At 49.1% G+C, this 57,671-nt stretch carries 56 protein-coding genes (2 of these 56 cut by a window edge); 25 read left to right on the forward strand and 31 right to left on the reverse strand.

Annotation, left to right across the window (positions count from 1 at the left end; translation table 11 throughout):
* The 3 genes from ACEN86_RS19860 to ACEN86_RS19870 all read right to left on the reverse strand — a co-directional run.
* Positions 1-286, reverse strand: partial view of a methyl-accepting chemotaxis protein gene (locus ACEN86_RS19860; RefSeq protein ID WP_495632202.1) — the 5' portion only. 638 nt of this gene lie to the left of the window's left edge; only the first 286 of its 924 coding nucleotides appear in the window; the start codon lies at positions 284-286; its stop codon lies off the left edge, out of view.
* A 325-nt stretch (positions 287-611) separates the two neighbouring features.
* Positions 612-1,517, reverse strand: coding sequence for an HD domain-containing phosphohydrolase (locus ACEN86_RS19865; protein WP_495632203.1), 906 nt, complete (start codon positions 1,515-1,517; stop codon positions 612-614).
* Positions 1,518-1,612: 95 nt separating this feature from the next.
* Entirely contained in the window at positions 1,613-2,293 is a 681-nt protein-coding gene (locus ACEN86_RS19870) for a hypothetical protein (protein ID WP_495632204.1), read from the reverse strand.
* A 287-nt stretch (positions 2,294-2,580) separates the two neighbouring features.
* Between ACEN86_RS19870 and ACEN86_RS19875 the strand changes: the two genes are divergently transcribed.
* The 4 genes from ACEN86_RS19875 (at position 2,581) to ACEN86_RS19890 (ending at position 6,359) form a co-directional block, all read left to right on the forward strand.
* The gene (locus ACEN86_RS19875) at positions 2,581-2,925 is read left to right on the forward strand and encodes a winged helix-turn-helix transcriptional regulator (RefSeq protein WP_495632205.1); all 345 of its coding nucleotides are present in this window, start codon (positions 2,581-2,583) and stop codon (positions 2,923-2,925) included.
* 204 nt (positions 2,926-3,129) lie between these two features.
* A complete protein-coding gene (locus ACEN86_RS19880; protein ID WP_495632206.1) occupies positions 3,130-3,843 on the forward strand; it encodes an SDR family oxidoreductase in 714 nt (237 codons plus the stop codon).
* Positions 3,844-3,964: 121 nt separating this feature from the next.
* Positions 3,965-5,188 (forward strand): NAD(P)/FAD-dependent oxidoreductase, encoded by a 1,224-nt coding sequence (locus ACEN86_RS19885; RefSeq protein ID WP_495632207.1) that lies wholly within the window; start codon positions 3,965-3,967, stop codon positions 5,186-5,188.
* 169 nt (positions 5,189-5,357) lie between these two features.
* Entirely contained in the window at positions 5,358-6,359 is a 1,002-nt protein-coding gene (locus ACEN86_RS19890; RefSeq protein WP_495632208.1) for an N-acetylglucosamine kinase, read from the forward strand.
* A gap of 198 nt (positions 6,360-6,557) precedes the next feature.
* Here ACEN86_RS19890 and ACEN86_RS19895 read toward each other — a convergent pair whose 3' ends face one another.
* Both ACEN86_RS19895 and ACEN86_RS19900 read right to left on the reverse strand, forming a co-directional pair.
* Positions 6,558-6,836 carry a hypothetical protein gene (locus tag ACEN86_RS19895; protein ID WP_495632209.1) on the reverse strand — a complete coding sequence of 93 codons (279 nt, stop codon included), beginning with the start codon at positions 6,834-6,836 and terminating at the stop codon, positions 6,558-6,560.
* Positions 6,837-6,918: 82 nt separating this feature from the next.
* A complete protein-coding gene (locus ACEN86_RS19900) occupies positions 6,919-7,800 on the reverse strand; it encodes a LysR family transcriptional regulator (RefSeq protein ID WP_495634359.1) in 882 nt (293 codons plus the stop codon).
* Between the two features lie 156 nt (positions 7,801-7,956).
* Here ACEN86_RS19900 and ACEN86_RS19905 point away from each other — a divergent pair, with 156 nt between their 5' ends.
* From ACEN86_RS19905 to ACEN86_RS19915, 3 genes are all read left to right on the forward strand, one after another.
* Positions 7,957-8,697, forward strand: coding sequence for an SDR family NAD(P)-dependent oxidoreductase (locus tag ACEN86_RS19905; protein ID WP_495632210.1), 741 nt, complete (start codon positions 7,957-7,959; stop codon positions 8,695-8,697).
* A 315-nt stretch (positions 8,698-9,012) separates the two neighbouring features.
* Positions 9,013-9,438: a MarR family winged helix-turn-helix transcriptional regulator gene (locus ACEN86_RS19910; RefSeq protein ID WP_495632211.1), complete on the forward strand. Its 426-nt coding sequence runs from the start codon at positions 9,013-9,015 to the stop codon at positions 9,436-9,438.
* A gap of 27 nt (positions 9,439-9,465) precedes the next feature.
* A complete protein-coding gene (locus tag ACEN86_RS19915; RefSeq protein WP_495632212.1) occupies positions 9,466-11,130 on the forward strand; it encodes an MDR family MFS transporter in 1,665 nt (554 codons plus the stop codon).
* Positions 11,131-11,411: 281 nt separating this feature from the next.
* Here the strand turns inward: ACEN86_RS19915 and ACEN86_RS19920 are convergent, their stop codons facing one another.
* The 4 genes from ACEN86_RS19920 to ACEN86_RS19935 all read right to left on the reverse strand — a co-directional run bounded on the left by ACEN86_RS19920 (position 11,412) and on the right by ACEN86_RS19935 (position 13,962).
* A complete protein-coding gene (locus tag ACEN86_RS19920; protein WP_495632213.1) occupies positions 11,412-11,870 on the reverse strand; it encodes an EVE domain-containing protein in 459 nt (152 codons plus the stop codon).
* Between the two features lie 98 nt (positions 11,871-11,968).
* Positions 11,969-12,325: a nucleotide excision repair endonuclease gene (locus ACEN86_RS19925; RefSeq protein ID WP_495632214.1), complete on the reverse strand. Its 357-nt coding sequence runs from the start codon at positions 12,323-12,325 to the stop codon at positions 11,969-11,971.
* Between the two features lie 16 nt (positions 12,326-12,341).
* Positions 12,342-12,683, reverse strand: a complete 342-nt coding sequence (locus ACEN86_RS19930; protein WP_495632215.1) for a zinc ribbon domain-containing protein YjdM — start codon at positions 12,681-12,683, stop codon at positions 12,342-12,344.
* Positions 12,684-12,900: 217 nt separating this feature from the next.
* Positions 12,901-13,962 carry an LLM class flavin-dependent oxidoreductase gene (locus ACEN86_RS19935; protein WP_495632216.1) on the reverse strand — a complete coding sequence of 354 codons (1,062 nt, stop codon included), beginning with the start codon at positions 13,960-13,962 and terminating at the stop codon, positions 12,901-12,903.
* Between the two features lie 238 nt (positions 13,963-14,200).
* On the opposite strand from ACEN86_RS19935, the gene ACEN86_RS19940 reads away from it, so the two are divergent.
* Together ACEN86_RS19940 and ACEN86_RS19945 are read left to right on the forward strand one after the other, a co-directional pair.
* On the forward strand, positions 14,201-15,118 hold the full coding sequence (locus ACEN86_RS19940; RefSeq protein WP_495632217.1) for an aldo/keto reductase: 918 nt from the start codon (positions 14,201-14,203) through the stop codon (positions 15,116-15,118).
* A gap of 330 nt (positions 15,119-15,448) precedes the next feature.
* A complete protein-coding gene (locus ACEN86_RS19945; protein ID WP_495632218.1) occupies positions 15,449-16,309 on the forward strand; it encodes a DUF4405 domain-containing protein in 861 nt (286 codons plus the stop codon).
* A 58-nt stretch (positions 16,310-16,367) separates the two neighbouring features.
* Here the strand turns inward: ACEN86_RS19945 and ACEN86_RS19950 are convergent, their stop codons facing one another.
* Positions 16,368-17,036: a histidine phosphatase family protein gene (locus tag ACEN86_RS19950; RefSeq protein ID WP_495632219.1), complete on the reverse strand. Its 669-nt coding sequence runs from the start codon at positions 17,034-17,036 to the stop codon at positions 16,368-16,370.
* Between the two features lie 153 nt (positions 17,037-17,189).
* On the opposite strand from ACEN86_RS19950, the gene ACEN86_RS19955 reads away from it, so the two are divergent.
* The 4 genes from ACEN86_RS19955 to ACEN86_RS19970 all read left to right on the forward strand — a co-directional run bounded on the left by ACEN86_RS19955 (position 17,190) and on the right by ACEN86_RS19970 (position 20,417).
* On the forward strand, positions 17,190-17,618 hold the full coding sequence (locus ACEN86_RS19955; RefSeq protein ID WP_495632220.1) for a MarR family winged helix-turn-helix transcriptional regulator: 429 nt from the start codon (positions 17,190-17,192) through the stop codon (positions 17,616-17,618).
* A 92-nt stretch (positions 17,619-17,710) separates the two neighbouring features.
* Entirely contained in the window at positions 17,711-18,250 is a 540-nt protein-coding gene (locus tag ACEN86_RS19960) for an NAD(P)H-dependent oxidoreductase (protein ID WP_495632221.1), read from the forward strand.
* Between the two features lie 114 nt (positions 18,251-18,364).
* The gene (locus tag ACEN86_RS19965) at positions 18,365-19,762 is read left to right on the forward strand and encodes a phytase (RefSeq protein ID WP_495632222.1); all 1,398 of its coding nucleotides are present in this window, start codon (positions 18,365-18,367) and stop codon (positions 19,760-19,762) included.
* Between the two features lie 121 nt (positions 19,763-19,883).
* On the forward strand, positions 19,884-20,417 hold the full coding sequence (locus tag ACEN86_RS19970; RefSeq protein ID WP_495632223.1) for a hypothetical protein: 534 nt from the start codon (positions 19,884-19,886) through the stop codon (positions 20,415-20,417).
* 67 nt (positions 20,418-20,484) lie between these two features.
* Here ACEN86_RS19970 and ACEN86_RS19975 read toward each other — a convergent pair whose 3' ends face one another.
* Positions 20,485-21,333: an SDR family NAD(P)-dependent oxidoreductase gene (locus tag ACEN86_RS19975; RefSeq protein ID WP_495632224.1), complete on the reverse strand. Its 849-nt coding sequence runs from the start codon at positions 21,331-21,333 to the stop codon at positions 20,485-20,487.
* A 354-nt stretch (positions 21,334-21,687) separates the two neighbouring features.
* Between ACEN86_RS19975 and ACEN86_RS19980 the strand changes: the two genes are divergently transcribed.
* Positions 21,688-22,341 (forward strand): TetR/AcrR family transcriptional regulator, encoded by a 654-nt coding sequence (locus ACEN86_RS19980; protein WP_495634360.1) that lies wholly within the window; start codon positions 21,688-21,690, stop codon positions 22,339-22,341.
* Between the two features lie 144 nt (positions 22,342-22,485).
* On the opposite strand, the gene ACEN86_RS19985 is transcribed toward ACEN86_RS19980, so the two are convergent.
* The 7 genes from ACEN86_RS19985 to ACEN86_RS20015 form a co-directional block, all read right to left on the reverse strand.
* Complete coding sequence (locus ACEN86_RS19985) at positions 22,486-24,297, reverse strand: serine hydrolase domain-containing protein (protein ID WP_495632225.1); 1,812 nt, start codon at positions 24,295-24,297, stop codon at positions 22,486-22,488.
* A gap of 147 nt (positions 24,298-24,444) precedes the next feature.
* Positions 24,445-25,173: a GntR family transcriptional regulator gene (locus ACEN86_RS19990; RefSeq protein WP_495632226.1), complete on the reverse strand. Its 729-nt coding sequence runs from the start codon at positions 25,171-25,173 to the stop codon at positions 24,445-24,447.
* 65 nt (positions 25,174-25,238) lie between these two features.
* The gene (gene frlD, locus ACEN86_RS19995) at positions 25,239-26,021 is read right to left on the reverse strand and encodes a fructoselysine 6-kinase (RefSeq protein ID WP_495632227.1); all 783 of its coding nucleotides are present in this window, start codon (positions 26,019-26,021) and stop codon (positions 25,239-25,241) included.
* Between the two features lie 61 nt (positions 26,022-26,082).
* A complete protein-coding gene (locus ACEN86_RS20000) occupies positions 26,083-27,096 on the reverse strand; it encodes an SIS domain-containing protein (RefSeq protein WP_495632228.1) in 1,014 nt (337 codons plus the stop codon).
* Between the two features lie 151 nt (positions 27,097-27,247).
* Positions 27,248-28,597: an amino acid permease gene (locus ACEN86_RS20005; RefSeq protein WP_495632229.1), complete on the reverse strand. Its 1,350-nt coding sequence runs from the start codon at positions 28,595-28,597 to the stop codon at positions 27,248-27,250.
* Positions 28,598-28,613: 16 nt separating this feature from the next.
* Positions 28,614-29,441, reverse strand: coding sequence for a sugar phosphate isomerase/epimerase family protein (locus ACEN86_RS20010; protein ID WP_495634361.1), 828 nt, complete (start codon positions 29,439-29,441; stop codon positions 28,614-28,616).
* Positions 29,442-29,649: 208 nt separating this feature from the next.
* Positions 29,650-30,285, reverse strand: coding sequence for a class I SAM-dependent methyltransferase (locus ACEN86_RS20015; RefSeq protein WP_495632230.1), 636 nt, complete (start codon positions 30,283-30,285; stop codon positions 29,650-29,652).
* Positions 30,286-30,432: 147 nt separating this feature from the next.
* Here ACEN86_RS20015 and ACEN86_RS20020 point away from each other — a divergent pair, with 147 nt between their 5' ends.
* A complete protein-coding gene (locus ACEN86_RS20020) occupies positions 30,433-31,284 on the forward strand; it encodes a copper amine oxidase N-terminal domain-containing protein (RefSeq protein WP_495632231.1) in 852 nt (283 codons plus the stop codon).
* A gap of 125 nt (positions 31,285-31,409) precedes the next feature.
* Here the strand turns inward: ACEN86_RS20020 and modA are convergent, their stop codons facing one another.
* Positions 31,410-32,261: a molybdate ABC transporter substrate-binding protein gene (gene modA / locus ACEN86_RS20025; protein ID WP_495632232.1), complete on the reverse strand. Its 852-nt coding sequence runs from the start codon at positions 32,259-32,261 to the stop codon at positions 31,410-31,412.
* A gap of 198 nt (positions 32,262-32,459) precedes the next feature.
* On the opposite strand from modA, the gene ACEN86_RS20030 reads away from it, so the two are divergent.
* On the forward strand, positions 32,460-33,398 hold the full coding sequence (locus ACEN86_RS20030; RefSeq protein WP_495632233.1) for a substrate-binding domain-containing protein: 939 nt from the start codon (positions 32,460-32,462) through the stop codon (positions 33,396-33,398).
* Positions 33,399-33,607: 209 nt separating this feature from the next.
* On the opposite strand, the gene ACEN86_RS20035 is transcribed toward ACEN86_RS20030, so the two are convergent.
* Positions 33,608-34,564 (reverse strand): SDR family NAD(P)-dependent oxidoreductase, encoded by a 957-nt coding sequence (locus ACEN86_RS20035; RefSeq protein ID WP_495634362.1) that lies wholly within the window; start codon positions 34,562-34,564, stop codon positions 33,608-33,610.
* Between the two features lie 240 nt (positions 34,565-34,804).
* Here ACEN86_RS20035 and ACEN86_RS20040 point away from each other — a divergent pair, with 240 nt between their 5' ends.
* Entirely contained in the window at positions 34,805-35,467 is a 663-nt protein-coding gene (locus ACEN86_RS20040; protein WP_495632234.1) for a peroxiredoxin-like family protein, read from the forward strand.
* 188 nt (positions 35,468-35,655) lie between these two features.
* Here the strand turns inward: ACEN86_RS20040 and ACEN86_RS20045 are convergent, their stop codons facing one another.
* On the reverse strand, positions 35,656-38,232 hold the full coding sequence (locus tag ACEN86_RS20045) for an S-layer homology domain-containing protein (protein WP_495634363.1): 2,577 nt from the start codon (positions 38,230-38,232) through the stop codon (positions 35,656-35,658).
* 217 nt (positions 38,233-38,449) lie between these two features.
* Between ACEN86_RS20045 and ACEN86_RS20050 the strand changes: the two genes are divergently transcribed.
* The 3 genes from ACEN86_RS20050 to ACEN86_RS20060 all read left to right on the forward strand — a co-directional run bounded on the left by ACEN86_RS20050 (position 38,450) and on the right by ACEN86_RS20060 (position 43,559).
* Positions 38,450-40,768 carry a helix-turn-helix domain-containing protein gene (locus ACEN86_RS20050; RefSeq protein WP_495632235.1) on the forward strand — a complete coding sequence of 773 codons (2,319 nt, stop codon included), beginning with the start codon at positions 38,450-38,452 and terminating at the stop codon, positions 40,766-40,768.
* 50 nt (positions 40,769-40,818) lie between these two features.
* Positions 40,819-42,474, forward strand: a complete 1,656-nt coding sequence (locus ACEN86_RS20055; protein WP_495632236.1) for a type 2 periplasmic-binding domain-containing protein — start codon at positions 40,819-40,821, stop codon at positions 42,472-42,474.
* A gap of 182 nt (positions 42,475-42,656) precedes the next feature.
* Complete coding sequence (locus ACEN86_RS20060; RefSeq protein WP_495632237.1) at positions 42,657-43,559, forward strand: DNA-binding protein; 903 nt, start codon at positions 42,657-42,659, stop codon at positions 43,557-43,559.
* 250 nt (positions 43,560-43,809) lie between these two features.
* Here the strand turns inward: ACEN86_RS20060 and ACEN86_RS20065 are convergent, their stop codons facing one another.
* The 3 genes from ACEN86_RS20065 to ACEN86_RS20075 all read right to left on the reverse strand — a co-directional run bounded on the left by ACEN86_RS20065 (position 43,810) and on the right by ACEN86_RS20075 (position 45,850).
* On the reverse strand, positions 43,810-44,529 hold the full coding sequence (locus tag ACEN86_RS20065) for an SDR family oxidoreductase (protein ID WP_495632238.1): 720 nt from the start codon (positions 44,527-44,529) through the stop codon (positions 43,810-43,812).
* Positions 44,530-44,735: 206 nt separating this feature from the next.
* On the reverse strand, positions 44,736-45,038 hold the full coding sequence (locus ACEN86_RS20070; protein WP_495632239.1) for an ArsR/SmtB family transcription factor: 303 nt from the start codon (positions 45,036-45,038) through the stop codon (positions 44,736-44,738).
* Positions 45,039-45,082: 44 nt separating this feature from the next.
* Entirely contained in the window at positions 45,083-45,850 is a 768-nt protein-coding gene (locus ACEN86_RS20075) for an SDR family NAD(P)-dependent oxidoreductase (protein ID WP_495632240.1), read from the reverse strand.
* Positions 45,851-46,095: 245 nt separating this feature from the next.
* On the opposite strand from ACEN86_RS20075, the gene ACEN86_RS20080 reads away from it, so the two are divergent.
* On the forward strand, positions 46,096-47,643 hold the full coding sequence (locus ACEN86_RS20080) for an MFS transporter (RefSeq protein ID WP_495632241.1): 1,548 nt from the start codon (positions 46,096-46,098) through the stop codon (positions 47,641-47,643).
* Between the two features lie 82 nt (positions 47,644-47,725).
* Here ACEN86_RS20080 and ACEN86_RS20085 read toward each other — a convergent pair whose 3' ends face one another.
* Both ACEN86_RS20085 and ACEN86_RS20090 read right to left on the reverse strand, forming a co-directional pair.
* Positions 47,726-48,529: a TetR/AcrR family transcriptional regulator gene (locus tag ACEN86_RS20085; RefSeq protein WP_495632242.1), complete on the reverse strand. Its 804-nt coding sequence runs from the start codon at positions 48,527-48,529 to the stop codon at positions 47,726-47,728.
* A gap of 312 nt (positions 48,530-48,841) precedes the next feature.
* Positions 48,842-50,239 carry an MATE family efflux transporter gene (locus tag ACEN86_RS20090; protein ID WP_495632243.1) on the reverse strand — a complete coding sequence of 466 codons (1,398 nt, stop codon included), beginning with the start codon at positions 50,237-50,239 and terminating at the stop codon, positions 48,842-48,844.
* A 139-nt stretch (positions 50,240-50,378) separates the two neighbouring features.
* Here ACEN86_RS20090 and ACEN86_RS20095 point away from each other — a divergent pair, with 139 nt between their 5' ends.
* Positions 50,379-51,251: an FRG domain-containing protein gene (locus ACEN86_RS20095; protein ID WP_495632244.1), complete on the forward strand. Its 873-nt coding sequence runs from the start codon at positions 50,379-50,381 to the stop codon at positions 51,249-51,251.
* Positions 51,252-51,786: 535 nt separating this feature from the next.
* Here the strand turns inward: ACEN86_RS20095 and ACEN86_RS20100 are convergent.
* Positions 51,787-52,464, reverse strand: a complete 678-nt coding sequence (locus ACEN86_RS20100; protein ID WP_495632245.1) for a hypothetical protein — start codon at positions 52,462-52,464, stop codon at positions 51,787-51,789.
* 190 nt (positions 52,465-52,654) lie between these two features.
* Between ACEN86_RS20100 and ACEN86_RS20105 the strand changes: the two genes are divergently transcribed.
* Positions 52,655-53,764, forward strand: a complete 1,110-nt coding sequence (locus tag ACEN86_RS20105) for a WG repeat-containing protein (protein WP_495632246.1) — start codon at positions 52,655-52,657, stop codon at positions 53,762-53,764.
* A gap of 93 nt (positions 53,765-53,857) precedes the next feature.
* On the opposite strand, the gene ACEN86_RS20110 is transcribed toward ACEN86_RS20105, so the two are convergent.
* A complete protein-coding gene (locus ACEN86_RS20110; protein WP_495632247.1) occupies positions 53,858-54,328 on the reverse strand; it encodes a DUF8821 family protein in 471 nt (156 codons plus the stop codon).
* A gap of 23 nt (positions 54,329-54,351) precedes the next feature.
* Entirely contained in the window at positions 54,352-54,843 is a 492-nt protein-coding gene (locus ACEN86_RS20115) for a GyrI-like domain-containing protein (protein ID WP_495632248.1), read from the reverse strand.
* A gap of 102 nt (positions 54,844-54,945) precedes the next feature.
* Here ACEN86_RS20115 and ACEN86_RS20120 point away from each other — a divergent pair, with 102 nt between their 5' ends.
* Complete coding sequence (locus ACEN86_RS20120; RefSeq protein WP_495632249.1) at positions 54,946-55,914, forward strand: helix-turn-helix transcriptional regulator; 969 nt, start codon at positions 54,946-54,948, stop codon at positions 55,912-55,914.
* Between the two features lie 14 nt (positions 55,915-55,928).
* Positions 55,929-56,777: a LysR family transcriptional regulator gene (locus ACEN86_RS20125; RefSeq protein ID WP_495632250.1), complete on the forward strand. Its 849-nt coding sequence runs from the start codon at positions 55,929-55,931 to the stop codon at positions 56,775-56,777.
* A 41-nt stretch (positions 56,778-56,818) separates the two neighbouring features.
* Here the strand turns inward: ACEN86_RS20125 and ACEN86_RS20130 are convergent, their stop codons facing one another.
* Together ACEN86_RS20130 and ACEN86_RS20135 are read right to left on the reverse strand one after the other, a co-directional pair.
* Complete coding sequence (locus ACEN86_RS20130; RefSeq protein WP_495632251.1) at positions 56,819-57,475, reverse strand: NADPH-dependent F420 reductase; 657 nt, start codon at positions 57,473-57,475, stop codon at positions 56,819-56,821.
* A 123-nt stretch (positions 57,476-57,598) separates the two neighbouring features.
* Positions 57,599-57,671 carry the final stretch of a P-loop nucleotide/nucleoside kinase family protein gene (locus tag ACEN86_RS20135; RefSeq protein WP_495632252.1) on the reverse strand. 461 nt of this gene lie beyond the right edge of the window, so only the last 73 of its 534 coding nucleotides appear in the window; the start codon falls outside the window, past its right edge; it ends in the stop codon at positions 57,599-57,601.

The following is a 57,671-nucleotide window of genomic DNA, read 5'->3' on the forward strand; positions in this document are numbered from 1 at the left end:
CCACACGCATGATCTTCTCCTGAAAGGCATAGCCCTTCTTAAAGTTAACCCAGAAGTTAGCGTATTCCGGGCTGCTTATGAACTCAGGAGTACAGAATCTCCGGTGATGCATACCCGGCATTTCTGCTGCAGTATAACCCATAGCCCTGGCAAAATTCTCATTTGCCCATAATACGTTTCCTTGAATATCGAATTCGATCATAGCTAGTGATCGTTCAATGGCCGCAAGAACAGACTTCTCATTTAGCACCTGGGAGCTTTCGTAGATAACTCGATCTTTAATCATGTGACTATCTCCTCTTGGGTTGGCCTGACTTCAGGGAGATGTCGTAATCCATCTGTCAAAGCTCCAACTCATCTCTTATGTTCCTTTATACAAACCTTTGACTTAGATTATACAAATATTATACGAAGTTTGCAATTTATTTATTATTCTCCGTACTTTCCTTAGTATATCGGCAATTATCTCTATAATCTGTGTATAAGCTTACTGTAGTCACTCTGTTGTGTTGTTAGCCCGGTTATATTATAAAGAGCTTTGCCGCCCCCTCGGTGCGACAAAGCCCTTATTCGTCCCATTAGTAACACTATTGAGAATTCTGTAACCGTTCTCAGATACGTCCTTCCTCTCTTAATATATCCTCAAAAGCATCCACCACAACCTTATCGTAGTGGCTGCCCGTGAGTCTCCGAAGCTCATCCATGGCCACCTGTGCCCCAAAAGCCTTACGATAGGCACGGTCCTCAGTCATCGCATCGAACGTATCACTTACCGCGATAATTCGAGCCTCCAGCAGGATCTCTTCCTCTTTCAATCCACGCGGATATCCGCTCCCGTTGAGCCGTTCATGATGCTGCTCAATAATAGGCGCAATCTCACCATAGTAGGTCTCCTTGATCATCTCTGCTCCATCTCCCGGATGCTTCTTGATCATTTCAAATTCCTCACCGGTCAGCTTGCCCGGCTTATTCAGAATCTCTTCGGGAATATGAATCTTGCCAATATCATGGAGAATCGAGGCGATAGACAGATTCTCCAGCTGCTCTGTATTCAGCTTGAGCTTCTTGGCAATCTTCACCGCATATTCAGCGACCCGATCACTATGCATATAAGTGTATCGGTCCTTCTTCTCCACTTCCTTCACCATGCCCATCAGCTTGGAAATATCCTTGCTGAGATGGACAAACGTTTGCTCCGTGATGACCCAGAGGTACGTAATATCAGTCAGCGCGGTGAAATGGATCGGATTCTTAAGTCCTTTTGCCGTGTAATAATCATGCGGACCCAGTTCAATCTTCTGGTCATCCAGTTCACACACCAGTTGTCCGGACAATATATAGAAAAACTCCATTACATTTGGATTATCGCTTGGATATACATAGAATAATCTATCCTTCTCAATGGTCTGGAGCAGAACCTCTACTCCGTCCCCCCGTGAAAGCAGCTTGATTTCATTTTTGTCGAAATGTACTTCTTCCAGAAAAGATCCTTTCCTTCCGATTCTGAACCCATCCATTATGATCCCCCTTATATGAGAAAAAACGAGCTCGTAAAAAGAACTCGTTTTTTCTCTAGATTATACTATTTTGTGGATGGTAGGAAGAGTTATTATTAATTTATTCCGACAACCCAAACCGGGTCGATCCAAACTTCTTTGTCCGCGAAGCGAACCAGCTTCCAATAACGCTCCACCACAACTCCCTGCTCAGCAGCCTTGTTGATGGCATTAGTCGCCAATGCATAGGTTGTATCATAGACATCCGTGATAATCTTGTTCAGATCATCCGTATACTTGCGGGTTAATTCTTCGTAGTCGCCTGTTCTCTGATTCAGCTTGTCCTCAAGCTGTTCAATACGCGCTGCGGCAACACCTGCATCCTTGGCATCAGGCGTGATAAGCTGGGTCGTAGCCTGATCAATATCCTGTTTGATGACCAGAATCTGGGCGTCTACCTTGCTTGTCTCATCCTGAATCTTGGCGGTCAAATCTGCAGATGCAGTACGATCAGCTGCTGCAGATGAGCTTGTCGTAGTCTTTACCTGCTGGCTCTCTACCAGATCAGATACCTTATCCGCCACTTTCAATTGGCGAATATCCGACAGATACTTGGCTTCCAGCTTGTCAGCCGCATCTACTCCATCCTTAATCTTCTCCTCAATCTGCACATTCGTCTGGTTAAGCATCTCGTAAATGGCATCAAGATTTGAGGTTGTGCTTTCTGCTGCAAAGGCGCTTGTCCCAAAAGAGAATACCAAGGCTAACGAGAACAGGACCGCTAAAGCTTTCTTCATTATTTCTCCTCCAAATAATATGTATTTTGACTACCTGCGAAATAAATTCTACTAAGTGTCACTGTTACCAATATACCAGTTCTACCCAATTTAGGATAGAACAAATATTGTCGAATTTTAATAAAATATTATGTTTTAATAGATGGGTTCCAATCTGGTAAGGGACAAGAATCCCTTCAAGAGCACCGCTTCGTAAATCAACAGGAACTTCGTGCACTGCTCTAGTGTCCGAATGGGGTGAATTATGATAAATTAATACCGATTCAATTTTTCAGGAGGCGTTATCTATGGACAATATAGAGCAGAAGCCGATACTGCTAACCAAAGGAACACCGGGTGAGCCCTGTCCTATTGCCAAAACCCTAGACGTAATCGGTACCAAATGGACGTTCCTGATTGTCCGGGATCTTCTGCTCGAAGGCACGATGAGGTTCAGCGAACTACTGCGGTCCATGGAAGGGATCAGTCCCAAGACATTGTCCCTTCGCCTTAGGGAACTGGAGAATCAGGACATCATTACAAGAACCGTCTATCCAGAGATTCCTCCTCGCGTGGAATATACTTTAACGGACAAAGGAAAGAGATTGGAAGGCATTTTTATTGAATTAAAACGGTTTGGCCTAACCTTATAATTGGATACCACACAGAGCAGAAGACCGTCTTTAGCCATCAGGCTGAAGTCGGTCTTTATTATTCTTGGATCTTGAATCCCTTGTCCGAAGTTAAACTATCCAAAAGGTAACTATATGAATTATTAATCACTACTTCCCTAATGGAACTAATGGAGCTAAGCTAACTCTACATTCTCATAAATTCAGAATTTGGAGGGATTGCTTATGTTAAAGAATAAGAAAATTGTAATTATCGGTGGAAGCTCGGGAATCGGTCTGGAGACCGCAGAACTAGCTATTGCTCAGGGTGCGGAAGTAATCATTGCAAGCCGCTCCGAAGAAAAATTGAAACAGGCTGAGGAACTGCTCGGCTCCAACGCCACGTCTTACCGGCTGGATACAACCGTGGAACAGGATGTTCGGGCATTCTTCGAGGCCGTAGGCTCGTTCGATCATCTGGTAGTCAGTGCTGCGGAGACCTCGGGCGGTCCCTTCCTTGACACGGAGACTTCCAAGTTCCGGCAGCTCTTCGACAACAAGTTCTGGGGCCAATACTATGCTGTTAAATACGGTGCTCCAAAAATATCTCCCATGGGCTCCATTACCTTATTCTCCGGGGTGGTTGCCTACAAGGCGATGATTGGCTCTTCTATGCTTGGCGCAGTTAATGCTGCGGTCTCAAACCTCGGTCAGACCCTTGCGCTGGAGCTGGCCCCTATTCGGGTCAATGTGGTATCCCCTGGCATCATCGATACCCCTTCCCGCAGTAAAATGCCTGAGGAGGCTCGCCTTCAGTTCTATGATACCTTAGCCCGGAAGCTTCCTGTGAAGCGGGTTGGCCGTGCCGAAGATGTTGCAGAGGGCGTTCTCTACCTTATTCAGAACGGATTCGTTACTGGAACGGTCCTCCACGTGGAAGGCGGCCATATTTTAACCTGATGCTTCAGACAAGCTGATCTCCATGGGCCTCCTAGCAGTAGGCCATAACTTGGCGATGATGTTTCTCATCTTCAAAGCTGGGCAGACTCTAGAGTAGAAGTGAGGATGGGAGGACATCATCTTGAATTTATATAATGGCAAGCTGCTGTGGGCAGAGGAGAAGAATCCTGAGGCCCCATTCATCCGAAATGAGATCCTGGGCCATTATGACCTCATTATTGTAGGAGGAGGCATATCGGGAGCTCTTAGCGCTTACTCTCTTGCGGCTGAAGGTCTTAGCATTGCAGTGATCGACAGGGGTAAAGTGGGGGGCGGCAGCACCTCAGCAAATATGGGGTTGCTCCAATATTCAAGTGATGTCATGCTGCATGAATTAATAGATCAGATCGGCGTGGACAAGGCTGTTCGGTTCTATACATTGTGCCAGCAGGCCTTGAATCAACTGCACGAGATTGTGGATACACTGGCTGTTCCTGCGGACTTCACCCGCAGGAACAGCCTCTACTTTGCTAGTGAACGATCCCATGTGGACCGACTGAAGAAAGAATATGACACCCTGGCCGCCCACGGCTTTAAGGTCGAATTCTGGACCCAGAATGACCTGCTCTCTCATTATCCTTTTTCAAGGCCGGCGGCCTTGATCACTTACCAGGATGCTGAAGTTAATCCGGTCAGACTCAGCAGAGGCATTCTCCATAAATTGAACCCGCGCCAAGTGCATGTATTTGAGGATGTCCATGTCATTGGAGTTGAAGAGGCCGGTCATCATCTGAGAGTGCACACTTCGGCGGGTCCTTTCAAGTGCTCTCAGATTTTATTTGCGACGGGTTATGATATGGCGCCAGGTCTTACCGGAACCAGGGTGAACCTTACGCGGTCATATGCCATGGCTACGGAACCTGTTGATGATCTCTCCTGCTGGAAGGATCGGGTGCTGATCTGGGAGACAAAGAGACCTTACCTCTATTTAAGGACGACTTCAGACGGGCGGATTATAGCTGGCGGACTGGATGAGGATAAGCCGATCACTCCGCATAGTGAAGCCCTTATTCATAAGCGGGCCGAGAACATCAAGCGGGAGGTTCACCGGTTATTTCCCATGCTCAACCTTAAGATCGCCTTCGCATGGGGAGCGGTCTTCGGGCAGTCGGTGGATAGTCTGCCTTTTATCGGGAAGCATCCTGCTAAAGACCGGATTTATTATTTGCTGGGTTATGGCGGCAACGGAACGATCTACAGTATGGTAGGCGCTCATATATTGAGAGATTTGATTCTTGGGCGTCCAAATCCGGATGCCGATATTGTGAAGCTGGCTCGGGAAGACAGCGCAATCAACCCTAGATAAGCAGCACTTCCAGGATTCCAGCAGAGGCAGGATTGAGCCACCAGGGCTCTTCCTGTCTATTAAGACTGTGCTCCGCTATCGCTAAGCCACATCCCCTGCCTTTATGTACGCGAATCAAGTATAATTTTGAATATAAGGATGAACGATTTGCATAAGGCGGGTGGCAAAGTTGACGGATAGAGTAGTCATAGGAATCGATGGTGGAGGTACGCATACCCGGGCTATGGTGTGTGATCTCCATGGAGAGGTGCAGGCCTACACGGTGAAGGGTCCTGCTTCGATATATAAGGATGCTTCTGCCGCGAGGAATGTCAGGAGTGCTATAGAAGAGGCGCTAGACCAAGCAGGCAAATCGCCGGAGCAGGTGGTAGGTGTTGCCGCAGGGATTGCCGGATATGACACGGAATCGGACCTGGAGTGGATTGCGCCCCTAACCGAGGTGCCGGGGTTAATCTGCCCGATAAAGCATGTGAACGATGCTGTTATTGCACATCAAGGCGCTTTGCTCATGCAACCGGGAATTGTCGTGATTGCAGGGACGGGTTCAAATATATTAGCTATCACGGAAGACGGGCAGCAGCTTCGAAATGACCAGTTCCGACATTATGCAGCCAGTGGTGCTAGGTTCCTGGCCTACGATGCTGTGTACGAAATTCTTGCCGGCAATACAGACCCTACCGACGATAAACTTATCGCAGCTCTCAAGGCCCATTGGCATGTGGAGACCCTGTCTGAATTCTACCAGCTGGCGAAGAGGGGATTCGAAGATGATCCTAAGGTCCGTGACCGTACCTTTGGCGGATTCACGCCTCGAATTACAGAGGCTGCTGCTGGGGGGAGCATGGCAGCCATGCGTGTCTGCGATCGTGCCGTTAGCGAGATTAAAGTGGGTATCGAGATTTTGGCAGGCTCTTTTGCAGATGCTACGGTTGATGTCGCTTTAATTGGAAGCGTAGCCAACTCCGCCTATGTGCGCAGTGCTCTGACTGAGCAGCTTCAAAATGGGGCTATTCGGCAGTATCAGGTACACCCGCCCGCATTCTCTCCTGCAGCCGGAGCTGTGCTTCTTGCTCTTCATGAGCTTCAGGTGCCCATCTCGCCTGAGATCATTGCGAATCTACAGGCAAGCCCCTATGCTGCGGGCAGCAGACAACAGCCTGCGAAGCTCTAAAGCTCCGCAGGCTGTACCTGTGACTCACTACATGTAGAGCCATACATGACTGCTTGGACTCATCTCTCGAAGCGCCGTGCCCAGTTGCTTCGGCTCACTACTCTGTATGTCGTGCCCGGTTGTTTAAGTTCACTGGCCGCGACCATACTGCCTCGTATCCTCACTGCCCCTATTTTACATACAGCTGCCTCACTCGGCTCACTGCTCCGAGTGCCGCGCCCGGTTGCTTAGGGAAGCCAGCCGGTGCTTCTCTTCAGCCAGCAGCTCCTCGGCCAATTCAACCCCTGACCGTCCAACGGCCATATCAGCCTGCTGCACCGCCTTCTCGGTGTGCTCAAGGCTGTTCTCGGCCTGTTCAATCATCTGGTCAGTCGGGTGGCTTAAGGCTGACGATACGGCATAATGCAGCTTGTTAACTGAATTCAGAGCCTCAGCTACCGTGCTGTTTGCTTGTAGACTGGAATCATAACGACTCATAAATAAGACCTCTCCCTTCTGAGATGACTTCAGTTCGGTTCCCTTTTAGCATGGTTAGGGAGAGGCGATCTTATGCGCCGTACTAGCCCTGCAAATGCTGCACAAGAAATTGATACAGCTTAAAGTCTGCCGCCTTAAGGGAGCTTCCCGAAGTACGGCACAGCATACCAAAGGTCATATGGATGAGACTTCCCTCAATTCCCCGAATAACCATGCCCGCGGGTACGGGATTCATCATAATGGCAGGGACCAGCGCTATCCCGAGTCCGCTCTCCACATAGTATTTCAATGCAGTCATGCTCCCTATCTCCATCGTATCCAGAGGCACTCCCCCCGAGTCCCTCATCACGACCTCCAGCTTGCGGCGATAAGGACACACCGCCGAGGTAATCAGCAGACGATGTCCCTTGAAATCGCCAGGCGAGAGAACCTCCTTATAGGCCAGAGGATGGTCCTCTGGCATAAGCACCACGAATTCCTCCTGAAACAGCGGCTCAAAATAAAGCTCTGAAGAGAGATCCGGCGCGGTACACAGCGCCATGCTGATTTCTCCCTCAAGAAGACGCTCCATCAGCACAGGAGTATTCGCAAATTCCACGGACACCCGAATCCTCGGGTACTGGTCCAGAAATTGCTTCAGGATGCCGGGCAGGCGGTAGCTTGCGGTCGGCTCTGTAACCCCCAGCCGGATATGGCCTGCATTCCCAAGCTGAAGCTCGGACATATCGCCCTGCAGCTGCTCCATGCTCTTCACAATCAGCAGGCTCTGCTCATGGAAGAGCCTACCGGCCTCGGTTAACCGGATTTTCTTGCCCCGTTCAAAAAGTTGAATCCCCAGGTCCGATTCCAGCTTCTGAATCTGCATCGTGACGGTGGACTGCGCATAATTCATCTCTTCGGCAGCCCGTATAAAGCTGCCTTGATTCACAATGACTTGAAACGTCTTCAAGGTCTTCAGGTCCACTCTTTCCGATCTCTCCGTTCTGTGGTTCAAGATAATTGAACCCTTTATTCATATAGTTCAATTATACAGAATGTGATCAATACTCTACAATCGGAATTAAACAGCCACTATTCCAACCTTAAACACAGGTGGCGACAGAAAAAGGAGCGGTGCAGGATGGATTTGATGAATAAAGTGGTGCTTGTTACAGGCGGAGGCACAGGAATCGGCCGGGCAACCAGCCTTACTCTCGCGAAGAGGGGGGCTATCGTGATCGTCAACTTCTCCCGTTCCAGGGAGGCAGCCGAAGAGACCGCTCAGCAGATCCACAGCAGCGGAGGACAGGCCATAGCCATACAGGCCAATGTGTCCCAAGACCACGAGGTCAGAGCGATGATCAGCCGGATCGTGCAGCAGTTCGGGACGCTGGATGGACTCGTAAATAACGCGAGCATCACGAGGCACATCCCGCTGGATGATCTGGAGTCGGCAACGGATGAAGTCTGGAACGAACTTATGAATGTGAACGTGAAAGGAATGTTTAACTGCGCACGGGCTGCAGCTCCTTATATGAAGGCAACCCGGCAGGGAGCCATCGTGAATCTGGGAAGCATCGCAGGGCAGACGGGCTCCGGCTCCTCACTTCCCTACGCCGTATCCAAGGCCGCGGTGCATGGCCTGACGAAGTCATTGGCGCGTGCACTGGCTCCCGATATCCGCGTGAACTGTGTGGTTCCAGGTGCCGTATCTACCCGGTGGTGGGCTGGCCGGGAAGAACAAATGCAGCTTCTGGCTCCCCAGCTGCTGCTGAAGCAAATTTCACAGCCCGAGGACATTGCCCAGCTGATCTGCGCAGTCCTGGAGCAGGAAGCCATGACTGGACAGATCATTACGGTCGACAGTGGTCAGACTCTATAATTCAGACATGAACCTTATATATCCCCGAGATAATTAAGGCAGTGCCACCTGTGGCGCTGCCTTTAATCTTTTTATCCACTGATTCCTTAACTCCAGACCTCCCCCCAGATCGCTATGAGGATTGGCGCTGCTGACCTAATGTCTTGTTGATTCTTATTCGAAATAAACTTGACTTCAAATTCATTAAGTGGTAATTTGTTAAATGCATTCATAGTTTAGTACTAAAATATTATGTGCTTAACTACTATACGTATATCCTTCTGAACTACGAAGGGTGAACAACTAGAATCTATCCCAGCTCTGGAGGGACACCTATTGGCTGAAAGTGAACTATTGTTCGAAGTAGCTACCATGTTCAGAACTTTGCTTAAAGGAATATCACAGGAGTGGAACAAAGAGAACCGCATCCTAAGTCTGCCCCAGTTCAGAGTGCTCTATGTTCTGAGCAAGGAGGGCCCAAGGAAGGTATCCCAGCTGGCCCATGCACTCTGCCTCACGCCTGCGGCGATCACAGGCATTACCGATAAGCTGCTCGAAGAAGATTACATTAAGCGCGAGCGAGCCGAACAGGACCGGCGGGTGGTTAACATTTCAATTACGGAGAAAGGAGAGGCAATCATTCAAGAAGCACAAGCAGGTCATAGTGAAGCGCTGCACTCGTTCTTCAATCTACTGTCTGAAGAGGATATGGAACATTTGAGAAGGATTTTTGGCACCATGCTGAAAGCCATAGATAAATAAAAATATTACGGAGTGAAGAAAACGACGATGGAACACTTATCACACAAACGAAAAGTCACGATCATGTTCGGCATTATGGCCGCCATGTTCTTTGCCGCGATTAATCAGACGATTACAAGCACAGCGATGCCGCGGATTATCTCAATTCTTGATGGAATGGATTACTATACGTGGACCATTAACATCTATCTACTTACGTCTACCATTGCGACGGTTCTCGTCGGCAAGCTGTCCGATATATTTGGCCGCAAGCCTTTTATATTAATAGGGATTCTGTTGTTTATGATTGGTGCTTTCCTGACAGGCACCTCCTCTGATGTGTATCAGTTCATTATCTATCGCGGGATTCAAGGGATTGGCGCTGGGATTATTCAGTCTACGGCATTCACGGCGGTTGGGGATTTGTTCGCTCCGCGTGAGCGCGGTAAATGGATGGGCTTTATGACCGCGATCTTTGGCTTCTCCAGCGTACTTGGACCCACACTTGGCGGTTATCTGGTTGATCACATGGATTGGCACTGGCTGTTCTGGATCTTCCTTCCGCTTGGGATTGTCGCCTTCATCATGATTCTCATGCTCTTTCCTAAAGTGGAACGCAGAGCGTCAGAAGGGATCGACTATCTTGGCTCTCTCTTCATAACAACAACGATCGTCCCTCTTCTGCTAGCTTTCTCGTGGGCAGGTACAGAATATACGTGGGGATCACCGCAGATCCTAAGTCTACTTGGCGCAACCGTGGTATCTGCTATTATCTTTGTCTTTGTGCAATCTAAGGTGAAGAACCCGATTCTTCCTCTTCATCTATTCAAAAATAGTGTGGTCACCATCTCAAATATCATCGGCTTCATTATGAACTTCGGCTTGATGGGTGCCATGATCTATATTTCGTTCTTCGTTCAAGGTGTACTGGGAATTACACCTACACTTGCCGGCTATGTCACCATGCCTATGTCCATCGTTATGGTGGTCACCAGTGCTATTGCAGGGCAGCTGATTGCCAAGAAAGGCAAATACAAGCGGTATGCATTGATTGGGGTACCAATTATGATCGCCGGTATGGCCATTATGATCGTGATGAACAGTGTCGGAATCGCCATTCTGAGTATGGCTGTGTTCGGGATGGGCCTTGGGCTTGCCATGCCGGTCTTCTCTCTGGCTACGCAGAATGCCGTATCCCATAAGGAGCTGGGCGTCGTTACGGCATCTACCCAGCTCTTCCGGAACCTTGGAGGTACGATCGGGATTGCCGTCATGGGTACGGTAATGTCCAACAACCTGACCACCAATCTGAAGAACGCTCTTCAGTCACCGGATGCGCCGGATTTCAGCAAAATGGATCCCAAGCTCGCCAAGGAAATGCTCGCTTTCGCGAATCCGCAGACGCTTATGAACAAGCCTCTGCTTGAGGCGACCCAGGCCAAGCTTCCAGCAGAAGCTCAGCCTTTGTTCGCGCAGATGATTGATAACATTCGCGATGCGCTTGGCACTACATTGTCCACTGTGTTCCTTGCAGGAACACTCGTGCTCGTAGTTGCCTTCGTCCTTGTGTTCTTCCTGAAGGAGCTGCCGCTCCGCACCACGAACCAGGCTGCGGGAGAGTCAGCTCCGCAAGACAGCAACAACAGCGAGGGCGGTACCCGTGAGAGCAGCGCTCATGAAGGCGGCGCTTCACCAAAGCTGGTCACTGAGTAGGCTTAAGCCGGCACCAGCAGTACTAGAGGATAGTGGAGCCTAACACATGGAGCTTCGAGCTGTATGTTTCATACAATGAGTTGAAAAGTCCATACGGAAGGCCTCATACTCCACGCTTCGAGCTTCAATTCCCAAAAAGGCCATGTCCCGGATCACCGCGGCATGGCTTTTTTGTGTGCTTGTATAATTTTTGCAGTCAGCAACGCCACCCATTGCAGTATCCGATCCCGGCTGCTGGTTCAATCGGATGTAGGATGTGGGCTTGACCTGCTCCAAGCAGCTTATTGCAGCATGGCCTCCGCGATGGTCAGAAAGTCTTCCTTTTCAATCTCAAGATGACCAAAGCGGAAGCGATAGCCCCAATTGGTTACGCCCCTGGTGAAGCTGAGCTGCTGAAGCAGGGTGCTGATCTTCACCTCTCTGCACGGGGAATAACGGATATCGCGCCGGAAAGGCACGAAATTCTCAGACATCCGGTATTCGTACACTCGATCATCGACGACTTGTCCGATCGCCGTAAAAGCTTGAAGCGGCTGCCCATTTGCCATATCCGTTCGAGGTGAGTAATAGATAAGCCAGTCGCCGGGCCGCATACGCTTGAGCGGGGCTGACTTGCCATGGCAGAGCTGGGCGAACCCGCCTTCGACCCCCCGGGCCACATGGGAGGCCGCTACGACGCCGATCCAGTAGCGGCTCTGATCCTGCAGCTGCAGCTCCAGCTGCTGTAATTCATTTTGCATGTCTAACTCCTCCTTGTTCTCAATTAGTTAGAGTATATAAAAGGACTACTGACACCATTCTGTCAGTAGCCCTTTTGTAATTCAGTATCTATGCCTAATCATCTAAAAAACACGTTGTCCACATTATATTTCGCTTTAAGCTCATTGATTATATACGTCTCATAAATCTCCCTATGGACCGGATTCTCTACAATGCACACCTCAATCCGGGTCACTTCATCCCGGTGCAGCTTGATTGGGGACACCGTATCCTCAAAATGCTTCTTGATTCGGGGTCTCAGCTTTCTGGCTTTACCCACGAACAGCAGCTCATCCTGGTCATTGTAGAACATAAATATTCCCCCAACCTCTCTAGAGATCAGGTGAAAATCCGTGAACCCGTAAATATGGCTCAGCTGGGGATTCTCCTGCTTGTGGATCGTCACGTCCGGTTCCGGAATTGTAATATTAATCATTAGGTCAGCCCGCTTTCTATATTTTCTTAACAAATTCAGATTTAAGCTTCATAGCGCCAAAGCCTTCAATTTTGCAATCTATATCATGGTCTCCATCAACCAGACGTATATTCTTCACTTTGGTCCCGATCTTCAGGACAGATGAGCTTCCCTTAACTTTGAGGTCCTTGATTACAGTTACCGAATCCCCATCGTTCAGCACATTTCCATTGGCATCTTTGATAACTCTCTGATCTTCCCCATGGTCCATTTCAGATCCTGGGGCCCATTCATGAGCGCACTCCGGGCATATAAATAGGCTTCCATCTTCGTATGTATATTCTGACTTGCATTTTGGACAGTTTGGTACATTAGACATAACAGCTTGCTCCCGCCTCTAATAAATTACCCTTTCATATAAAAAGGGCATGTAAGTGTTTCCTTACATGCCTTTAATAGTGTCACAGTATTCTCCCATTGACAAGCGATCTATGCCGCTAATGTTAATTGGCTGACTGCGGGCCAATTCTGCACTGTGCTAGGCTTCCCACCCGAGCCTACGTGCTCCATGTCATGCTGAGCCCGCCCGTCGTGGCTTACTTGCCCGACTCGTGCTGCGCTTCCCACTTGGTGATCTCCTCGCGTACCCGCGGCGCCACCTCGGTGCCAAGCAGCTCAATCGCGCTCATGACCTCTTCATGCGGCATCGTGCCGACCGGTACATGCAGCATGAAGCGGGTGATGCCCACATGCTTGCGAAGATGAATAATTTTCTCGGCGACCGTCTCCGGATCGCCGACGTACAGTGCTCCTTCAAATCTGCGCGCCGCATCAAAGGTGGCACGGGTATAAGCTCCCCAGCCCCTCTCCCGACCAAGCTTGCTCATGGCCGCCTGCGTGGAAGGGAAGAACTTCTCAGCGGCAGACTCGGTGCTGCGCGCTATGAAGCCGTGCGAGTGCGAAGCAACCGGGAGCTTTGAGACATCATGCCCGGCATGAGCCGCAGCCTGCTTATACAGCTGTACGAGCGGGGCGAACTGCAAAGGGCTGCCCCCAATGATTGCAAGCACAAGCGGCAATCCGAGCAGTCCCGCGCGCACAACAGATTCCTGGTTCCCTCCGCTGCCAATCCATACAGGGAGCGGGTTCTGAACGGGACGCGGATATACACCGAGGTTGTTGATAGCCGGACGGTGACCGCCGCTCCAGCTTACTTTCTCGGATTCACGGATTTTGAGCAGGAGCGCAAGCTTCTCCTCGAACAAGGATTCATAATCATCCAGATCATAACCGAATAAAGGGAATGATTCGATAAAAGAACCCCGGCCTGCCATAATTTCCGCACGACCGCTTGAGAGCGCGTCAAGTGTGGCAAAGTCCTGGAATACCCGGACCGGATCCGCTGAGGACAGAACGGTAACCGCACTGGTCAGCCGGATTCTGGAGGTCTGCGAAGCAGCCGCTGCAAGCACGACAGCAGGTGAAGACGCCGCATAATCTTCGCGATGGTGCTCGCCTACTCCAAATACATCTAAGCCTACATGATCAGCAAGTACAATCTCCTCGACGACTTCGCGAAGCCGCTGGGCGTGACTGATTACCTCCCCGGTGTGAACGTCCGGCGTTGTTTCAACAAATGTGCTAATTCCAATCTCCACTTAAATCCCTCCTGCATTCTGATGTGTATAATTATTGGTCATCTACAATCTAATTAATAGTTTTATAGTTACATTATATTATATAGTGACTTACCTTATTACGAAAGTGTAAATTTAAAGAAGCTGCTAGTACTTGAACTAATTTTGAGATTTCGCGATATTTATGATAACGTTTACAGTGTAGGCATTACGGATTATTATCGTAATTATTACCCTAAACCCGAGGAGGAAGTCTATCATGAGAACGATCAAGCTTGGAAGCAGCACCTTGGAGGTGCCTGTCATTGCTGTCGGCTGCATGCGTATCAATTCGCTGGAGAAGCCGGAAGCTGAGCGATTTGTGAAGACGGCATTGGATGAAGGAGCTAACTTCTTCGATCATGCTGATATATACGGCAGCGGCGCATGTGAGGAGATCTTCGCGGATGCGATCCAAATGAATGCTGATATCCGGGAGAGGATCATTCTCCAGTCCAAATGCGGCATACGTCAAGGGATGTTCGACTTCTCCAAAGAGCACATTCTGGAGTCCGTGGATGGAATCTTGAAGCGTCTGAGAACCGATTATCTGGATGTCCTGCTTCTGCACCGTCCCGATACCCTCGTCGAGCCGGAGGAAGTTGCCGAGGCTTTCGATCAGCTGGAGTCCTCCGGCAAAGTTCGCCACTTCGGGGTATCGAACCAGAATCCAATGCAAATTCAGCTTCTCCAGAAGTTCGTGAAGCAGCCGCTTGTAGCCAACCAGCTGCAGCTTAGTATCACCAACGCTACGATGATCACCAGCGGATTCAATGTAAATATGGAGAACGAGGCTGCGGTGAACCGGGATGGCAGTATCTTGGACTTCTGCAGACTGAACGATATCACCATTCAGCCTTGGTCTCCTTTCCAATACGGATTCTTTGAAGGCGTGTTCCTTGGCAGTGACAAGTTCCCGGAGCTCAATCAGAAGATTGATGAAATTGCCGGTAAATACGGTGTCAGCAATACGACGATTGCCGTCGCGTGGCTACTTCGCCATCCTGCCCGCATGCAGCCGGTGATCGGCACGATGAATATAGAGCGCCTGCAGGACTGCTGCAAAGCCGGCGATGTCCAGCTGACCCGTGAGGAATGGTACAGCATTTACCGCGCCGCGGGCAATGTGCTGCCTTAAGCAGCTGACGAATAGATCAAGACGCGGTTCATCTTGAACCGTACTTGAGATCTTGTTCTCCGCCGTCCATCCAAAGAGAGGCTCCCCCGATTCTGCGGGGGAGCCTCTCTCTATATGTCTCTAGCTAAGACCCATCTGACTGAGGATCAGTGTACCTGATCCAGCAGACGGTATGCCTCTTCCTTCGTCTTCACAGCAAGCAGCGCTTCGCGGAATGGATCATAGCCCAAGCTGCTGCACTAATCTATCATTCAAAGACACATCTTCAGTGAAAATTCAGCTTGCTCCGATATGATCAGACCATAGAACTGATTAGGTGGGGGCAGATTAATGAAAAAAGTGACTTATGTAAAATTTATACTGGATCTTCTCATGGCTCTGACATTTGTACTGCTGTTCAACAAGAGGGTGCTCGGGGGACTAGCCTTCCATGAGATTGCCGGGCTGGCCATTTCCGCTGCCTTTATTACGCATATTCTGCTTAATCTGAACTGGGTGGTCAAAGTCACCGCCAAGCTGTTCGACCGCAAATTACCCGGCATGACCCGGTTTAGTTATCTCTTGAACTTATTATTGTTAATTTCTATGACCTTTATTGTGGTAAGCGGAATTCTGATATCGGAGATCGTATTTCCTGGCTTTCACATCGGAGACACACCCTGGTTCAAGATTTCGCATATCTCGGTGTCCTTCTTTGTACTCATATTAATCGGGGTTCACGTTGGCCTGCACTGGAAGTGGGTCGTCAATGTCGCCAGGAAAATCGCCAGAATCAAATCCTCCAAAGCACCGCTTGGCATTATTGCCAAGGTGCTAACAGCCCTTATTCTGTTATTTGGCGGCTATCAGATTTATTCGACCCAATTCATCTCCAGAGTCCAGGGCATCGGGACCGTGTTTAATATGACTGAGTCAGGAACTCTACCCGCAGGCTTCAAGCAGCGCGGAGGTGACCTGCGCGGCGAGAATCCGAACTCCGGGGAGCGCCCGAATTCCGGAGAGCGCCCGGTTCGTATGGAGGGTGGCCACCGGGAGGGTGGATTCGGCGGCAGCAGTCCAAATGCGCTCGGAGTAATTGCCACTTACTTCGGCATCATGGGGGTCTTCGTCATTCTCACATATTATTTAACCAAACTGGCCAGCCGCAAAAAACGCAGTACTGCAGCCGCACCAGCAGAATTGGATGCCTAATACACAGAAGAAGCCCCCTGTTAAATACAGGGGGTTTAATATGATCTTCAGCCAGAGCTCAGCGTGCCATCTCTAACGTCAAGGCAGACTCATTCAGGCTCAGCAGCTCATTCAGTGAAATTTGATCTACCACCTCGTATCCTTTGCCGGATCCCTTCGGTCTAATTACGACGGTACCCAGGTTAGGAATCTCACCGAGTCCAATCCCTTTGGGGAAGCTGTGGGCAACGATGACCTTGTTGGTTCCAAGAGGCTGCGTCTTCTCCAGCACTGTAGTAAGGGCCGCAAGCGTGCTGGCCTGCTCAGCCGGCGTGGTCTGGCCGCTTAATTTGTAGATCTGCACCCAGAAGGGGTCGACTTGAACATTGCCTTTGCCAAAAGCCAGCTCCGCAGACTCCCTTGTGCGGCAGAAGGGGCTTGCCTGAACCGGAGTTTGAACGGGGATCCTTAAGCTTCTCAGCACTTCCCCGTACAGCTTGGCCTGCCTTCTGCCTTCTTCTGTGAGATTGCTCTGGGTTCTGCAATCCCGAAAGTCGAGATTGGGCTGATCCTCGCCCGCTCCAGCTTCCCCGTGCCTGACGTACAGAATATATCCGCCCTGACGGAGTGAACTTAGCAGCGAAGGGTTTACAGGATTCCCCTTCGCTTTACTTCCTTCAGCTTCGATAATCGGCGCCTGAAGGATAAGGAGGATGGACAGTATACATATCCCTACCAGCCTTGTCATCCCTACATCTCCTCTGCTCTAAATATTTTGTCAAAGATATAGTGTTCATAAGAAGGCAATAATAAACACTTGTTTTCTATACGCATGCAATTTGACAAATAAAATCATTTAAGATAATTTGTATGTACAAGCAAAACATAAGGGGTTTTGATTTTGATAGATGACTTTTTTGATAATTGCCTATATTTCACTGTTAACAAGCTATCTCGTGCGATAACCAGGATGGCTGAAGAGTCATTTAGAAAGACGGGGTTATCTCCTACTCATGCCTTTCTGATGATGCTTGTCATTGATAAGCCTGGAAGATCACAGTCAGAGCTGGCAGAGGCTCTGCATCTTAAGCCTTCTACAATTACTAGATTTGTCGATAAGCTGGTTGAAAAAGGGCTCATTGAACGAAAATCTGAAGGCAAAAGATCGTTAAATTATCCGACTGAGCAAGGTATAGCGATTCTTGCAGAGATTAAAGAGGGCTGGAAGATCCTGTTTCGTGCTTATTCCGATATTTTGGGCGAAGAAGAAGGCCGGGTCCTCAACAAACTTATCCATGAGGCAGGCAATAAGCTAGAAAATAATAAATAGAAGCCCTTGAGTAATACTAAATGTATTAGGCAAGGTTTCTCCCCCTTATTTCATTTGCTTGTACAAACAATAAATATTGGAGACGTGATAAAATGAAAACTCTAGTCATTACAGCACACCCAAATTTGGAGCAGTCCAAAGTTAACAAGGCATGGATGAACCGGCTTGAGCAGGAAGCAACGGTTACGGTCCACAATCTATATGCACTATACCCAAATTTTGAGATCGATGTAGAACAGGAACAACAGCTATTATTGGAGCATGACCGTATTGTTCTGCAATTCCCCTTCTATTGGTACAGCTCTCCCGCCTTGTTGAAGCAGTGGCAGGATGCTGTGTTAACGTATGGCTTTGCCTATGGATCAGCAGGAACGAAGCTTCAGGGAAAAGAGTTCATGCTTGCTATTTCATCAGGAGGGCCGGCTGAAGCTTACCAGGCTGGTGGCTACAATCATTATTCCATGAGTGAATTAACTCGTCCCTTCCAGGCAACCGCGAGCCTTTGCGGCATGCATTTCCTGCCTTCCTTCCTACTGCAAGGAATGATGACACTTACGGAAGAGAAACTTCAGGATAGCGCTGAAGCCCTTGCGGCTTATGTAACCAATCCAAGTTTGCGGGCAGGCCGGTAAAAGACTGAACATGATTAGCAGACGCCGGGGTCTACTCTTTTAACATTTCACATACATTACGAAAACAATTCTCTTCTATACTTGGAAAAAAAGTATAAAGGGGATTATGTCAACATGTCGAAAGTCAAAGTTCTGCTCGCTTCTACTCTACTCGCAGGGATGCTGGTACCTGCCGCGAGCGCTGCATCAAGCAATACAGACTATGTCGGTCTGCGCCAGTCACTTGAGAACATCGGGGCCAGCATTACCTGGGACAGCGAGGACATGGCAGCTTCATTCAAGCTGTCCAACGGCATCACCGGTCTCGTTACGATTGATAAATCGAAATACCGCCTGGCTGGACAAGAAGCCCAGCTGGCCCAGCCGGCCAAGCTGGTTAACGGCAAGACAGTGATTCCCGCTTCCCTTCTTCAAAGCATCCTAGCGGAGAACAGCAAGTACCGGGATTCCAAGGACGCGATCCCTACGTTCACCGTAAAGGCTAAAGGGGAGACGGAAGCCGTGGATTCCAAGTCCGGCGAAGATGCGGCTGACGATCCGGCGATCTGGCTGGATCCGCAGAACCCTGCTGGAAGCAAGCTTGTGGCTACGAACAAAGCCGGGGGTATTCTCGTATACGATATGAACGGTAAGCAGCTGCAGTCCTATCCGGTCGGCAAAATGAACAACATCGACCTTCGTTATGACTTCCCGCTGGGCGGCCAGAAGGTGGATATCGTGGCAGCGACCAACCGGACGACGAACACGATTGATGTATTTACCATCACCGGCGCAACTGGCGAGCTTAAGAATGCCGTGGCTGAGCCAATCAAGTCCAAGATGAGTGAAGTCTATGGCTTCAGCTTGTACCACAGTCTGAAGACCGGGAAGTTCTACGCCCTCGTACTCGGGAAGAAGGGTGAATTCGAGCAGTACGAGCTGACCGATAACGGCAGCGGCAAGATCGCCGGCAAGCTGGTTCGCGAGTTCAAGCTTGGTTCCCAGTCTGAAGGGATGGTTGTCGATGACGAATACGGCAATATCTATATCTCCGAGGAAGACGTAGCGATCTGGAAGTATGCTGCAGAACCGGACGGCGGAAATCAGCCTATATCGAAGGTCGACATTGCGGATGGACGCCGCCTGCAGGATGACATCGAAGGCTTGACCTTGTACTACGGCAAAGACGGATCTGGTTATTTGCTTGCTTCGAGCCAAGGCAGCAACAGCTATGCCATCTACAAACGTGAGGGAGATAACGCCTACATCAGCAATTTCACCATTGGTGACGGCGATCAGATTGATGGAACGAGCGAGACCGATGGAATCGACGTGCTGGGTGTGAACCTCGGAGACCAATACCCGAACGGTGTCTTCGTATCCCAGGACGACGCCAATATGCAGAACGGCAAGAAGCTGAACCAGAACTTTAAAATGGTGAGCTGGGACCAAATTGCTAACGGTCCTGCCAGCAAGCTGGACTCCGGAAACGGTGCGAATCCTAGGCAGCTGGTGAACCGCAATACGAAATAACTGAGGCCAGTCGGCCTTAGCTAGAATAAGAAGGACATATACTCCAACCGCCCGAATTATAATTAGAGATTCGGCGGTTGGAGTATTTTTATAGAAGACAGATGACCTGGAGGAAAGTCCTATGCTTAGCGTACGCCAAAAGTTGAAGGATTGGCTGCTGGTGCTGATCCCATTTACTATTGCCCTGCTTGGGTTCTTAGCCCTGTATGACTTTCCGAAGGAAGTCGATATCGGGTATCCGGCTGTAGAATACCAGGGCGGGAATCAATCATCCTCCACCATCACAAGCATCCGGATTAAAGGAACCTTATTCAGACCTCTCTGGCGAGACTCCCGCTTCAGCGGCAAGATCATTATTGATTCCTATCCATTTACGAAGAGTTATTACCTCATTGATATTGAATTCAATAAGAAGATTTCGAATGGGATAGGTACCCTGTCATATACCCAAATCCTTAACGGTAGGCCTGATCTGCAAATGCTGGGCGCGATTTGGATTTCAGGCGATTTTGACAAATTAAATATCTGGGGTATCAGCAAGACAGGAGCAGCGGATAAATCATCCTTCCCCATTATCTCGGCGCCAGCCAGAAGCTATGAAGAAGCCGTATCCATTAACCGTTTGTTTCACCCAACGATTCGACAAAAAGACTGAAAAAGTTTCACGTGGAGCAAATTTTGTTATGTAATCTTCCAAGTGAGATGACCCGGGAATATAGCTTTTACCGAAATGTCCTCTCTGCTAGATCAGATTGATTACCAATATTCTTATAGTTAGGATTGGCGGAGCCTCCGCGTGGGCGAAGCATGCCTCCAACAAGCCGAAGGCCCTGCTTGCGTGTAACAAATCGTGATAACTGCGCGCCGATATAATTCTGCATACCTGGGACGAGGTATATTTTGCCTTCCTTCAACGCTCGAAATGCAGCCTCTACGACCCTTTCTGGTGTATCTTTCTTACCGACTGAGGCATCTTCCGTTCCTACCACATTAAAGAAGCTGGTATCCGTGGCGCCCGGACAAAGTGCGAAGAATCGGACCCCCCGGTCGCGGTTCTCCCACCATAACGCCTCCGTGAACGACAGCACAAAGGCTTTCGTCGCTCCATATACAGCCATGTAGGGAAGCGGTTGAAATCCGGCTGTTGAAGCTACATTGATCACAGTACCAGAGTTTTTGCGCAGCATATTGGGTAAGAATAAATGGGTCATATCTACAACCGCGGCGACATTGAGCATCACTTCTTCATGTTGACGCTCACCCGACACCTGTTCAAATAAGCCATGTGTAGCAAAGCCTGCATTGTTGATGAGCAGTTCGATATCCACATTCAAACGCTGGCACTGCTGATATAACTCGCTTGGCGCGCCTTCTTTCGAAAGATCTATAGAGATCACCTCCGCTTTGATCCCGTACCTCTTGCTCAGCTCAGCTGCCAGGCTCTCAAGCTTGTTCACCGACCTGGCCACGAGTACCAAATGGCTCCCTTGTTCGGCTAATTGTCTCGCGAATTGTTCTCCAATCCCGGAAGAAGCTCCCGTGATGAGTGCCCATTTTCCTTGAAAAATCATAGTGTTGACCTCCTATTGGGTACATAGTTATGGTTAGAAAACATTGTTACCGAGCGGTTAAAGGTACCCTCAATTCTCAAGGGATTGCGAATCATCGTCCACTCAATTCTCAAGGAGACTGCGAGTCATCGCTCATCCGGTAACGGTGTTTCTAATTAAAATCATTGTAACTACACTATTTTAGAAAGTCAATACGATGGTCGGCACACACCCTACGTCACATTGACAACGATCTTTACACTGTATAAGATTCTTTGTAAGAAACTAGGAAACATTGTTTCCAATATGGAACTATAGAAATAAAGTCTTGGTTCAACCCATATAACGAAAACATGATAACCGAAGGTGACGATGATGAGCGACCAGGATAACTCCGTTAATACCGATACACGAGTGTTGAAAACTTATAAAGAGGCTCGCCTAGAGAATACTGAAGCTCTACGCAGGCTCGTTGTTGATGCGGCAGCCACGCTTTTGCAGGAAGAGGGACCGGAAGCCGTTACGGTGCGTAAAGTGGCGCAGAAAATGGATTGCTCGACAAAAATCATTTACAGCTTATTTGTCAATAAAGAGGGCTTGGCCCAGCAGCTGTATCTGGAGGGCTGCAAGCTTCTCGCTAACCAATTTGAGGAGGCGCCGCAAGCCGCCGATCCCGTGCAGCAGCTGCTGTATTTAGGGGATGCCTTCTGGCAATTTGGGCAGCATTACTCCAGCTATTATAAGCTCATGTTCGGAGGAGCCTTCGCCGATTTCAAACCGGACGAGGAAAGTCTGAATGGGACCGCAACAGCCATGCGACAGCTAATGACCTTGATCCGTCATGCAGAGGAGCAAGGACGGATCCCTGCCCAGTACGACACGGAATCCGCTGTACGGACAGTCTGGGCCTCGCTCCACGGCGTTATTCATCTGTACATGGGTGGACACTTGGGAGATGTGCAGTCGGCTCATGCCGTATACAAGCAGACCCTGTCCATGATCGTCAGCTCGTTGCTGCCAGACCGTTAATACGCGTCGAAGATTTTTTACCATCCGTAATCCCATTAGGGTCTGTAGTATGTATTTCAATCTCTGTAATCTTCTATGAAGAATAGTAAAAGTGGCTTGACGGTACTCCGTCAGCCACTTTTTGTTGTTGAACCTCTTATTAGGCTAGACGCTATAGAAGCTCCAGCTGTACAGATAGACGACAAAGGCCGCAGTGGCTGTTACGAACAGAATCTGCATAATCGTGATTCGTTGCTTGCGGACAATCCTGACAATCGACCTCACGATCAAGACGGATACCAGAAAGACCGGCAGGTAGAGAAACAGGTAGGACCACCCTGGTATCCCATTAATGAATAGCTCCTGAGTGGATATGGCAAACAGGAAATAGACGATAAATAAGACAGAGACCAGCGTGCTGAGCCAATCGAGACGGTTCTTCTTGCGGCGCAGGATTCCCACCAGCCATAAGATCAGGGCAAGGATCACCTGCAAAGGATAGATCAAGACGAAGCCAAGCAGGATAACGATATTAAGTGTAGGGTTATAGATTGGCGAGTTCTGGCGTTCGTACTCCATCGTTGGGATAGAGCTTAATGCCAAAGTATGGTGCTCGGCATCCACGTAGATCAGCTCTTGGGAGTGTTCATTCCGGAACAGATTTGGCCCGATCTGCAGATAACGTTGATCCTTCATGGTAATCACGCCGTCTTCCACAGCCTTCACGGGAACTGCGGACAAATTCTGTCCGAAGTTGAGCGGACCCTGAAGATGCGCACGGTTGGGAATATAGTAGCCTTCCATGCTCTTAAGTTCCTGGACTGTTGCCGGGCTCACGGCTTTCGTGAGCTTGCGGCTGTCCGGGTAGAACCGGTCCAGATAAGAACCGATAAGCTGTTCGATCACGTTGGTTCCTTCCCCTGAGTTGGTCGAGATGAAGATGCCCGTATGCTCCGAAGGAAGCAGATACATGTACGACTCGAACTCGTCAATGCCGCCGTCATGCTCGATCAGCCGGAGGCCATTCTGATAACGTTCATAGAAGCCATAGGCCATCCCCGGCATATTTTTATTCATGGTGAACTGTGTCTGATGCATGAGCTCGGCGGTCTTGTCCGAGAGAATACGGCTGCCCTCATACTGCCCCTGCTGGAGATGGGCGATCATATAATGGGTCATGTCCTCCGCCGTTGAGTTCAGGGCTCCGGCAGGGAGATGGTGGATATAGGTATAGGGAGCTGCCTTGTACGTCCCATTGTCATAAGAATAGCTTCTTGCCAGATTGGGATCTGATTCTTCAAAGTGAACGCTGGAATGATTCATTTGAAGCGGCTTGAAGATCTGATCACGGATCACTTCCTCATACGGCTTGCCCGATAACCTCTGCACCAGATAACCAGCTAGCGAGAGTCCCTGATTACTGTAGGCAACCTGTTCCCCGGGCTTCCGGCACAGGCTGGGCATCCCTGTCTTAATCGCTTCCTCAAGCGACACCTGCTGGTCCCGGTCCCGTCCAACTGCATAGATGGACTCACAGAAGCCCGCTGTATGCGTCAGCAGTTGATGCATGGTGATCAGACTATCATCGATATAGGATAATTTAAGATCCGGAATGTACTGCTTAATGTCCTTATGAAGGTCAATCTTCCCTTCCTCATACAGCTGCATGACCGCCGTAGAGGTGACGGATTTTGAGATCGACCCTACGCGGAAGATCGTCTTGTAAGGATCGGCTGGCACCTTGCGCTCAAGATTGGCATATCCGTACCCCTTCATGAGAACAGCCTTGCCGTCCTGCACCACCGACACCACGGCACCAGGCACATGATACTCCTTCATCTTGCTATTCATGAACTCATCCAGGAAAGCCTCCAGCTGCTGCTTGTCTGGAGCAGAAGCGCTTACGGAAGCAGGAAATACGGAGCATAACAACGCTGCGAGCAGCAGCCAGCGAACAAATCTTAATTTGATGAACACGAGAATACCCTCCCATAGGATGAACCTGGAAATCATAATTTAGTTCAGTCTATCAGAGTGGTCTTTCCCTCATCTGTCGGAATTCTTAAATCTATCTTAAACCCGGTTACTTACACGACAAAAAAAGGTCATGCCTGTTGGCATGACCTACTTAGCCCGGTGAACCGTCAGATTGACCTTGTTGGTCTCACACATAAATGTAGAAAGGTGAACAGGCTCGTCACTTGCGTCAAAAGCAATTTTCAAAATCCGAAACAGATTGGCCCCAATGTCACATTCCAGCAATTTCGCATAGTCCTTGGTTGCCCCAATTACATCAATGATCTTATCGTTGCTCACGATTTCGGTATGATATTCTTCTGCCAGGATCTTATAAGTCGATTCTTTCATAGCAATCTTCTTCTCCAGGTCAGGGAACCGGGTGAGTGAATAGTGGGCAATATCATAGAATAAGGGGCGATCATCTACATACATTAGCCGCTCCAGCTCCAGAACGGGACTGCCTTCTTCAATGAGAAGGTGTCCAGCCACCTCTTCAGACGCCTGGGTCACTTCACTTCTTAGTATCCGCGAGTTCGGGATCATACCCAGCTGATGGCTGAACTCGGAGAATCCGCTTACAGACAACAGTTCATTATGGAACTTGTTCGAGGTTACAAAAGTACCTCTGCGGGGAATCCGCGTCAGAGTTCCCTCCCGTACCAATTCCTCTATCGCTTTCCGGATGGTGATCCGGCTTACATTATAGATGTCACACAGCTCCGCTTCCGTCGGGATCTGCTCATCCGGTTTATATCGTCCGTGCTGAATATCATTCTTCAACATTTGCCTGATCTGCATGTACAGGGGTTGGGGGGTTGAAGGATTTAAATTCATACTGCGTTCATCCTTATCCATCAATGATTATTTACTATGTATTATACATTGATGGACACTTCCAGTCACCATGCGCCAAAGTAAGCGATTGTCTTCGCAGCCCTTGCCGCACCAAGTTCAAGGCAGTCTGAAATGGACCGCTCTTTCAATATACCGGTGATGAATCCCGCTATGAAGGAATCCCCTGCTCCCATGGTATCCACTACGCTGACCTCGCCGACTCCATAGGTGTAGAACTGTTCACCATCATAGGCAAGTGACCCATTCTCCCCCAGGGTTGCCACAGCAATCTTGGCGCCTCTTCGCTTCACATCCACCAAGAGCTGCCGAATATATTCGTCATCCCGGGTATAGGAGAAGAACGGATAATCCACATAAGGCGTTAACGTCTGCACCCGTTCGTCTTCCAGCTGGTCGGAGAAATCAAACGAGGTGAGCAGCCCCTTTTCTTTGAAATAGGGAAAATGCTTATCCGCGTGCCCCCAAATCCCCGAGTGTACCAGCTGATACCCTTCGGCAAAGCGAAGCTCTTCCGGCGTAAGAGTGAACTGTGCCATCACACCCTCGTCATAATCGCCGAACTTCCGGTCATTCCCGATCATCTCCACTTGGGTCACTGCCGTTCTGCCTTCTTTTCTGGAGATATGGGAAATATCTACACCCTTGCCCTCAATGGCCTGAATCATCAGCTCGCCGTAAGGGTCGGTGCCCACCCAGCCTATATAAGCGGTCTTCGCGCCCAGTTCGGATAAATATACAGCCACATTGACGGGATTACCTCCAGGGTATGCCTTTTTGCTAGATTGATAGACATCCATGCAGTTATCCCCGACTGTCACGATTCTCATCTTGCTCCCGCCTTCCCAGATGCTTGAAGAATGAGCACTACCTCGTAGTGCTCAGATCAGCTTAGTATTCCATTTTACGATAGTATCTTCTAAGCGTTAATGGATGGTTTCTCTCCCGCTCCATGTAGACGCTGATCCGGCTAAGTACAGACCAGTTGATACTTACGGCAAAATGCTTTCTGAACTCTTCACTGATCCCTTCCATCGTGAAGTCCCTCGTATCAATCACGGTCAGCTGATTCGTAATCTTCTCAGCAAATCTCTCTACGCGGTCTGTCAGAGGTCTCGTCTCATCTTCCCCTTTCAAGAGAATGACACTAGTGTCCTCAACCACAAGTTCAAGCGTGCCGTGGAAGAATTCTGCCGCATGAATCGACTTCGCATGAATCCACTGCATCTCTTCGAGTACGCACATAGCGTAACAGTAGGTATTCCCCCACAAGTTGCCAGAACCAATCATCATGTGGTAGTCAGTATCCTTATGCTTGATCGCGAATTCCTCTGCTTTTGGATCAAAGGTCTTCACCGCATCCAGAATGGCGCGTGGCAGCAGGGCAACTTCCTTCGTGAACTGCTCATATTGAGGGAACTCGTTGTTGTTATACATAAAGCGGAACACGACCATGTACAGGAGCATGAAGAATGTGTCGAAGGAGTGCTTTTCAGAGCCGGTTGTGATGCAGTAATCTACAATTTGGGTTAGTGGCGTGTTCGGCTCAGCTACCAGGGCAAAGGTAGTTGCTCCCCGCTCCTTACAGAACTCGGCTGCAGCAACGGTCTCCTGGGTGGTCCCGGATACGGAGGTGAAGATGCATACCGAATCCTTGCTGAAGTGTCTGTTGTTCATGACCATGAATTCAGAAGCGATCTCCGCGTGCACATCAATGGTTGAACTCGATTTCAAAATATACTCATAAGGATACATCATGGCAATCGTACCGCCCGCACCAATCAGAAAAATATTGCTGTAGCCTTTCTTGGCAATTCCATCTACAATCTCTTCAATTTGTCCCCGGTAGGCCAGTCCCTCTTGTTCCACAAGCTTAAGGAATAACTGTTCATCAAAATTCAACATTTATGTTCCCTCCCTATACTGGAGTGCATGGACTCCAATATCATCCATTTTATTTGTTATATCTTGTATCGTAATATAATAGTACAATTAGTGCAATTTCTTGTTTCATCTGTAGGAAGCCGGCAGACAGCCAGCTCCCTTTCTCATAAGTTTAGGCGACGATATCGCTGCTGCTGTTCCTGCTTTTGGAGCCATATTTCCTCTCCCAGTAGTAGTACACGGGCAGACCTGTGGCGATGACAATCGCCGCGGCAATCATGCCTTGCACTGGAGCCCAGGTAAAGGTTCCCCACGCAAGCCAGCCAGCCCCAAGAATAGCCAGTATCGTCGTGACTCTCCATACCGGCATCCGATAAATCGGGTTGTAGTCCTCTCTCTTCCGGCATTTATAGACCGCAGCAAAGTCCAAAATGTTGATGACCAATTGGATGAGTGTAAAGTAACCCAGCAATTCCGTTAAATTGCTGAAGAACACAAGAATACAGGCAAAGGTAACCTGAGCAAGAATCGAAAAGCTTGGTGTTTCGAATTTGGGATGGACTTTCGCAAAGCGCTGGAAGAACAGCCCATCCTTCGCCATGGCATACTCCAGGCGAGGCTGAAACATGATACAGGAGCTCAAGGAACCCAGTATAACGATAATTGCCGTAATAGCCACAAAGGATGAGGCCATGCCCGACAGTCCAGGGATATATTTAACGGCATCGGAGACAGCGGAACTTGAACCCATCAATTTATCAAACGGCATCAAGCCAGTGACACAAACGGCAAGCAGTGTATATAGACCGAGTACGATCATTACCGAACTAATTAATGCCTTAGGGAGAACCTTCCCTGGATTTTTGAATTCTCCAGCCATAAAGCAGATGGCTGCCATCCCTGTGTAGGCCCATGTTGTAGCAGATACCCCGCCGATTAAGCTCGAACTTGCCGCGCCCGCCGCAGGCGTATAGCTGAAATTGTCAAAGTTCATATACATGAATCCCAGGACAATAACGATGATGAAAGGAATGATCTTCACCGCTGTGATTATGACCTGAAAGCTTCCGCCCGCCTTTACACTTCGGTAGTGAATCGCCGTGATGATCAGAATGATGGCTACTCCCAGCAGCTTGCCGGCGATCCCGGCGAAGAACGGGAAGAAGCTTGCCGTGTAAGCGACGATGGCCAGAGCCATAATCGAGATGGATGGGGGGTCCAGCGCCCAGAACGTGGCCCACCCGTATAGAAAGGCCAAGGGCCTCCAGCCCGCCTTGTTCAAATACACGTAACCGCTTCCATTTTGCGGGTAAGCCGTCGACAGTTCCGCGAGTACCATAACCTGCGGAATCGCGATAACCCCACCGATAATCCAAGCCAGAATCGAAATCGAAGGGATACCCGCAGCTTTTGCAACATCCCCGGATGAGACGAAGATTCCGGAGCCTATCGTAGTTCCAACAGCGATGGCAAGGGCCGACCAGAAGCCCAGTTTTCTTGTAAGTGCGCCATTACTACTCATAACGAGTTCCTCCAAATCAAGATGATAGGACTTGCAAATTCCTTATTTTCCTGATTGATTCCATAAGTGCTTCGTGCGGGTTCTGATAGTAATGAAATCCCATGATCTCTAGGGTACATGCCCCCTTGTAACCGTGATGCTGCAGACCTTCTAAATATTTTCGCCAGTTCAGCACCCCATCATCCAGAGCTAGATGCGCATCTGACTTCCCGTCTCCATCAATCAGATGGAAATGGCATATTTCGGGGAGGATGCGGAAGCAATCCTCCGGGGATTCACCCGCGAGCTGCATGGCTACAGTGTCAATCATTCCTTTTAACGATGGGGACCGGACTTCCTCAAGCATTCGCTTGACCCCTTTGGAATCGATAATAAGATTCGACTCGAACCGGGTTAGTGGCTCTAATGCAATCGTCATGCCTTCACGCTCTGCCACCTCGCATACCTTGTGGATGGAGTCACTCGCATATCTCCACGATTCCTCTTGTGATACGGCGAAGTCTCCTATTCCGGAGGTCATCAGCATCATATCCGTCCCAAGCTCTAGCGCAGCGTACAGATTGTCGATGAAATAATCGACACTCTTCTTCCGTAAGTCCCGGTCTGAAGCCGCAATGTTGTAAGGATATACGCACTGTTCAGGTGTATAACAGACGACTTTTATATTTCGGGACCTTAACTGCTGCCTGATCTGCCTCAGATTGCCAAGGACACTGCGGTAGACATATAAATGGGGCTCACCCGCCCACAGCTCGATATGGTCAATCTCCAATTGGGTCACCGAGTCCAGGAAGTGCTGGAATGGAAAATGCCTGTACGTAATATTCATGCCTGCAAGTATCAGCTGCTTCACCTCCTTCTCTTGAAAGCGTTTTTATATTTGTTATGCTTTGTATTATAACTAGGAGTTACAAAGATTTCAATCCCTTTTTTGAAAAAATAAAAAGCAAACCGAAACGCGCTATATCGCACGCTCGGCTTGCTTTCAGAGTCAATCTCACTCTTCACAACGCTGCTTCCCCAGGAATTGGTTGAATCTGATAAAGCCTGCTTTAAGCTTCGAATCGCGAAATGACAAACACTCCGCTGCAATGAGAGATGGGATGATACTCCAACTGGCAGCACCCCGCCAGCCTAACGCTCATATCTTCATGGACAAAATAGAACTCCTCATCGTCCCACAGTTCTCCGCTCTCGGTTCTACAACACTCCAGCTGCTCGCGCGTGCTAAAGGAAATATCTCCGATGAGCAGTCTCCCCTGCTCCGTGAGCAAGGGAAGCAGCGCCTGAATAAACGCAACTTTATCCTCATCCGGCAAATGGTGCAGGGCATACGTGCTAACAATAAAGTCGTATCTGTTGCCCAATATACAGTCTGGAATCCCTTCCGAGATATCCCATTCCATCAGATTGGCCAACGGCATTTTAGACTTGGCTATGCTGATCATTTTGGCTGAGAAATCCAGGCCATCCATCGCGTGGCCCTGGTCGTATAATTTACTAGTTAATATGCCGGTGCCAAAACCGATGTCGAGAACCCTTGATGGCCCTTTTTGCATAATTTCTCCGAAAATAAGATTCAAAACCTTCCTGTACCCAGCGAATGGATACGAATTCCCCTCATCACTGAGCTGTACCTCCGTATCATAATCACTTGCCCACATATCAAACCCCTGTCTGTTCAGCATGCATGCCTCTCCTTGTCTCAAGCTTATCTCTGGTCAGTTGCACGAGCCACATAACCCCTGCCTCCCCTTCGAAATCGGCTTCTGTCTGCAACATTTTCCAATATTCAGAGTCTAACACTTAAATACCATAAAAGGAGAGATTTGTAAGTGACCAAGCTCAGAAAATGCACCCTTTTTCTTCTCGTGCTCACCTTAATGCTGTGCACAGCTAATAGCAGCTACGCGGCAAGTCCGAAGGGCACGACACCCATTCTTCTAAAAATGAATGATTACTATGTTGCCTACACTTATCCGAAAGCGCCTTATATCGATAAGATGAACCGCCTCATGCTGCCGTTAAGAGCAGCAGGCGAGCTGTTAGGTGCGTCTGTTACGTATGACCCTGCATCACGCTCAGCTGAAATTAGGCAGAATAATAACCTTGTTAAAATTCAAGCAGGGAGTAATCTCGCCATTGTGAATGGGACAAGGGTGGACATGGACACGCAGCCTGTAATAGAGAAAGGATCTATGATTATTCCGGCTCGCATCCTGTTCGATGCCTTTGCCTACAAGGTCACTTTGAATCACGATGTGCTCACGCTTAAGGATGACCGGCTGCTGCGGCAGGGCCTGCTAAAATATCTTCTGGATGATGACCGTGTAGCCATATCCAGAACGTTAAATCCGGATGCATTCGAGCCCTTGTATTACACACTCAGCACGTCCATTAGCAAGAACATGACCCATTTCAACTTTAATCTTACAGCCCGAAATATCACCGGAACCGATATCCCGCAAGGAGAAGAGAATTTATCTACGATGATTTATTTTGATGAAGGCGGCTTATTTGATATTCCTTATAACTCGGTGGACATTAAGGATCGAAGCAGACCGGCTGTGAAAAAGGACGCCATCCTCAGCAGGCATATTGAAGATAGCGGCCATGTTCTAACCACCAAGCCAAATATGCTGCGCTATATTCTGATATCCGGAAGAACGATTACTCCAGATAAATAGCCCCACCAACACAAAGAATCCTGAAGCTCATGCGCTATAAAGTGCGGGAGTTTCAGGACTTCTGCTGGATGCTGGATGAAGATGGGCATGTGTCTGGCGTGGTTTGGCAGGCTGTACTACAGCCATTAATTCAACACGGAGAATCCGTATTTAACAAAGACATTCAGTGCTGCCTTGGACTGCAGATAGGTGTAAAAGTCCTCCGCCTCTTTGCTGTGCCGGGTCGCCTTCACAATCCCGATGGGATACACAATCGGCTTATACGCCTGGGGGGCTACAGTGAAGGCGACCTTTACTTTGTGAGAGCTCAAGGCATCTGTCTTATAGACGAAGCCGACATCTGCATTCCCCGTTTCTACATATTGAAGGACCTGTCTTACATCCTTCCCCTGAACCATCTTGGGCTGCAGCGCATCCCACAGCTTCAAGCTGGTCAGCGCCTCCTTGGCATAATTCCCTGCCGGTACACTCTCAGGAATGCCAATGGCCACGTTCTTCACGCCCTCCTTGGTCAGGTCTGATGCGCTTGCAACCTGAGCCTTCCCGTCTTCAGGAACAACGGCCACCAGCTGGTTGCCGAGCAGATCCTTCTGCTGACCGGGGTCTATTAGCTGCTGATCTACCAGGGCTTTCATGTTCTTCGCCGCAGCAGACAGGAATAAGTCCGCGGGGGCTCCCTGCTCAATTTGATGCTGCAGGGCGCCGGATGCGCCAAAGTTAAAGGTCAATTTGACGTCAGGATGGACAGCCTCGTAATCCTTCTGGATATCCCTAAGAGCATCGGTCATGCTGGCTGCCGCGGATACAAGCAGTTCGGCGGTCTCCGCCCGCTTGGTGGTTGATGTGCCTGCGCTTTGGGCTTGCGTATCTCCGCTCTGGGTTGCAGCCGTATCCTGCGGCGTACCGCAGCCTGCCAATGCTACCGCTAAGGCTAAGATAATAGACAAGGACATACTGATCTTTATTTTTCTAAACATGGTTACCCTCCAAGATTAGTATTTAATGATTCCTAACTATATCTAGTTATACTTAAATATAAAGAATGAACTAATAAAGGCATCATTTAACGATGGATCATACTTAGTCCCCCAGGATTCGGGAGTGATTAAGAAGCTTATGTTATAATTAGGCTCGGAAACCACGCGACTTATGCAGCTAGCTGGGAGGGTCTCACTATGTCCACCGATATGTCATATACAACTGAAGAAATCGCCAAACTATTGAAAATATCCAAGCTTACTGTCTATGATCTGATCAAAAAAGGGGAACTCGCCTCTTATCGGGTCGGCAAGCAAATGCGGGTCGATGCTTCTGAGCTTGAAGCTTACAAACAACGGGCAAGAATGGTCCCAGCAGCAGAACGCCCTATCCCCGTGCCTTCCCCTGTCCAGGCTCCCGCCAGTCCGGCAGGCTCTGTGGTGATTACAGGCCATGACATTGGACTCGATATATTAGCCAAGCACATGGAGAAGAAGCTTCCGGGCATACGCCCTCTGCGTTCTTTTGTAGGCAGCCTGGACAGTTTGATTTCTATGTACAAAGGCGAAGCTGACATCGTCAGCACCCACCTGTTAGATGGAGATACTGGCGAATACAATATACCCTATATCCGGAAGATCCTCGTGGGTTCATCTTATCTTGTCGTCAACCTGCTGATCCGGAATGCCGGCCTGTATGTCCAGCAGGGAAATCCCCACGGGCTTAAGGCTTGGGCCGATTTGGGCCGTACGGGGCTTCGGCTCGTGAACCGGGAGAAGGGCTCTGGCGCCAGAGTACTCCTGGACGAACAGCTTCGTCTTCACGGAATCAAGACAGGGCAGCTGATCGGGTATCTCAACGAGCAGACCAACCACCTCGGTGTAGCCACACAGATTGCATCGGGCGAAGCGGACGTCGGTGTAGGAATCGAGAAGACGGCTTCTATCGTCGGACAAATCGAATTTATACCCCTGATTCAGGAACGATATGATCTGGTCATGCTCAAGACTCCCGGCAATGAGCTCTGGATTCCTGCACTGCTGCAAATCCTTCAATCCGAGGCCTTCAAGAAAGAGCTTCAAGCAATTTCAGGCTATGATCTGTCTCGTACAGGAGAAATCCTCTTTGAAACTTAAGGTTTTAACGCCTTTTATTATGTTTAGATATAATTAGATATATCTAGTTATATTTAATATATATTGTTCCCCAATGAAACTCAATACTGTTAAAAGCAAAAACCTCTTCTCTCTGGAAGAGGTTTTCTACTTTGCCGCATCAAATTAAATATGGGTACGCACCGAGTGTTATATGAGTGATCAATCAATAACTAGATTGCATAACTTTTTTACTTTCGGTTTTGCAATTCTTTTATCGTTGCCGAGATTCCCTCTTGGAACGGTGTTGCCACGACGGGGCCGATTAGCCTTTGGTACTTATCAGGGCTTAGTGTTAGCGGTTCTTCGGTTAAATACAGCATCTCAACGACTTCCTTCATTACGGGAAGACCCAACCCAAGCAAGGATAGACCCAGCTTCTTAAGAGGAATCACCGGCTTGGCAGATCCGCTGGCGGCTTGCGCGATGCTTACAATATCACGCCCGGCTATCAATCCCGCTCCCGGTATGTTCCAGTTCTGTCCGTAGGCAAAGTCCCGGCCTGCCACCTCCACGACCATGGCTGCCGCATCAGGCAGATAGATGAACTCGCGGGGCGTGTGCATGTTGCCGATGAAGAAGGCCATTTTGCCGGCAGCGATGGCCTCTAGGGTTGAACCTAAATACGAAGCTTCGTTAGCTGTAGGCCCGTAGTAATCGGGTAACCTGGCAATCAAGACCTGGGCTCTGCTCCACCGCTTACTGAACAGCATGTGCTCGAATTCAAGACGGACTCTTCCTTTCTTGGTATGGGGCTGTTTGGGATGCTCTTCTGTTACCAGGTCGGTCTGCCTCTTCCCATAAGGGTAGATACCGTCTATCGCGACCACTTTGGTTCCTAACCGCTCGGCTGCCTCCATCACCGACTCTCCCAGTGGAAGAAGCCTGCTTGTCATCTCATGATAAGGAACGTTCGCACAGTGGAACAATACATCTACATCGCCAGCTTGAGCTACAATATCATCGGGATGCATGGCATCCCCTACAGCCAGCGATAAATGTGCAGGATGGCCCATCCTGGCGGCGAATTGCTCCAGCTTGTGACGTGAACGTCCAAATGCTACCGTCTGTATACCGCGTCTTACCAGCTCTTCCGTAATGGCGGCTCCCGTGCCGCCCGTTGCTCCAATAACCATTGCTTTTGCCATAGCCATCTAATATCAACCTCTTTTCAATGATTTGTGATTGACCAATCACTAACTTAACATCATCTTATCTCATAATTAGTGATTGATCAATCACAAACTTAAATATATTTCTCTTTTTTAGGGAATATCTGTATGTTATAGTAATGATACCAGTCGGTATCTTTTTTTAAAAAGTACGCCTTGGTTGGTTGTATGCAAAGAAAAATGGGGATGTTCCCCGATAGAAGGAGGAATATGATAATGCTGCTAAATGAAGTCCTGGGTCAAGCCAAAAAGCAATTTGTGGCCAAGACGCCTAAGGAGGTGCACGAGGAAATGTTCCGCATGATTGGTCAGCAGCAGGCATCCGGTACGGTGTACGGGTTGCAGCAGGGACAACAGGCCTTTGACTTCACCTTAATGAACTCGGCAGGCACTCCTGTTAATTTATTCGAACAGCTGGCTCGCAGTCCTGTCGTATTAACGTTCTACCGCGGTGGCTGGTGCCCCTTCTGCAATCTGCAACTGCGGGCTTACCAGAATATACTTCCGCAAATTGAAGCGCTGGGTGGGCAGCTGATCGCTATAAGTCCGCAGACTCCGGACCATTCGCTCTCCCAGCAGGAGAAAGAAAACCTTAGCTTCCAGGTTCTTAGCGATACGAGCGGTCTGGTGGCTGACTCATATCATCTGCTTTTTGAGCTGCCTCCAAATATTCGAGAGATTACGGGGAATCGGCTAGGCGTGAACCTGACAGAATACAATGCTGCTGATAGCTGGGTCCTTCCTATTCCCTCGACCTTCATCATTGACCCGGCGGGCGTTGTCCGGTTCGCTTATGTGAACCCGGACTTCATGCAGCGGCTGGAGCCCCAGGAAATTCTGAATCAATTAAGAGAGTTGGGAACTTCGGCTTCCCTATAGGTGCTCTTCGCACCCCATGGTTGTATGCTAGTTCTGCTTTGTTACTTAAATAAGGGGAAAAGGGCTCGCTGCTAACACGAACCCTTTCCCCTTCTCTTGTCACATGGAGAGCCTCTAACCAAAACCAAGTAAGGCATTCGCTAACGGCATTCTCCTAGATTATGATGCTTCTTGTGTCTAACTCCCTCTTACATTCCTCTGATTAACTCCTTGATGGAGCTGTCGCTCTCCAAAGCGCGGATAATGAGTGTCACGGCTTCGCCGCGAGCCGCCGGGCTCTGAGGTGCGAATGTAGAAGCGGCTACCCCCTGAATCAAATTGGCTGAGGATGCCTGCTTAATTGCATCGGCCGCCCAGTTCCCGCTGCTCACATCTGTGAAGCTGGCAGGTGTGCTTGCCTGAAGCACACTGAGGTTCAGCAGACGTGTAATGATCGTCACCATTTCAGCGCGGGTGATCTGCGCATTGGGTCTGAACGTGCCATCTTGGTATCCGTTCACCACGCCCCTTGACGCCAAGGTGCCGATATAACCGGCCGCCCAGCTCGAGCCTGTATCCTGATACGTCGCGGCCGAAGCCGGGCTAGGATCCAATCCGAAGGCACGGGCAATCATTGCTGCAAATTCAGCTCTTGTTACGGGTGCATCGGGACGGAATGTGCCATCTTTATATCCGCTGACAATCTGCAGCTTCGCGGCTACAGCAATGGTGCTACCGCTCCAGTGACCTGAGGTATCGCTGAAGCTCTTGCTCACATTCTTCGTTGCGGCGATGGAGTTGCTGACCGCCTTCACTACGGCCTCCTGACTGACGACGGTGGATTGGAACGGATTGACCCTGGTCGACGGCTGTTCAGCAGGAACAGGTTGCTTCACCGGTGGTTCAGCTGGAGTCACTGGAGTCGTACTGCCACCTGACGACCCGCCCGGGGAAGGATTGGAGCCGCCCGGATTCGAGTTGCCGCCACCGCTGCCTGGAGCCGTCTTGTCCGTAATGGCTAGAGCGATCTGATTGTTCTGATAGACGACCTGAGCGCTGTACTTGTCTGGCAGTCCATCAATCTTAGCGGAGGCAAATTCTCCGGTCCGTTGATTAGCCCCGTAGGTCACAAGCGGGATTACCCCGCTGCCAGGCACATAATGATTCGCAAAAGTCACGTGTAGCTTCCCGCCTATATTCACAGCTCCCTTAATCTCCAGTACGTCTTGGGCACTGGCAAGGTTAAGCTCCAGATTACCTTCTGACGACTGAGTGAAGCTTCCGCCAATAGTCATCTTACCTGATACATTCTCTACAACTGAGCCTTTGCTGTTAGCCACATCCCCGCTGCCGAAGGCCGCTGCCGAATCGCCCTCAAGTATCCCGGCGTTAATCTGGGTTCCACCCGAATAGGTATTGCTGCCCTGCAGCTTCAAGGTTCCGGTTCCTTCCTTGGTCAGCTTGCCTGTGCCAGAGATATCGTTCCGCCAGCGATCCAGTGCATGGAACCCGCCTTTGTCGGCGTCCATGGTCACTGTTACGTCACTATTCAGGGCACCAAATCCGTCAGCAGCAGCGAACAGGTTCAGACGTCCCCAGCCTTCCGGATCGTCCAGCACCGGATAGCCTGATGGAAGGCCTGTCGTAGCTAGAACCGCGCGGCGCTGCTCAGCGCTGAGGTAAGGCAATCGGGTCTCCAGAAGTACCTCAGCACCCTTCGGAACAACGACGGGCTTGGTTGCTTCATTAATCTGAGGGAACCCATAGGTCAAGCGCTGGGTGAACTCGGCTTTATTTCTCTGATAATCACTGAACCGGTCTTCTGCTGTACCTGTCTGTTTCAATAGAATATTATGCGCCTGGTCATAAGCAGCTTTCTTCAACTCGGCATTATCCGCATCAGCTAGAGCAGCCGCCGCAAGAGCCGTTGCCATGACACGTCCGCCCATCACATCCAGCGGCGAATGCATGCCGGACAGGATACGACTGTTCCCCATCTCCGAAGCCCGGGTCAACAGCTCCTGAAACCGCTCTGGCACAGCATAGGCCAGGGAGAGTGCGGCCAGATACGATGCGTTGGTATGACCGCTTGGGAAGCCGCCATCCGTAGCCGGAGTCGGGCTGATCGCGGGTACCAGGGTTGGAACAATAATAGAAGGATCCAGCCAGCGAAATGGACGTTTGTAGTTGTAGAAATTTTTGGCGGGTGTAGTAGAAGCGTAATTACCCCGCAGCGTTCCGATGAGGTCCACCATCTTGCCGAGCTCCGAATTCGAATCGCCGCCTTTATTCTCTCCGTTCCCGTCATTGTACTTTACCGTGGTAGCGTCAGCCGGGATGCTGGTAATTGTGGTGAACGTTCCTGACTTGGTGCGATACACTTCGGATAAGGATCCCAGCCCGTCGGCCGCTCCATAGGTTTGATTTCTCCGGTCATCATAATAGGCTGCTTCCTCCTGCTTGGGCGTGCGGCTGGCTGCAAGATCGGCTACATACTTAATGTTGGCATCCAGTACGCTGCTGTTCAGCTTGGTCCCGTTATCCCAGGAGGTTCCTGGTGTCCAAAGCTCTAAATATCCGGACAGCATGCCAATTGTCGGATTGGATTCCACGGTCTTATTCATAGAGGTATTGTTCTTGTAGCTATCTACGAAATACCCCCATGCCGGCGCTGCAGGCAGTTCGGTCCCTGGCGCGGTGGATGCGGCCATGGCAGGGTTCAAGGGAATGGAACTGGAGATGAGCGCCAGGCCCGCAGCAACAGATAACCATTTTGTGAATTTCACTTTCAATCGTCTCTACTCCTATCATATGGGTATTGGGATTTGAATCGGTCCCAAGTGTAGCACCCGCCCGCGCCGCGCCTCAATATGACAATTTCTCTTTTCTATTAATTTAGGATCATTCGGGTCCGGTATGTAGAATTTAACACTCGCTTAACATAAATCGTGAATTAACTTGTCTTCATGTACTGTATAATCGCGGCGGGGAGGAGAGTATATCTTGAAAAAGTGGAACACCGCCTTTGCCAATCTGGCTATTTCATACATTTCTATTGTGCTCGTCATCATACTCTTGCTCTGCTCTGTCTTCTATATCTACTTCTCTAGCAAATATAAGGAAGAGCTCCAGAGCCGAAATCAGCTCATTCTTGAGAATACGGCCCGCACGATTGAGAGCACCGTGCTTCAGCGGGTTCAGCAAATCTACCTGGACCTCTCTCTTTACAGCACCGCTGATCTTCGTACATTTGCAGATTCTCCCTTTCATACAAATACAAGCAAGGTCATTGATCTTCAGGAACTGCTGAAGTCAGAGGTGGCCAGCCACTCGGACATCGTTCAAGCCGTGCATCTCTATGATCCCAGACAGAATGTAATGCTCTCGTCATTGTATGGGCTGAAGTTTAATGCCGATCAGGGGGACAGCGGGGTATTTCTTGCAGATTGGATGAGCGGGATGCGCAGCAGCAAGCTCAGCAGCATATGGACGAAGGCCCGCCTTATTCCGGAGGACATCTTCTCCAGACTGCCGGGGACCCCTACAAATGCCTTGATTACCTACGCGCACAGCTACCCTTTTCAATCCTCCGGTGAGGCAAGCGACCTGATTATTGCGATTGATGTGAAGGAACGAGCGGTAAGCGGGATTATTTACAATATGCTGCCCACACAATATGAAAGCACGTTCATCCTGAACCCGTCAGGGGACGTAATTATGGGACCGGACCAAGAAGCACTAGGTCAGCAAGGCAATTACGATGCCAGCATCACTAAGGTACTGAGGTCTGAATCTGCGGGCGGGAGCTTTGGAGATCAGATCAGTAACACCTCCTATGTGGTCTCCTATCAGACGCTTCCATCCACCGGCTGGAAGATTTATAGCGCCATGCCTGCCAGCTTCTTCTATGAGAAGTCGATTATGGTGCAGAAGCTGATCCTAGGAATCTGTCTTACTGCCATCCTGCTAGGCATTGTGCTATCCGGGGTATGGGCCAGAGCCAGCTACAGCCCCATCAAACGGCTGGTCCAGAAGATCGGGGACCTCTCCGGCCCTTCTCCGGAGCAGGGAACGAATGAATACAAGCTTATTGATACCGCCTTCATCAGGCTTAGCGATAAAGTCAGCAATTTGGAGGAGACGCTGCAGGCCAACAGCTCGATTATCAGGCACAACGTAGTGATAAATATGCTGCAGGGCACGTACTCCCCCGAGGAACTGACTGAAGAGCTGAAGTTCTTGGGCATCTCTCAGGCCTATCGTTACTTCTGCTGCCTGCTTCTGGATTCGGGGGAGACCGCGGCCGGTCTCAGCTCCAAGAATATGGAGGTGATTACGTACCGGATGATTCAATGGCTGGAATCTGTGCAGCTGCCGGGGTGCCACCTGATGGCCGAGGAGCTTCCGGGCAAGCGAATTACCCTGATTCTCTCAACTAACGAAGCATCTGATACGCTGTTAGACCAGTTCTCCCAGAAGGTATTGTCGGAGGGCAAGCAGCTCTTCCATCTGGATCTTCAACTCTCGTGGGGAGCCTGGGTGGAAGAGATGACAAATATCCATAGGAGCTACACCGAAGCACAGACCTTGATGAAATATGGCTACTTCCTGCCGGAGTGCTCTATTCTGAAGGACCGCCGTCTCCTGGATCGGGAGAACAGCCTGGACGAAATTCCCCAGTCCCTATTACTCAGGTTCAGAGATAAGCTGCATGCCCGCCAGTTAAGCGAGGTAATCCAGGCTGCCGATCAGCTTGTCAGTACGATGCGGGAAGGGAATTATCCAGCAGATTACTGCCATTTCATTCTGGCGAATACCGTATTCGTCTACTCTGATTATTTAAAAAGCGTGCGTTATAAGCATCCTGGACTAGGACATGTGGATTTGTATCATCAATATATTGAAATTCACCATATCCAGTCCTTCCGGAATTGGCTTGTAGATTCGGTAACCACATTCCTCGAGCAGACCGGGAAACGCAACAGCGAACGAGCCCTTACAACCATTGAATTGGCCAAGCAATATATCGGGGGCCACTTGTCTGGCGATCTGTCTCTGGAGGCGGTATCCGCCCAGGTATTTATCAGTCCCAAGTATTTGAGCAAGCTCTTCAAGGAAGAGCTCGGAGTCACCTATACCGACTACGTCACAAGCCAGCGAATGGAACGGGCCAAGATGCTTCTGGAGAGTAATAACATGACCGTCGAACAAATTGCCAGTACGGTCGGCTATGGGACTGCCGCTTATTTTATTAAAAAATTCAGGGAAATGTACGGCTGCACACCCGGGAGCTACCTGCGCCATTCAGTTAGGCAGATGTAGCCGCCCAGGTCTGCCGAGGGAAGCAATCATGAGGTAAGGAAGGTTTCGGTATGCACAAAAGGAGATTACGGCATTACCCCGCTATCATTGCACTGCTTGTTATCATGATTGGAACCGGTATCGTCAGCGGCTGCGAGATGGGGCCGAACAAGACTTCTGCAGCCGATGAGCCGCAGGGCTCAGCCGCTTCCAGCCGCCCACGTTACCATATCTCCTGGACCATGCATCAGAACTTGCCGGTGCCGGAGAATGCGGAGATGGTGCGGTACATCGAAGACAAATTCAATGTGGACCTGGACGTATGGAATCTGGAGAACAACAACTATGAAGCGCTGCTGGATATGAAGCTCGCACAGGGCTCCATTCCCGATCTATTCAGGATCAGGCAGCCGCAGGACCTGCTTAAATACCAGCAGCAAGGCCTGCTGGCCGAAATTCCGGAGGACATGCTCAGCAAGTACGCACCCCATATTATGAAAGCCATCCAGGAATATGCACCCGCTTATCAGAACGATGGTCGGATAGGCGGAGGCTACTATGGCATTCCTGTGATCAATCCTACGAACATCTATCGCATACCTGTAGTCTATAGACAGGATTGGCTGGATAAACTGGGTCTGCCGGTGCCTAAAACGCTGGCCGACTTTGAGAAGGTGATCTACGCATTCACTAATGAAGACCCCGATGGGAATGGCATCAAGGATACCTACGGATTGTCCCGCGAGGGGATGAATGTCGTCTTCGGTGCGTTCGGGCAGATCGTCTTCGCGGATCAGCTTTACTTCGGCGTAAAGGACCATCGTCTGGTCATCGGCGCTCTAGAGCCGGAAATGAAAGAGGCTCTTCGATATCTTCGCAAATGGTATAAGGACGGCATTATCGATCCAGAGTTCATTACCGGGGAGAATAAGGGAGGCTACAAGCACCTGTCCCATCCTTTTATTAACGGAAGAATCGGGATGACCTCGATGGGTAATTACTATCACTGGATTCAAAAAGGTGACTACTTGGCCTGGACTTACGATGACCAGGGGAATGCCAAGGAGACTCCAGTCGAAGCACAATTTAACATGAAGGAATTGACTGCCAAGAACCCGAACGCCCGGGCTGTGTTTGGCCAGCCCTTTAGCGGGCCTGGTGGCAAGCGTGGCTCTAAAGCCTATGATATGCTGATGAGCTTCACGGCAATCGGGGCCAGTGTCGCCAAAGAGCCCGGGAAGCTTGCGGCGATTCTGCAAATTCTGGACTATGTCAGCGCTAATCCGGATCCGGATGAGAATACTTCAATGAAATATGGAGTTAAAGGGAAGCATTGGATTTGGGCGGGGACATCGAAGAAGGATGTCATTATACTTCCTCCTTACAACAGGATGTTCAGCTATGAGGATGGGATTGGTGCAGATCTTGGTATGACCGTGCCCCGGATGCCTACAGAACGAAGAGAACAGTGGGCCTCCACCTTGGGCCTGGATCAGGGCGGCATTTACAATGCCTTGGAAGTAGCGACTCCCGCCTTGATCCAGAATGGTCCGAAGCTGATCAAGCTGCGAAATAAATCTTATACCTCTTTCATCACAGGCGAGCAGCCTGTGGAGAATTTCGACGATTTCGTTCGCGAGTTCATGGCAGCCGGTGGAACTGAGGTGCTTGAGGAGGCCAATGCTTGGTACCAGCAGCATGCAGTAGAGAGGTCTAATGAAAAGTAAGCAGGCGTATCCTGACATTGATAAGTCTCAGCCACTCTAACAGTAGAGTGGTCTTTTTGTATTCCACCAATCAAATCTATCCTTACAATTATATAAAACTAGTAAATACATAATTGACCTCAAGATACAAGTCTTATACACTTTAAGAAATAAATGGAATAAAAAGGGAGATGTATAGATGTATGTTAGCCGACTCAGATGAACTAGTGGGGCCTGTCGAAATAGATACTTTGATCAGCATGCTGAAAATGGCCTATTCCTTCGAGAATTGGGACAAAGTTATCTCCATCTCAGTTGAACTGTATAGAGCGGCCAATCGCATATACAAAGAGCACATCCAGCACAAGTCCTTCGGCAGACAGATTACTCATGAGCCTATGAATCGGCCCTTGGTCTACTATTTCGGTTACAGCTATTTAATGAAAGGCCTGGCCTTCCAAAAACTGAAATTATACGGTAAGGCCAAGGAATGCGTCGCTTATTATTCAGATCTGAATTGGCTTGATGATTCGAGCGAAGTTAGCCAGAAGACGATAGCTGACTTTCATTTTTTTGCCGAGGCCAATATGCTTGCCCTCGAGGTCCTTACAGGCAATTTCGACTACCTCCCACGTTATGTCGATTTTCTGCTGAATAACCCCCAAGAAGTCCTGCCCGGACTAATCACGATTATCGAAACTGCGATAACGCATGGCTATCATGTGGACGCCGAAATAGACCTGCTTACTAATGCTGAACGTGATTTCCGTACATACGATGACCGCGTCGAATCCGCCAACTATCTCTTTTTCAAATATCTATTGTCGTTGTATCGGTTTAAGCAAGAAGACTATACTGAAGCTATAAATACTACTTTACAAATTTTTACATTATCTGATAAAATAGGTGATGATAAGTGTTTTAAAAAGGCAGTAGCCTTGTTTGAAGCACTTAGAAACCACGCATCAGTCTCCCAGATTGAACAGTATCAGGATATTCAAAAAACTATTTTTAAGGGAGCGATTGAGGATGAAGAAGGTATTAATCTCCGCACTCATTTGGGCAGGAATCTTGAGCAGTCTACCCCAAAGTTCTCCAACAGGTGATCCTACAGTGATCAAGCAACTAAATCATGGTGCTAACTACTAATACACAAGTAATACGAGAGCGCATCAAAATAGCGAATCACGACAAGTCGTGATTCGCTATTTGGTGTCTGCGGGGGGTGGGCTCCATTCTGACAAATTAAGCTGGATGACGCCAGCTTCACTTCTTGCAACTTGTTAGCCATGGGGCCACAGATGTAATTTCCACATGGGTTATCACTTGGTTTTCTACATAGCTTACTTAACGACCTTACTCAATGGTCTTCTTCATGGCCTTATACATATTTGCAACATGTTCGTCGGCTTCATCTCGGGACATACGCAAGCGATCTACAGAGCTTCCATAGCCAATTTCCTGTTTCCCCTCTTCTAATCCCTGGAAAATCCCATCCGCGAAGGCATCCAGAGGTTCTCCTTGTGTATGCAGTCCCGCACCACCCAAGTCCGTATTCACGGCTGGAGGGGCAACTTCAATGACCTCTACAGATGTATCGGACAGCTGATGTCTCAGACTCACTGTAAAGGAATGAAGAGCCGCCTTGGTTGCTGAATATATTGGAGCAATAACGAGTGGGGTAAAGGCTAACCCGGAGGTCACGTTGATGATCGCCGCCTCCTCTTTGGCTGCAAAGAATGGAGCGAACAGCATGGAGAGATGGATAGGCACTTCCATGTTCGTGGTGATTTCTTTATTAAAGTAACTCCAATTCTCCTTCGCCTCGGCTTTAAGAATATTGAAGCGCTGCTGGATTCCTGCATTATTCACCAACACATTCACTTCCGGATAGTTCGCTGTGACCCAGTCGAACAATGCTGCGCGCTCGGACTCGACACTCAAGTCACTTACCCGAGTAATAAGGTCCGGAAATTTCTCCTTTGCCTGCTGAAGTGCTTGTTCACGCCGTCCGCAAATAATCACCTGATTCCCAGCCTTTAAGAACCGCTCTGCAAAGGCAAGCCCTATTCCCATGCTTCATGTGAAAGCTTCATGATTATCCCTCTTTCCCTTGTTGGGCTCTGTTTGTCCCCGTTCTTACCTAACAATAAGATCCGTTCCGTTAATATCATGGAACAATTTGAGTATGGATAAGAATGAACTAAAGAAATAAATGTTTAGATTCTGGCAACCGCTTCTTGCGGTAGGAAATCGATCACACAGTCTTTAGTTCAATCCATCTAGATACATTCATTTTCAACGGTGTGAATTAGATCTTTTAGCAATTCTACTGAATTGTCCAGGGTAAGATGATAATACCGCTGTGTGCCTCTTTGTTCACTCTGCACAAGATTTTGTTCGCGCAGGATCTTTAAATGATGGGAGATAGCTGGCCGCGATAAAGTTGAATGTTCGGCAATTTCATTCACACTTAAGTTTTCCTTTTCCGCTAATAATAAAATAATATCTTGTCTGGCCGGGTCACTTAATGCAGTAAAAAGCGGAATACATGAACGAAAAACTTTAATTGCTTGTTGCCCCATTGAACGCTCTCCTTTATTCCTCTTTTAAACTTATTTAATCTTATCTATGCTTCTTTCGCAACATATTGGGCTATTTTAGCCGCCAGGCTTCTTGGAAGGAATTTCGCTGTGTAGGCTCCTAGTTTGTTGGCAGTTCCAGTAATAACTACGCGCTTGCCAGCCAGCATTCCTCGGTAGCCTTGTTGTGCGACGTCATCTGATGACATGGCCCTGCTGAACATCTTTGTATTTGTAACATTCGCCACGGAAGCGAAGCCCGTCTTAGTTGCTCCCGGACAAAGCGTGGTAACCGTTACATTGGTGTCCGCCAATTCTTCAACCAGAGCTTCTGAAAAAGATAGCACATACGCTTTAGACGCATAGTACACCGCCATTAAGGGTCCAGGCTGGAATGCAGCGGTACTCGCAACATTTAGAATTCTTGCATGGATAGGGTTACTCTTCAAATCAGGCAAGAAATAGTAGGTCATTTCTGTGAGGGCAGCAATATTCAATTGAATCATTTCAGATTGCTGTTGAATTTCGAGCTCTTCAAATTTACCCATCAGTCCAAAACCAGCATTGTTCACTAAGATATTTATTGTAATCCCTGCCGATTTCACCTCCTCATACACTTCCTTGGCTGCATTCGGCAGACTTAGATCCTTGCTAATTACTGTCACTGTTAAGTTGGGATATTGAGACTTAATTTCTTCCATTTTGGCTCTATTACGGGCCACCAGTACCAAATCATACCCATCTGCAGCAAACTTTTTTACAAATTCATAACCTAAACCACTAGTAGCGCCCGTAATTAAAACAGTTTTATTCATGATTGTACCCTCCTACAATTTGATTATATTTATAAAAAAGAACTAACGTTTATTTGTTCGAACGTTTAAACTCTTAAACATTTAAAGGAATTATATAACCTATATTTATAAAAGGCAAGTCTAAATCCACTTTTAATTTCAAGGGTAGAACCCATTAAATTTATGTGTTGACCATATACTGTTTATAACATATACTGTGTTTATAAATTACAGTTTGTACCATAAACAGTAGGGAGTGGTTTTTAATGATTCATGCAAATTCAGCCCACGTCAAGCTCGCAGGCCACAAGGAATGGATCGCGCTTTGCGTGTTATGCCTTCCCTTGATGGTTGTATCGATGGACGTCTCCGTTCTTTTCTTCGCTGCACCGGACATTGCCGCGGATCTGCGTCCAACCGCGACTGAGCAGTTATGGATATTTGATATCTACGGATTCATTCTCGCCGGTCTGCTGCTAACCATGGGGGCGATCGGTGACCGAATCGGACGCCGGCGGCTGTTGATGATGGGCTCTATCGGATTTGCTCTATGCTCGCTGTTCGCTGCATTCGCCCAGACGGCCGGTTCCCTGATTCTAGCTCGCGGCATTCTTGGAATTGCAGGAGCTACCCTCATGCCATCGACACTGGCCCTCGTTCGCACCATGTTTCAAGACCCTAACCAGCGAACCAAAGCCATGGCGATATGGAGCGCCGTCATGGCCAGCGGTGTCACAGTCGGGCCGATTATTGGCGGCCTGCTTATTGAGTCCTTCTCTTGGGGATCTGTGTTCCTGATTAACATCCCCGCCATGGCGCTGCTGCTTATGATCGCACCCTTCCTGCTCCCCGAGTCCCGAAGTGCTGTTCGCACCCGGGTTGACCTTCTCAGCTCTCTTCTTGCTCTCGCCACCATCCTGCCCATTACTTACGGAGTCAAGACACTCGCCGAAGACGGATGGGCCACACTTCCAGCCTTTATACTCGCGGCAGGTCTGATCGCCGGAATCATATTCGTGCGGCGGCAGCTGACTACCCCAAGCCCTTTAATCGATATCCATGCGCTGATGGATCGGCGCACCGGGGGATCGATCTTGATTAACCTGATCGCAATGTTTGCCCTTATGGCCAGCGCACTGGTCAATACCCAATTCCTCCAGTCGGTCCTTGGGTACTCCCCATTCACGGCCGCCCTTTGGAGCATGCTGCCTTCAGTTCTCGTCGGGGCAGCGGCCCCGGTTGCCGCCAAGCTGTCCATCTCGTACGGAAGGCCGAACATCATGGCCGGGGGCTTCCTGTTGTCTGCGATCGGGTTCCTCATCTTAACCCAGGTACGGCTGGACGGCTTCTCCCCGCTGACCGTCATGTTGACGGGTGCGGGACTGGTCGCGGCAGGGATCGTGTCCGTCATATCCCTCGTTACCGATTATGTCGTTGGGGTGGCCCCGGCAGATCGGGCGGGAGCAGTCGGTGGCCTCATTGAAACTTCCAGCGAACTTGGAGGCGCCTTCGGCATTGCGCTGCTCGGCTGTGTCCTCACAGCGGTCTATCATCACAGTGTGTCGCCGCTTCTGCCCAACAGCCTCTCGACAGAAGCAGCTCTTGCAGCTGGCCAGACTATTGCCGGCGCATCAGCCGCAGCACAGCAGCTGCCCTCAGTGTTATCATCCCAGGTCATGAATGCATCCCGGGAAGCCTTCATAACCGCCATGCATGTCACCAGTCTGGCAGCCGCCGCCATTGTACTTACCACCTCAGTAATTACGGTAGTCATGCTTCGTGACAAGAAAAGCGTCGTTCGCAGCGCCGCCTAACCAGACAATAGAACAAAAAAAGGCTATTTTTAAGAGTCCATGACCCTTGAAAATAGCCTTTTTATTATTTGGCAAACTTGACTTATTGGTCCGATCTACCGGTCTGAATCCGATCCAGATACAGTTCAATTCCGTCCAGAATCCGCTGAAGTCCGAATTCAACATCGTCACCGACGCCGCTCTCACTCTCGTTCTCCCCGGTATAGGCACCTGACATGATGACCGGGTGCAGATTCGGATACTGCTCGGGCTTCACCAGCGCTTTCAGCGCAGCCGAGTAATGGAGCCCGCTGAACGCCTCCACGCTGGAACCAGCCTGAACGGCACGGTTGATGTCCCGCTGCAGCATTCCGCTGGACCGGGCGTAGCCGCTCAGCAGCAGCACAATGGACATTTTCTCGTAATCACTCAGCGGCAGATCCCGCAAAGGTTGAAGCGCCCAATCCACGATGCGCAGATTGTTAGGTCCAATAGGTACACTGGAGATCGGGATGTCTCCAAACCAAGGATGCTTGCTAAAAATATGGATCGTCCCCATCACGTATTCCTGCAGACTCTCCCGCCATTCGTGGGACGGTCTCTCTGGCGGCAGCGGGATATCGCACGCTGCATCCTGCATAAGGAGCAGCAGATCCTCCTTGCTCGGAATATAGCGGTAGAGGGACATTGCAGTAAATCCGAACTCCGATGCAACCCTGCTCATCGAGACGGCTTCCAGTCCGTGCTTGTCCGCGATGTCAATGGCTTTCGCTACGATCTGGTCTATGCTCATCTCCCGCTTCGGGCCGCGCTGTGGCGGCTTCACAAGCCCCCATCCGAGCGCTGCACCGGCTGGGAGCAGCTTCCCCAATTCAGCTTCTTCTGGTGTAATATCCTTGTTAGCCATCCGCTCTAAACCTCCCTGTTGCTTTAAGCTGGCCTATGGAGGTATGCCTCGGCATAGCCGGCTTGAAAATGCTTATATAATAAACAGTATACCATACTTAAGAGCGCTGAGACAAAGAAGCAGTTACTGCTCAAGCGAACAAAGGCGGCGGCTCAGGGGAGCAATCAAAAGGCACTCCATTAAGAGTGCCTTTTGATTTGCAGTATTTTGTGACCTTAATTTATTAAGGTCTTATTCAGATAGAGATCCATCACCCCAAGTGAGATGTCTCACCCCTCGCGGATAGGTCAGGCTCCCAGGCTCCCAGGCCCTCTAAGCCTGTGCCCCCATGCCGCTCTCCGGAGCGGACACCGGCTTCACGAGCGCTTTCTTCTCCCAGGCCCGGCTTCTCCAGCGAAGCAGCATAAGAATTCCGCGCAGCCATTCATCTACCGTGAACGCGATCCACACCCCGAGCAGCCCGATCCCCAGGTGAACGCCCAGGAAGTAAGCCAGCGGGACCGAGACTCCCCACATGGAGAGCACGCCCATCAGCACAGGGAAGCGCGCATCCCCAGCGGCTCGCAGCGAATTGATAATGACAATATTGAAGGTACGGCCCGGTTCAAGCACGATGGACAGCAGCAGGATGCCCGCTCCGGTTGCGATGATCTCACGGTTCTCTGTGAACATGCCGAGCATCTCATGACGGAACATGGCAGCCGTACCGACAACAGCAAACGTCAACAGGAAGCTCATCTTCACGCTTCTGATCAGTCTTCGGTAAGCCTCCTTCATCTCTCCCGCGCCAACCATTTGACCGACAAGGATCTCAGTTCCTGCCCCGATCGCCATTGCGAACGCCATGAAGTAATTCGATATATTCATGACGTAGACATGAGTATTCAGCGCCGTGGAACCGATCATGTTAACAAAAGTGATAATCATGAGATACTGCGAGTGCCAGGAGAGGTGCTCGCCTGCAGCAGGCAGACCAACACCCAGTATCTGCTTCACGTATGAACCATTCCACGTTACATAGTCTTTCCGGCGAATCGGTGCAGGAACCTGACGGTACAGAATCACGAACAGAACTACAATGCCGAGCAGGCGGCTGATGACTGTCGAGATGGCCGCCCCGGTAACGCCCCACTGAGGAAAGCCCAGATTACCGAATATAAGCAGGTAATTCCCTGTCACATGAATCAAATTGACGCCTAATGTCACGAACATCACGCTCTTCGTGTGTCCGCTCGAACGGATAACGGAGGATACCGCGTAGGAGAGCGCCTCGATCCATATGAAACCACCGATGATTTTCAGATAATGACTGGCCATTCCGACCTGCTCGGGACTGAGTCTCATCATCGTCAATAGGGGCTCGCTAAAATTGACGAGCACGATACTGACGAGGATTCCGAAGACCAGGTTAATGGTGATGGCGAGCGCCGAGATGCGGCTGGCCTCCTGCTCTCGGCGGGCACCGAGGTATTGGGAGACTGCCACACTCGTGCCGATGCCGACAAATCCGAACATCAGGATGCAGAAGAAGATAATTTCGTTGGCGAGCCCGACAGCTCCGGTGACCTTGTCGGATATGCGGCTTAGCATGAATACGTCTACCGTACCCAGCATCATCCGCAACACGGAGTCTATGAAGATGGGCCATGTAACCGCAAAAAGACTAAGTTTTTTCCATGATGGAATTTGATCTGATATCGTCACGTTCATGCTCCTATTATGCCTATTTACTTTCGCTTACCCTAGTGTACCGCCTGGGGGCAAATACGTCTATGGCGCCCCTGCCTCGAACCCATATGGGCATTCGTGCATATTTTGTAGCGAATATGAATGGGGAGGAGCATGAAGAATGCTAAAGCAAGTAAAATCCGTCCGGACTTCTGACAGCGGCATTTTTGAGATAACCGGAATTGACTCCGTAGATAAGTACTTAAAAGCTGTTGACCAGATTTTTAATAAGGTGTGCCCGCCCGGCATGCCTAGGTCGTGTGAGCTATGGTTCAGAGGAGTGAAGAGCACCACCTTTCATTTGGAGCCATCTATCGCCAGAGGCCTTGGAGCCCAATCCGAAATTGTCTATCTGTCCAAGTTCCGCTCCCTGGCCTATCCTTACCTCGGAAATGTCCCTTATTTCCCTTACTCGGAAGATAACGATCACTCCTATTGGGGCTGGCTCTTCCTAATGCAGCATTATACCGTTCCTACCCGCCTTCTGGACTGGTCCCGCGAAGCCTTGGTGGCGCTGTTGTTCGCTCTCGGGACACCGACAAGCGAGATGGAAAGAACGAATGACAAGGTGGTCTGGCTTTTGGACCCTGTCACGCTGAATAAAGCCTTCAGGTTTTATAACTTCCTCAAACCAGGCTATATCCCCAATGTGGTGGAGCCTGCCTTTACCGCACGCTTTGGACCGAATGCCAAGAATGACAATGTGAAAGCTGCTGCCGCCATCGGCCCGCTCAACAATCCGAGAATTATTAAGCAGGCCGGCACCTTTACGGTATTCCCCATTTCATCCAAGACCGTCCCGCTGGATCTGCTCCCGGACAGCTCTAATTACCTGTACAAGATTGTCATCAAAAAGGACGCCCGTGAGCGCATGAATGACCAGCTGCTTCACTACGGGTTGACCGAGCACGACTTGTTCCCGGGAATTGAGAACGTAGCCGCAGATATCAAACAGGAGATTGAGGCCGAGAGCCTGACTCCAAGTAATCCCTAATTCTCCTTGAAACACCCCCTAAGGATGCTGGTAAAGGTTAGATCTTTCCCCGTAGCTGGAACATGTAGGCCTGGCTGGCGGCCCAGCAGCACTTGTTGTTCTCAAAAGATAGCCTTCACGGACTTACGCCTCTCTCTACCGCACTCCCCGCAGCCAGACGTCCCGGATCGATAACGTGTCCAAAATATTCGTTGTCGGATCGCCGTCCACCAGCACCAAGTCGGCCTTGCCATCACACTTGGAGTATCAAGCGGCTTCTTTGAAAAAGATTTTTCTGAAGAAAAAGTATTACTTAGAACTAGAAACATTCGGAAAGGCTAAAAGTCAGCTGGGAAAAATGGGCATAAATGAATCTGATCACAGTGAATATCGAGAGAGCTTGGAGAACTAAGTTACTATAACTTACCAATTCAAGAATAATCTTAAGCCAAATAAGGAGAAACTGTACAAGTTGTTAGAGTTGGAGATATCTCTGAGACTCAGGAGTTGTATGCTGCTTCCTTCATCTAGAAAAAGTCGGCCACCAAGAGTGGTATCATTTGTTTTTTAACGGTTCAACACCGATTGTGGTACCTGTATCGCTCGGGTCTTTCATTTTAATATTCTTAATAAACCAGCCTTCATAGCCTTTAGATGTAATTTTCTCAACGGTAACAACCGCGGACCCCTTGCCCTTCCAATTAGAAGCGATAAGACCATAATTGAATGAGAACTCTGTTGTCGTTTTATTCAGTGACTTTGTTTTTAGCTTTTCTATCGTAGATAGATGTGGACTTGAGCCCCCAGTTGTCCAGTAGTGATCTTCAAATTCCTTCTTGGTTTTGGTACGTAATTCAGGTGAGAAAACAGCGAACTGTAACGCTCCATTGCGTGTCTGAATACCTTTAACCCATACCTTTAGGGCTTCTTTTGCTGTTGAGGGGACCATCGCTCCTTCCAACCGTTCAATCTGCATCGCTTGTGGAGCGGATTCCGGTAGAGTCACTTGAACTTCATTCTTATCAGCATCGTAGACCGCTTTGCCCTTAAATGTCTCAGCAAGACGATCGATCGGAACCAGCACTTTGCCATCCTTAACTTGTAGATCCAGATTGCTCGTCACAACACCTTGGCCATTGATAAGCAAATTCAATTTAGATTCTGCATAAACGGAACCTGCAACAACCATCGCCCCGAGTGCGGTACACAGCACAACTTTTGTTAGAGACTTCACAGTTATTCACCTCTTCTTCTTGGTATAAGTATAGACAATTAATTCCGGGGGAAAGTTCCCATATTTTTATTAAGCACTGAAATCAATTGAAACTTATTAATACAAAACAAAGTTAAAGCTACCAGATATCTGGATTTAATTATTATATTAATGTATATTTTTGGTAAATGAAAAGGAGGATGAACCATTTATGAAAAAAATTGGTTTATTATTATTTACAGGACTGCTCAGCGTAATAATGACAGGAGTTAGTTTCGCGACGTCTTCAGCCCAATATATTACCCCGATGCAAAAATCAATTGATTTTCAACCAGTTGTTCCTCAGAGCGACGCTCAGTTCCATGACGGACTGTTATTTGCCAAGCAATCGAATGGAACTCTGGTATATTACAATACGAAGGGTGAAAAGGCATTTGATCTTTCCTCTGGCCTCAAACCGGTTAGCGATTATTCAAGACAACGGGCACTGGTAATGGATAAAAAAACTAAGCTGTACGGTTATATCAATACCAAAGGAGTGCTCGTCATTCCGTGTAACTATGCTGAGGGGAGCCCTTTTTCAGAGGTGGGAGCACGTGTGTCTATTCCTAATACCACACAATCATCCTTCATTGATCCTTTTGGAAAGGTTATTCATACATTTAACAAAAAGTATAACTCCGATTATGTCTTTAATGACGGCTTAGCTTTAGTGTACGAACCAGGAAGCGGAAAAATCGGCTTTATAAATACTTCCGGCCAACTTGTCATTCCATATCGGTACACCCATGCTAGAACATTTTCGGAAAAAGTGGCTTCTGTACAAGACGCAAGGGGGAAATATGGATTTATTAATACCAAGGGTAATACAATCATTCCTTTCAAGTACAGCGGAGCCGGCGATTTCTCAGAAGGATTGGCAGCTGTTAAGAACGCACATGGAAAATGGGGCTACGTTAACCTTAAAGGAAAACTTGTAATTCCTTATCAATATAGTACCGCAGGGAGATTCAGTGATGGATTAGCATATGTTACTAATTCCAAAGGTAAATACAGCTATATCGATCGAACAGGGAAAAAGAAAATTCCTTCTCTTTCCTACAGTAAAGTGTCTGATTTTAATGAGGGCGTTGCTTTAGTTGGGATTAGATCCGGATCAGGGGCGGAAGAGAAATTTGGCTATATAAATCGTAGCGGAAAGCTCCTTACAAAATTAGAGTTCGAAGAAGGCTCCTCCTCTTTCAACGGGAAGGTTGCGGTTGGAATAAAATCAATGGATAAGGGAGTTGGAGTAATTTTAATACAGACAAAGAGCAATTGATAATAGTCAATTTATTTAGCTAAAGAGCGCCCCATTCTATTACATATCAAAAATTGAAGGCACCCATAGGGTACCTTCTCTTCTCTGTGCTGCTTATTCATATTCTCCCTTGATCACAAAGAACGAGCCCCGAATTGTCCCCGCTAGCTTGGACTTCTGTCTGGCGAACTTAAACTTCTTCTCTTCGAGCTCCTTGGGAATTTCCATTCCCTCAGAAAGCTTGAAGCCGACAGCCCGCTTCTTGGGATCATCAACCGTATACATCACATTAAGTGCAAGTCCGTCTTCATAAAATACGTAGGTAAATTGGATGTTCTCCACTTGAAAGCGTGATGTCTCCAGGGGCCTCGCCGCGAACTCAATCCCCCGTTCTTCCTTCAAAATCCGGTTCGCGTAATCCAGACTCTCCTGACTTTCGCTGGCCGGTACAACCGTAAATTCATGCTTGTATTTGTTCATAAAGTAGCGGGCTTCATTCGCCCGCAGACCCGCAAGCGCTTCAACTACAGGCGAAGATTCCAGACCAACCGTAGATACATCTTTGAAATCAACAATATAGGACATGGATAGAGCTCCTTTTATTTTAATTATTTGCGGACAACAGGAATCCACACTTCACCTTGCACCAAGCCATCTTGCTGTCCCATCACCACAGCTGCATTCGGGCCGCCGACATAGGCGAAATCGTTCGCTTCCGGCAACACTTGACCAAAGGCGATACCGGCAAGCTTATTCCCTAATTCGTCAACCGTCGCCCCTTCCCCTTTAACAACCAGGTACTCTCCCTTAGGGAAATGAATCACCCTGCTGTCCTCTGCTGGGACCGCTGATTCTGCTGCTTCTGTCATAACTCCGGCATAGTACATCATCTTGTTGTTCACTGCTTCATTCACGGTAAAAACGTAGTTATTCACGGCCAGAGCTTTTAAAGTATCCAGCCTCCCATCCTTGCTAACCGCCTGCCAGAAGTCGGACTTTTCCTTGTTGATGGCGGCGTAGTCTGTGTAATGGCTCCGCAGCTCCGTTCCAAGACCAAACACGATAAAGCTTTCTTTTTGTTCCAGCGTATAATTTGCCATACTCTCAAACCTTCCTTCTCTTAGAATAATTTGTAATAACCTCGATCTGGGTATATCATAAATCTTAAACGTATCAAAAAATGAAACCTTTTAGGAGCGCTGATGAACAAAGTTGAACGGATTAACACCATCATGCGGTATATCAACAACCGGGCTCAGTTTACCATCACTGAGATTATGCAGGAATTTAAGATCTCCCGTTCGACAGCGATCAGAGATATCCGGGATATTGAAGCTCTGGGGATGCCGCTTGTCGCCAAATCCGGAAGGGATGGCGGGTACTATGTCATGCGCAACTCCCTCCTGCCTGGCGTGCGTTTTACCGATGATGAAGTCAAAGCGCTTTTTATTGCTTTTATGGCGACAAGAAATGCACAGCTCCCGTATCTGAAGAGCCGTCTATCCTTAGCCGAGAAGCTGCTGGGCCTGATCTCAGCTAATCAGCAGGATGATCTCGTGCTTCTGAATCAAATTCTGCTGTTCGAAGGCACGAATCCTCATAATCCCGACCTGCTTGAACTATCGGACCTCCCTCACCCCATGTTGGAAAAACTCATCCAGAACCTGCTTGCCGATCCTTATCTATGGATTACAATTGAAGAAGAAACGGGAATGAAGTCTTATCCTATCTATCTGCTGTACCTGTATCATGAAAAGGGCCTTTGGCAGATGGAGGGCTTTGACTTAAAGGAAGAGCAGAATAAAATCGTTCCGATCAGCAAGCTTGTCCAGATTGATTCCTACACGCCGAAGAAACGGCTAAGCCGGAAGAGAATTCTGGAAAAGCTCAGCAGGCTGGAGGAAAGAACCAACCTGGTTCTTGAGCTTGGTTTTGAAGCGATCGGACAGTACAAGAGATATCACCCTCTAAAAGCCTTTATTTCCTATACGAGTCCTTATCAGACTACAGCCATTGTAAGAGCTTTTGTCCATATAAATAATCCTGAAGAATTAATGGAAGTTACGAATTGGATCCTGTTCCTCGGGGAAGAAGTCAAGATCAGGGAAGCGCCGGGGGAAGTCCTGGAGAGTATACAGAAGAGATTAACAACTATCCTACCACCATATTAGGGGTGAACGAACTCGTGAATACGGAATTTCTAAAGGGCTTCTTGCAAACCGCTCAGACCAAAAGTATTGCCAAGGCAAGCGAGGCTCTGCATATTTCACATACCGCCCTTAGCAAACAGCTTAGGAGCCTGGAGCAGCAATTTGATGTGCAGCTGTTCGTCCGCTCGGCGCAGGGGGTAGAATTAACCGAGGCTGGCACGGTTTTGTATCAATCCGCAAAGGTACTGCTTGATCAATTAGATGAACTAACTACATCTCTTGAGCCTTATAAGGCATGGCGGCGTATTCGGATTGGGTCCGTCCCGGATATCGCTTCCCAGTACCTGCTGGCCTCCTTACATAAATTAGAGGGAAGCGGACTGGAAGTGGAACTTATGTATCGGTCATCTACGGCAGAGTTATACAAGATGCTCCTAAATGGGGAGGTCGAGCTCCTGGTAGCTGAGCGGCTCTCCCAGCACCCTTCCATCTGGACGGGTGAATTGCTTCGGGAGCCTTTACACGTGATTATGCCGAAAGACCACCCATATGCCGGGCAAACATCTGTCACCCTGTCCGAGCTTAGCAGTCAGCCCCTCGTCCTCTATGCGGAGGGCTGCACTATTCGCGCCAAGATCACGGAATTATTCGCAGCCATGAACCATCCCATGCACATCAAAACCGAGGTTAACTTCAAAGAAGTTATCCTCGGTTATGTGGATCATGGCGGAGGGCTCACGGTGCTGCCGGAACCCTACACGGCGCAGCTACCGCCAGACCGGTTAGTCAGCCGGCCCTTGGAACACCCGGATGCGCAGCGGACGATCGCCGTGTTAAGCATGAACCGGGAGAAAGGACGAAAGATTCATAGACTGCTTCGTTAAGTTAGATGGCTGCCAGAGCATCAGCCGATTCCGCTGCTTCCTCAGCTTGCAGGGACAGCTTCCTTGATCCCGAACAGCTGAAGGGAAATGTAAGGGTAGGTTCCATACCGTACGGCAAGCTCCAATTCCAGCAGCGTAAAGCGTTCAATCGTGCGATTATTGGCGAGCTTCCCTGCATGAATGAAGCGGAACGGGAGCGGCTTGAAGCGCTCGATGAATTGGGATACAGCCTCTTCATCATCCCCCGTAACGAGCACATCGCTCTTCTGATCCTCGAACACGGGATTCTCAAATACTTTGAAGAACGTATTCTTAAAGGCGCCAATCACTTTCGATTCCGGCAGGATGGACTGAAGGCGTTCGGCGGAAGATTCGCCCCACTGGGTTGTGAAACCGCTGAAATCTTCATTGAACGGATTTGAAATATCGACGATGATTTTGTTCCCCAGCTCCTCCCTGTGGGTGAGTGCCCAATCCAATATGGCTGCTGCGGGGAAGGCCGGAATTATAATGTCTGCCTGCAGCGCCTCTTCATAAGTCACAACCTCGACTTGATCTGCAAGCCCGAAGCTTCTCGCAAGCTCGGCGGCATCCCCCGGGTTGCGTGAACCCCACAACACTCGGCCCTCTGTATAAGCTGCTGCTTGCTTCACCAATGCTTTTCCCATATTCCCTGTTCCTAGTACGCTGATTGTCATGTTTACCACTCCTTCTTTGATTTGATACCAGCATACCAACAAAGGAGTAGTCTCAGAAGTTCCACAAAATCGCAGCCATCCCACTTTTGGTTTCGGCCGCACCGGCAATCTTGTACTCTCCTGCTAATTACAAATTACAACCTCTCCCTCGTCCCTTGGTTCCTCGAACCCGTTCAGGAAAGTCGTTAACAACTCC

It is taken from the genome of Paenibacillus sp. Paensp111 (assembly GCF_059492195.1).

Coding starts and splice junctions, on each gene's coding strand:
- ACEN86_RS20070 (WP_495632239.1), bottom strand. CDS start 45,038: ATGGGGCAACAAGCAATTAAAGTTTTTCGTTCATGTATTCCGCTTTTT.
- ACEN86_RS20080 (WP_495632241.1), top strand. CDS start 46,096: ATGATTCATGCAAATTCAGCCCACGTCAAGCTCGCAGGCCACAAGGAA.
- ACEN86_RS20105 (WP_495632246.1), top strand. CDS start 52,655: ATGAAAAAAATTGGTTTATTATTATTTACAGGACTGCTCAGCGTAATA.
- ACEN86_RS20040 (WP_495632234.1), top strand. CDS start 34,805: ATGCTGCTAAATGAAGTCCTGGGTCAAGCCAAAAAGCAATTTGTGGCC.
- ACEN86_RS19965 (WP_495632222.1), top strand. CDS start 18,365: ATGTCGAAAGTCAAAGTTCTGCTCGCTTCTACTCTACTCGCAGGGATG.
- ACEN86_RS20085 (WP_495632242.1), bottom strand. CDS start 48,529: ATGGCTAACAAGGATATTACACCAGAAGAAGCTGAATTGGGGAAGCTG.
- ACEN86_RS19870 (WP_495632204.1), bottom strand. CDS start 2,293: ATGAAGAAAGCTTTAGCGGTCCTGTTCTCGTTAGCCTTGGTATTCTCT.
- ACEN86_RS20000 (WP_495632228.1), bottom strand. CDS start 27,096: ATGTTGAATTTTGATGAACAGTTATTCCTTAAGCTTGTGGAACAAGAG.
- ACEN86_RS19980 (WP_495634360.1), top strand. CDS start 21,688: ATGAGCGACCAGGATAACTCCGTTAATACCGATACACGAGTGTTGAAA.
- ACEN86_RS20130 (WP_495632251.1), bottom strand. CDS start 57,475: ATGACAATCAGCGTACTAGGAACAGGGAATATGGGAAAAGCATTGGTG.
- ACEN86_RS19865 (WP_495632203.1), bottom strand. CDS start 1,517: ATGGATGGGTTCAGAATCGGAAGGAAAGGATCTTTTCTGGAAGAAGTA.
- ACEN86_RS20005 (WP_495632229.1), bottom strand. CDS start 28,597: ATGAGTAGTAATGGCGCACTTACAAGAAAACTGGGCTTCTGGTCGGCC.
- ACEN86_RS20065 (WP_495632238.1), bottom strand. CDS start 44,529: ATGGGAATAGGGCTTGCCTTTGCAGAGCGGTTCTTAAAGGCTGGGAAT.
- ACEN86_RS19970 (WP_495632223.1), top strand. CDS start 19,884: ATGCTTAGCGTACGCCAAAAGTTGAAGGATTGGCTGCTGGTGCTGATC.
- modA (WP_495632232.1), bottom strand. CDS start 32,261: ATGTTTAGAAAAATAAAGATCAGTATGTCCTTGTCTATTATCTTAGCC.
- ACEN86_RS20055 (WP_495632236.1), top strand. CDS start 40,819: ATGCACAAAAGGAGATTACGGCATTACCCCGCTATCATTGCACTGCTT.
- ACEN86_RS19895 (WP_495632209.1), bottom strand. CDS start 6,836: ATGAGTCGTTATGATTCCAGTCTACAAGCAAACAGCACGGTAGCTGAG.
- ACEN86_RS20060 (WP_495632237.1), top strand. CDS start 42,657: ATGTTAGCCGACTCAGATGAACTAGTGGGGCCTGTCGAAATAGATACT.
- ACEN86_RS20120 (WP_495632249.1), top strand. CDS start 54,946: ATGAACAAAGTTGAACGGATTAACACCATCATGCGGTATATCAACAAC.
- ACEN86_RS20095 (WP_495632244.1), top strand. CDS start 50,379: ATGCTAAAGCAAGTAAAATCCGTCCGGACTTCTGACAGCGGCATTTTT.
- ACEN86_RS19905 (WP_495632210.1), top strand. CDS start 7,957: ATGGATTTGATGAATAAAGTGGTGCTTGTTACAGGCGGAGGCACAGGA.
- ACEN86_RS20115 (WP_495632248.1), bottom strand. CDS start 54,843: ATGGCAAATTATACGCTGGAACAAAAAGAAAGCTTTATCGTGTTTGGT.
- ACEN86_RS19960 (WP_495632221.1), top strand. CDS start 17,711: ATGAAAACTCTAGTCATTACAGCACACCCAAATTTGGAGCAGTCCAAA.
- ACEN86_RS19990 (WP_495632226.1), bottom strand. CDS start 25,173: ATGAATTTAAATCCTTCAACCCCCCAACCCCTGTACATGCAGATCAGG.
- ACEN86_RS20035 (WP_495634362.1), bottom strand. CDS start 34,564: ATGGCAAAAGCAATGGTTATTGGAGCAACGGGCGGCACGGGAGCCGCC.
- ACEN86_RS19880 (WP_495632206.1), top strand. CDS start 3,130: ATGTTAAAGAATAAGAAAATTGTAATTATCGGTGGAAGCTCGGGAATC.
- ACEN86_RS19920 (WP_495632213.1), bottom strand. CDS start 11,870: ATGCAAAATGAATTACAGCAGCTGGAGCTGCAGCTGCAGGATCAGAGC.
- ACEN86_RS20090 (WP_495632243.1), bottom strand. CDS start 50,239: ATGAACGTGACGATATCAGATCAAATTCCATCATGGAAAAAACTTAGT.
- frlD (WP_495632227.1), bottom strand. CDS start 26,021: ATGAGAATCGTGACAGTCGGGGATAACTGCATGGATGTCTATCAATCT.
- ACEN86_RS19945 (WP_495632218.1), top strand. CDS start 15,449: ATGAAAAAAGTGACTTATGTAAAATTTATACTGGATCTTCTCATGGCT.
- ACEN86_RS19940 (WP_495632217.1), top strand. CDS start 14,201: ATGAGAACGATCAAGCTTGGAAGCAGCACCTTGGAGGTGCCTGTCATT.
- ACEN86_RS20030 (WP_495632233.1), top strand. CDS start 32,460: ATGTCCACCGATATGTCATATACAACTGAAGAAATCGCCAAACTATTG.
- ACEN86_RS19925 (WP_495632214.1), bottom strand. CDS start 12,325: ATGATTAATATTACAATTCCGGAACCGGACGTGACGATCCACAAGCAG.
- ACEN86_RS19930 (WP_495632215.1), bottom strand. CDS start 12,683: ATGTCTAATGTACCAAACTGTCCAAAATGCAAGTCAGAATATACATAC.
- ACEN86_RS20015 (WP_495632230.1), bottom strand. CDS start 30,285: ATGCTGAACAGACAGGGGTTTGATATGTGGGCAAGTGATTATGATACG.
- ACEN86_RS19950 (WP_495632219.1), bottom strand. CDS start 17,036: ATGACAAGGCTGGTAGGGATATGTATACTGTCCATCCTCCTTATCCTT.
- ACEN86_RS20075 (WP_495632240.1), bottom strand. CDS start 45,850: ATGAATAAAACTGTTTTAATTACGGGCGCTACTAGTGGTTTAGGTTAT.
- ACEN86_RS19915 (WP_495632212.1), top strand. CDS start 9,466: ATGGAACACTTATCACACAAACGAAAAGTCACGATCATGTTCGGCATT.
- ACEN86_RS19875 (WP_495632205.1), top strand. CDS start 2,581: ATGGACAATATAGAGCAGAAGCCGATACTGCTAACCAAAGGAACACCG.
- ACEN86_RS19975 (WP_495632224.1), bottom strand. CDS start 21,333: ATGATTTTTCAAGGAAAATGGGCACTCATCACGGGAGCTTCTTCCGGG.
- ACEN86_RS20110 (WP_495632247.1), bottom strand. CDS start 54,328: ATGTCCTATATTGTTGATTTCAAAGATGTATCTACGGTTGGTCTGGAA.